The organism is Streptomyces sp. M-16 (genome assembly GCF_052114405.1).
Taxonomy (GTDB): domain Bacteria; phylum Actinomycetota; class Actinomycetes; order Streptomycetales; family Streptomycetaceae; genus Streptomyces.
The window spans coordinates 1-55,002 of the sequence record NZ_JBFRER010000040.1; the positions used below are offsets into that span (position 1 = coordinate 1).

Below are 55,002 nucleotides of genomic sequence, written 5' to 3' on the forward strand. Positions count from 1 at the left end.
GCCGGGGGAGCCGTCGCCGCCGGAGCCACCGGCGCCGGCGGGACCGCGCGGATCGAGCTCGGCGGCCAGCGGCCCGGAGAACATCGCGTCGTCGTTGCCGACCACCAGGATCCGGCGGCGTACGCCGTCCAGCCCGAACCCCTCCAGCGCCCGGCCGCCGTACGTGACCCGGCTCTCCCGGTGCCGGCCCAGCCGGTCGGCGAGCAGCCGGGCGTCGTCCCCGTCCGCGCACACCACCCCCACCAGCCGCCCGGCAGGGACGACCAGCCCGGACTCCGGATCGCGCAGCTCGGCCCCGCCGGTCTCCGCGGGCAGGACGTCGGGTCCCGGCCGCAGCTCCGGGGCGAGCCGCAGGAACGCGGTCACCCGTCCGGCCGCGACCCCCGCCCGGGTCAGCTGGTCCACCATCACCGTCACCTGCCGCAGCTGATCGGCGAGCAGGACCGCGTACCCGTAGAAGGAGACCAGCATCCCCGGCTCGATCGTGCCGGCCCGCACCTGGCGGGCGCCCAGCCACACCACCGCGGTCACCAGCAGTCCGGGCAGCAGCAGCCGCCACAGCGCGATGCTGGACTGCACCCCGGCCACGGAGACGGCCTCGGCCCGCACCCGCTGCGAGGCCTCCCGGTAGCGGAGCCCGTACACCGCCTCCCCGCCGATCCCGCGCAGCACGCGCAGCCCGTCGACGATGTCCACCGACAGGTCCGTGAGCGCGCCCTGGCGCTCGCGAAGCCGCGCCTGCCGGTCGTGCAGCCGCCGCATCAGCCAGGTCACGACGGCCGCGATCACCGGTACCCCGGCGAGGACCACCAGCCCCAGGCGCCAGGAGGAGGCCAGCATGAACACCGCCACGAACGCGATGGCCACCACCGCGCCGGCCCCCCGGGCGGTCCCTTCCAGGGCCGTGCCCAGCCGGCCCACGTCGAGGGAGCCGGCGCCCACCACGGCGCCCGTGGAGACCCGGCCCGGCAGTTCCGTCCCCAGCTCGGCCGACTTGCGGACCAGCAGCCGGGTGGTCAGGTACGAGGCGCCCAGGCGGTTGGCGGTGGAACCCCGGTCGCGGACCATCCCGGTCAGGGCCTGGACCACCCCGAGCAGCAGCACCACCGAGGCCCACAGGACCAGGGCCCGCCGGTCGCGCGGGATCAGCCCGAGGTCGAGGGCCCGGCCGACCGCCGCGGGGATCAGCGCCTGGGACATCGTGCAGGCCACCCCGAAGCCGGTGGCGAGCAGCACGGTCCGGCGGTGCCGGGAGGCGATCCAGAGCAGGTAGCGGGCGGCCGAGCGGGTGTCGGGGACACCGGGTCCGGGAGCGGTCGCGGGGGAGGGAGCGGGAGTGGTGGTGCGGTGCATCAGGCCTTCGTTCCGACGGTCAGTCCGTGCTCGTACGGGAATCCGGTCAGGGTCCGGACACCGGAGAAACCGGCCTCGGTCATCCAGCGCTCGTAGTCGCGGGCCGGGTAGGCCATGCCCTGCCCACTGGCGAGGACGTTGAGGTAGAGCGAGAGCCGCGCCGAGTACCAGCCGCGCGTCTCGTCGTCGGAGACGTTGTACCCGTACACGAACACCCGTCCGCCGGACGGCAGCACGGAGTGCGCCTTGGCCAGCAGCGCGGTGATCTGCTCGCCGGAGAAGATCTCCAGGACGTGGCTGAAGAGCACGGCGTCGTGTCCGGGCGGGAAGGGATCGGCGAACAGGTCGCCGGGGTGCACGCGCACCCGCTCGCCGAAGCCGGGCGCGGTCGTCCCCTCGGCGATCTTCGAGACGCTGGGGATGTCGAAGACGGTCGAGGTGAGCCGCGGGTACCGGGCCGTGAGACGGGTGCTGGTCGTGCCGTCACCGCCGCCCACGTCCAGCAGCGCGCGGACGCCGGCGAAGCCCTCGTGCGCGATGAGCGCGTCCACGCTCTTGAGGGTGAACGCGCTCATCGCGCGGTGGAACACCGCCTCCAGCGGCGGATCGTGGGCGAGCCTCCCGTAGAGCGTGGGCTCGGTTCCGGGGTGGGCGTCGAGCGCCGTGTTGGTACCGGCCCGCAGGGCCTCGCCCGTCCGGGCGAAGGCCGGGTAGTACACCTCTTTCCAGCCGGTGAGGATGTGCCGCCAGGCGTCCGGGCCGTCCGGAACCAACAGGTTCGCGGCCACCGGGGAGTTGGCGTAGCCGCCGTCGTGGCGTTCGAGCAGGCCGGTGGTGCACACCGCGTGGAGCAGCACGCGCAACTGGTGGGCGGGCAGACCGGTGAACTCCCGGATCTCCTCGAAGGCGGCGGACCCGCGGCCCGCCAGGTACCGGAAGACGTCCAGCTCGACGGCGGCGACCACCGCGTTGAACAGCGCGGGGGCGTTCACCAGGAAGTGGAAGCGTTCGTAGGCCGGATCGTCGGTGTCCGGACCGGTGTCCTCGCGCATGGGCAGCCCTTTCGTCGGCCGGACGGCGCGGCGGGCGGGCGACGGGCGCCGGGCGGCCCGCTCGTTCCGGGGGAGGGGAGCTCGATCGTCCGAAGGCCCCGCATCGTGGCACGGGCGGCTCGGGACCCGCAACGGCGCCCGACGCATTCCGGCCGCCCCTGCGGACCCCTCAGCCGGCGTCCCGGCCGGTCCCCTCCGCCCCGCGCCCGAGGCCCGTGCGCAGCGGAAGGGCCAGTGACAGGTACTTCCCGTCCTCCTCCAGGCAGATGCCGTGCCGGACGGTGAACCGGAGGAACTCCTCCACCTCCTGCGGGGAGGGGCCGGTCCCCCCGCCCCCGGCGGCCGGGGCCAGTTCACGGTGGAGCCGGGCGGCGCTGCGCGGGGCCTCGCCGCAGCGCTCGTACGCGTCCGCCCGCCACCCCTCCAGGGTCGCCTTGCGCCGGCAGCCGCCCCGGGTGTCGAAGAGGGTGAGCCAGCCCGGCCCGCGCCGGTACGCCAGGACCGCGCGGTCGGCCGACTCCCAGGACCGCTGCCAGCCCTCGACCGCCTTCGCCAGGACGGCCACGGCCTCGGGGGAGGAGACCTCCCGCGCCTCGTAGTCGAAGAAGTAGGCGATCCGCTCGTGGTCCAGTCCGGGGACCGGATAGGCGAAGCGGTAGGCCTGCTTGGGGGTGACCTCGGTCATCCCGAACGACGGGTCCGTGAAGTAGGGGCTGAACCGCTCCAGCCAGATGCGGCCCACCCCGGCGGGCGGCTCCAGGTGCGTGAGCAGGGGCACCAGTTCGGCCTGGCCCGTGTAGTCCTCGTCGGTCTCCCCGGGGAAGCCCGTCAGCAGGTTCCAGTCGACCCGTACGCCGTAGTGGTGCGCCCACTTGAGCAGCCGCACGTTCAGCAGGCGCGAGGAGCCCTTGCGCATCAGGCCCAGGACGTGGCTGCTCAGGCTCTCCAGACCCGGCTGGATCTTCCACACCCCGGCCTCGGCCAGCAGCCGCACCTGTTCCCGGGTGAGGTTCGCCTTCACCTCGAAGAACAGGGCCGTGTCCCACGGGGCCACGCGCAGGTCGGCGCAGAGCGTTCCCAGGTAGGCCATGTCCAGGATGTTGTCGACGGCGTCGACCGCGACCACGCGGTGGCGCCGCATGAGCTCCTCAAGGTCGGCCAGGGCCCGGCGCGGCGACTTCGCCCGGTACTGCATGCCCAGGGCGTTGAGTCCGCAGAAGGTGCAGTGGTGCTTCTCGCCCCACCAGCAGCCCCGCGAGAACTCCACCAGCAGACGCTGGGTGTTGGTCCCGATGACGTTGCCGTGCCCGAGGGATTCGACGGCGGAGAAGTAGTCGTCGTACGAGGGCACCGGGAGGGCGTCCATCCCGGTGATCCGGGTGGCCGGCGCCGGCACCCCGACCCGGCCCCGCCCGTCGCGCCCGCCGACGCCGGGCAGGCCGGTGCCCGGTTCGCCGCGGGCCACGGCGGCGGCGAGCCGGGGCAGCGTCACATCGCCCTCGCCGACGACCACGTAGTCGATGAACGGGAAGTGCCGCAGGTACTCGGGGCCCATGTCGCCGTCGTAGTTGGCGCCGCCGAACACCACGACCAGTCCGGGCYGGGCCTCCTTCAGCCGCCGGGCCAGAGCCAGGGCCGCGACGTTCTGCATGAACGTCGAGGTGAATCCCACCATGTCGAATCCGTCCCACAGGTCACGGGACGCGATCTCGTCGATCCACGCGGGCAGCCGGACCCGGCGCAGTTCCGTCACGAACTCCCAGTCGGTACCCGTGGCCGAACACACTTCCGCGATCTCCGGAAAACGGCTCCGGTATTCCTCCTCGTCCCCCGTCACCCCGAATGCGGCCGTGCCGAAAAGCCATTCGCCGAAAAGGTGGACCCGCTCGGACGGAGCCTCGGTGATGACCTCGTAGAACTTCGGTCCCAGTACGGCGGCCAGGTCCAGGTTCGGGTAGACGCTGCGCGCCTCGTGCCCGAAGGAGGTGAGCACCGACTGGAGCAGCCCGCACTGGATCGACGGGGTGTCGGTGCGCGCCCAGGGCATGTTGACCAGGGCGATCCGCAGGGGTCTGGGCGGGACGCAGTCCCCCGGGAAGACGGGCCGGCCGATCAGGGGCAGTTCGCGGCCACCTGCCAAGACTCCTCCTCACCGGCGCACCCCGTCGCCGGTCCTCGGGGGGCCGGGTGCGCGGTGGACACCGGGCCTCTCCCTGGTGGTGCCGGGCGGGGAGAGGCCCGGCGCGCCCGCTGTCCGCGGGCCCGGAAATCAGCGGTCCTTGACGTTGCTCGACGATACGGTCGGCCCGTCCTTGACGTTGCTCGCCGAGACGACGGCGGCGAGGTCCGATTCCTCGATCTCGGTCCACACGATCTCGCGCTCCATGATCCACCTCCCTCCTGGAATCGATGCTCAGTCCGGTAGGTGTTCCCTGCCGATGGTAGGAATCGGTCCGGAGGCCGACAAGGAACGGAATCCGGCCAGACAATCACTGTCCTGATCGCGGTGCGCGGGGAATGCGGCTGCGGGGAGGCGGTCTTGACGGTCCGTCGTGCCGCTTCCGAGAATTCGATCGTCCCCGGCGAAATGCAGACCGGCGCCCCGAGAGAGACGGCGCCCTTGGAGGTACGGGCACGTGCGACTTCTCGTCGGAAACGACTGGAGCGAGGAACTGGCGGAGCCGACGGGAAGGACGGGCTGGGCGGTCCAGCGGCTGGTGTGGTTCGCCCGGGACGGAGACGTCCTCGTGCTGCCGGTGGCACCGCAGGAGGAGTTCCTCGCCTACGTCACCTCCCTCACCGGCACCCGCCGCTCCTCCCTCACCGTCGTCGTGCCGCCCCCCGGCCGGCTCGGGGCCGGGGCGCTCACCGCCGACCGCCTCGCCGACCCGCGCTTCCTGGCCACCCTGCGGCAGGCCTTCGCCGGCCGTCCGGTGCACGAGGTGTTCGCCCTGTGGCCCGACGCGGTCGTCGCCGACCTCGCCGACGCCCTCGGCTGCCCCGAGGCCCTCGAAGGGCACGGCTTCCTCACCCAGAGCGGCGGCCTGATCGGCAGCAGCAAGGCAGCCTTCCGCGCCCTGGCGGCCGGAGCCGGGGTCGCGCTGCCCGACGGCGCGGTGTGCGCCGACCGCCGGCGCGCCCACCGGCACGTCACCCGCCTGCTCGACGAGGGCAGCCCCGTCATCCTCAAACAGGACTACGGCTCCGGCAGCGACGGCAACGAGATCCTCAGCCGCACCCCGGGACTCGCCCTGCGCGGCGCCCGCACCCTGCGCGTCCTCGCCGACTCCGAGGCGCTCGACGCCTATCTGGACGAGCGCTGGGACTGGCTCACCGAAGGCGGCCGCCACCGGGTCGTCGTCGAGCGCTACCACCCCGGCAGCCGCGCCTACTTCGCGGAGTTCTGGATCTCGGACGGGGGCGTACGGCTCGGGGGCCACGGCGAGATGCGCTACCGTCCCCTGCCCGACGCCCAGGTCATGCCCGCGCCCGACCTCGACGAGGCGCAGCTCGACGGCCTCGTCGAGGGCGGCCGACGGCTCTGCCTGGCCCTGCACGCCCTGGGCTACCGCGGGGTCCTGAGCGCGGACGCCGTCGTCACCCCGGAGGGCGAGGTCCTCTTCACCGAGCACAACGGCCGCGCCACCGGCTCCACCCACATCTACGAGATCGTCGGCAAACGCGTCGTCGGCCCCGGCTTCGGCACCGACCGCATCCTGCTGGAGCGGGTCTGGCCCGAGGGCTGGGAGACGCCCTCCTTCGCCGGCGCGCTGACCCGGCTGCGCGACTCCGGCCACCTGTACGACCCCGCGACCCGCCGCGGCGCGGTGATCCTGGCGGCCTACAACACCCACCGCAAGGGCGTCATGCTCTGTTACGTCGCCGAGGACCTGGAAGCCGCCCTGCACCGCGAGGAATCGGTCGCCCGCCTCTTCGCCCCGGCCCTGTCGGCCTGACCATCCCGGGGGGGCCGGCCCCCGGGGTCGAGGAGACCGGCCGGCACGGGCCGCTCGGCGTCAGGCCGGGAGCAGGCGCAGGGTCAGGCCCAGGCGGGCGGGGCGGCCGGGCGCGGCCTCCAGCGGGGTGTTGACGCGGCCCGTCTCCACGCACAGGAAGTGGCGGTGGTCCTCGTCCGTCAGGTCGGCCATGCCCGCGGCCAGTTCGGGGCCGGGGTTCCAGACGATGACGTCGCTCGCCCCGTGGTGGGCGATCTCGACGGCCCGGCCGAGGGCCCGGTCGGTGACGAGGGCGACCTCGTCCGGCTCCGGGTAGACCCGTTCGATGTGGTCCGTGGGCGTCACCGCGCCGCCGGCGTCGGACACGTCCGAAGCGAGGAGGTTGTCGCGGTAGTGCTTGCCGAGTCCCGAGACCTCGGCCTCGCCCAGGTCGCCGATCTGCAGGTAGGTGTGCAGGGCGGCCGTGCTCCGGTGCTCGCCGCTCGCCTCGACCTCGATGCCGCAGGTCTCGCCGAGCGTGATCCGGGTGGTCAGCGTGAACTCGTGCGGCCACAGGGCGCGCGTGACGTCCGAGGCCTCCAGCCGGAACACCAGCACGACCCCGTCCTCGGTCGTGTCGTGTGACACGAGGTCCCAGTCGAGGGTCCGGGCGAAGCCGTGCGAGGGCTTGGCGACGGTGCCGAACCACGGCCAGCACAGGGGCACTCCGCCCCGCACGGGGGTCCCCGCCACCCAGGCGTTCCGCTCGCCCAGCCACAGCCCCGGTGCGGATCCCGCGGGCTGCCAGGCGATCGGCTGGGCCCCCTGGAGGCTGACCGCGCCCCGGACGCGCGGGTGGTCGACGACCACGAGCGGGATCTCGCCGATCCGGCGGCGGGTGATCGACGGGGCGAGCTGTTCGAGGACGGGGAGGGCGAGCAGGTTGTCGTTCATGCGCCGACTCTTCAGAATCCGCACAAGAGAGTCAAGTCGGGCCCCGGGGGACATGCGCAGGACCGCGCACGGGTGCGGCACGGCGGGTCCGGGAGTCCGCCGGCGCACCGGGCCGGGTCCACCCCCCCTGCTCACTTGGCCTTCAGCTTGGCCCAGACGGTTTCCAGGGCCCGGATGTCCTCGTCGTCGAGCCGTTCGTCGAAGACCTCCCGCAGGGCCTCGCGACGGGTGGCGTCGGCCTCGGCGAAGGCCGTGCGCCCGGCGGGGGTGAGGGCGACGGAGACGGAACGGGCGTCGGTGGGGGAGGGGAGGCGCTCCACCAGGCCCCGTGCCTGGAGCTGGTCGACCACCCGGGAGACCTGGCTGCGGCTGAGGAGCGTTTTGGAGCCCAGGGCGGAGGCGGCGACCGGTTCGCGCTGCGCGCTCAGCCAGAGCATCACCTCGAACCAGGAGAGCGGCAGCTCGTGGGCCCGGGACAGGGCCTGGTCGATGCGGGCCGAGAGCGTGGTGCCCGCCCAGATCAGACCGTAGAAGGCATGATCGCGAGGGGTCAGTTCACCCATGGTGAGGTCGGTACGAGCCATGGGGGGAGCCTACCCGTTTGCGTGTGCGCGCACATATCTCTATGGTGTGTGTGCACGCACATAAACCTGCGCGCACCGGCCCGTCCCTCGGTGCCGTCCCCGTCCCACCCCCGGAGCGCCCCATGACCACGCCGAACACCCCCGCCCGTACCGTCCTCGTCACCGGTACCTCCTCCGGCATCGGCCTGGCCGCCGCGGTGGCCGCGGCCGAGGCCGGATGGCAGGTCGTCGCCACCATGCGCGACACCGGCAAGGCCGCACCGCTGCGCGCCGCGGCCGCGGAGGCCGGGGTCGAGGGCCTCGTCGACGTCATGCGCCTGGACGTGGTCGACGCCGCCTCCATCGACGCCTGCCTGGAGGAGGTGCTCGCGCGGTACGGCCGCCTCGACGCGGTCGTCAACAACGCGGGCGCCGGCCGGGTCGGCACGATCGAGCAGGACACGATCGACGACGTGCGCGCCACGATGGAGGTCAACTTCTTCGGCGTCGTCCAGGTCACCCGCGCGGCCCTGCCGCACCTGCGCGCCTCCCGGGGGCGCGTGATCACGGTCACCAGCGTCGGCGGCGTCGTCGGTCAGCCCTTCAACGAGTCCTACTGCGCGGCCAAGTTCGCCGTCGAGGGATTCATGGAGTCCCTCGCCCCGGTCGCGGCCACGGTCGGCGTCGACGTCACCGTCGTCGAGCCCGGCGCGGTGGCCAGCGAGTTCGTGGCCAGCATCGGCGTGGACGTGCCGGCGATGGTGGCCGCGGCGGGCCCGTACGGCGACGCCCTCCAGAACTACATCGCGCGCACGACGCAGTCCTTCGCCGCGGCCCAGACCCCGGCCGAGGCCGCCCGCCCGGTCGTGGACGCCCTGACCGCCGAGCGGCCCCCGTTCCGGGTGCAGACCTCGGACTGGGCCCGCGCGTTCGTGGCCCCGAAGCTCGCCGACGCGGACGGGTCCGCCGTCCTGGAACTGACCGGCGGCTGGGTCCGCTGACACCGGCGCGGAGGCCGGCGCCGGTCCCCGCGTCCCCGCCCGCGCCCCGCCTCACGCGGCGGTCCAGCCGCCGTCCATCGGGAAGGACGCGCCGGTGACGTGGGCGGTGTGCGGGCCGCAGAGCCACAGGGCGACCGACGCCACCTCCTCCGGTTCGATCAGCCGTTTGATCGCGGACCCGCGCAGCAGCACCTCCCCGACGACCCGCTCCGGCGGGATGCCGTGGGCCTCCGACTGCGCGGCGATCTGCCGCTCCACCAGCGGTGTGCGCACGTACCCCGGGTTCACGCAGTTGCTGGTCACCCCCCGCGCGGCCCCTTCGAGGGCGGTGACCTTGCTGAGCCCCTCCAGGGCGTGCTTGGCGGTCACGTAGCCGGACTTGAAGGGGCTGGCCCGCAGCCCGTGCACGCTGGAGATGTTGACCACCCGCCCCCAGCCGCGCCCGTACATGTGCGGCAGGGTCCTGCGCAGCAGCAGGAACGGGGCCGTGACCATCACCCGTTGCAGCGTCTCGAACCGCTCCGGCGGGAACTCCTCGATGGGCGAGACGTGTTGAAGCCCGGCGTTGTTGACGAGGACGTCGACCGCCGAGGGCAGCCCCTCGACGGCGGCGGGGTCGGCCAGATCGGCCGTGTGGGCCCGCCCCCCGACCTGTTCCGCCACCGCCGCGGCGGCCCGCGCGTCGACGTCCACGACGTGTACGAGGGCCCCCGCGGCGGCCAGCGCCACCGCGCAGGCCCGCCCGATGCCCCCGCCCCCACCGGTCACCATCGCCACGCGCCCCGCGAGGTCGGCTCCCGCGCCCCCGCCCGCCGTTCCACCGAGTGCGGTGGTGAATCCGCTTGTCATGCACCGCACGCTAGAGCCCCGGGCGCCCCGTTCCGATGTGGCCCGCCCCCACACTCCCGCCCCCGGCTGTGGTGCCCACGGCCACCGCCCCCACCGGGCGGCGGTCCGTGCGCTCAGGCCGTCCCCGCCAGGGTGCGGTAGCGGCCGGGGGTGGTGCCGAACTCGCGGTTGAAGGCGTGCGAGAGGGCGTACGGGGTGGCGTAGCCGACGCGGCGCGCGACGGTGGCCAGGGGGTCGTCGGAGTCCCTGAGCAGGGTCGCGGCGAGGTTCAGCCGCCACCAGGTGAGGTAGGCCATCGGCGGGCGGCCGACCAGGGAGGTGAACCGCCTGGCCAGGGTGGGGCGCGACACCCCCGCTTCGGCGGCCAGCCGCTCGGTGGTCCACGCGGCGGCCGGGTCCGAGTGCAGCGCCCGCAGCGCGGCGGCCGTGACCGGGTCGCCCAGGACGGCCGGCCAGGTCCCCGGGCTGCCCTCGGCGACCACCCAGGAGCGGATCATGTAGACGAGGAGCAGGTCGAGCAGGCTGGGCACCGCGATGCACGCGCCGGGCTGTCGCTCGTCCATCTCCCGCCCCAACAGGTCGATGGCGGAGCGCAGTTCCGGGTGGCTGCCGACCCGGTTCGGCAGGTGGACGACCTGCGGGAGTTCGGCCATCAGCGGATGGGTCCGGCTCCGGTCGAGCCGGTACTTGCCGCACAGCATCTCCACCGCCCCCGGCCCGTCCCCAGGGTCGAGGGCCGGCTCGCGCCCCCGCACGCGCGCCACGGCCTCCTCGAACGGCACCGCCCGCGCCACGGCCTCCGCGTCGGCGGGCCCGTCGGCGATCACGTGCCCCGCGCCGTGCGGCAGCAGCACCGCGTCACCCGTACCGAGGGCGACCGGTGCGCCGCCGTCGGGCAGCAGCCAGCAGCTGCCCTGGAGCACCACGTGGAACCCGGCGCCCTCGTAGGGTGCGAAGCGCGCGCACCACCTGCCGCCGATCCGCATCCGGTCGGAGGAGGGCCGCCCGATGCGTACGGCCGAGATAGCGTCGCTCACCACGTCCATCCCGCCAGGCTACCCACAGGCGTCAAGACGTGAGACGCATGCGTATCCACATGAGCCGAAGGGGCATTGAGCCACTCAACCAGCCCTCCATAGAGTCGAGTCCATGGAGAACGAGAGCAAGCAGGGCATGGTGTTCGGAGACGTCGAGGTCATCCGGGTCGTCGAGTGGCAGGGGCCCTTCGTCCCCTCGCTCGGGCTCGTGCCCACGTCCGGGGAGCGGATGTGGAAGGAGAACGAGGACTGGCTGGCGCCCGACCACTGGCACCCGGAGGAGGACCTCGCCGTGGTGGCCCTGCAGAGCTGGGTCCTGCGCAGCGGTGGCCGTACGGTCCTGATCGACACCGGGGTGGGCAACGGCCGCGAGCGGCCCGGCTCGCCGCGCTTCCACCACTGGCAGGGGGACTTCCTCGGCGCCCTCGACCGTGCCGGGGTCCGCCCCGAGGAGGTCGACGTGGTCGTCAACACCCACGTCCACGGCGACCACGTCGGCTGGAACACCCGGGACGAGGCGGGGGAGTGGGTGCCCACCTTCCCCAACGCCCGGTACCTCCTGCCGGCCGCCGACGACTTCCACTTCGGCCCGCGGGGCGGCTACGGCGACGGGGTCCGGGAGGACGACCGGCTGATCTACGAGGACAGCGTCGCGCCCGTCCACCGGGCCGGCCAGGCCGTCCTCTGGGAGGGCTCCCACCGCATCGACGAGCACCTCTCCCTCGAAGCCGCCCCCGGCCACACCCCCGGCTCCTCGGTGCTGCGCCTGGACTCCGGCGGCGAGCGGGCCGTCTTCGTCGGTGACCTCCTGCACAGCCCGGTCCAGATCCTCGACCCCTCCCACAACAGCTGCTTCTGCATGGACCCCGCGCAGGCGGCCGCCACCCGCCGCCGGATCCTCGCCCGTGCCGCCGCCGAACGCGAACTGGTCGTACCCGCGCACTTCGGCGGGCGGGGAGCCGTGGAGGTCCGCGCGGAGGGCGGGGGCTTCGCCCTCACCCGGTGGGCCGCCTACGGTCCGGGACGCTGATCCGGCGGCCGGACCCGGCCGCACCGGCCGGCGCGGCCCGGCCGGCCGGGTCCGGCCGGGTCGGCCGGGTGCGGCCGGATTGAACGGTCGGATCATCCGACTGTTACCGTCCTGGGCATGCCCGAGCTGATCGCCCCCACCCCCCGTCTCCGGGCCTCCTGGCTCTCCGCCCAGGAGGAGTGGGGGCCGGACGCCCACATGGACGGCGCCGGCCTGGGCCGCGAGGACGACGTGGACAGCCCGGAGGGTTTCGCCGCCTGGACCCGGCGGCTGCACGGCTACGGGGACCGTACGGCGCCGATCGAGCAGGGCCGCGTCCACGCGACGTACTGGTGGATCGCCGACGGCGACACCTACCTCGGCGCCATCGACCTGCGCCACTACCTCAACGGCTTCCTCCTCGACGCCGGGGGCCACATCGGCTACGGCGTCCGCCCCTCCGCCCGCGGGCGCGGGCTCGCGGGCTGGGCCCTGCGCGAGGTCCTCCACGAGGCGCGCGTCCTCGGGATGGACCGGGTCCTGCTGACCTGCGATCCCGGGAACGAGGCCTCCGTGCGCACCATCGAGCGCGGCGGCGGCGTCCTGGAGGACGTCCGCGACACCCTCGTCGGACCCAAGCGGCGGTACTGGATCACCCTCTGACCGCGGGCTCGGCACCCCCGCGGGGCCGCGCACCGCGCACCTCCTGCCCGGCCGGGACCGGCCGGGCCGGTACGGGCACGCCGTCGGAGAGCCCGGACAGCTCCAGCGCGCGGTGCATCGCCGCCAGGTCCCACCCGCCGCAGCCGCAGTCGGCGGCGAGCGCCCGCAGCAGCGGCGGCGTGAGCCGGTGCTCCACCGCGGCGTCGAGCAGGTCGGCGGCCCCGGGGCGACCCTGCGGGGACGGCGCGCGGTCGCCGTCGAGGCCGCAGGAGCAGTCCTCGCCCACCCCGTCGAGCAGGCCCAGCACCTCCCCGCGCACCGTGAAGCGGCTCATGCCGCAGTCCAGGCCGTCGTCGCCCAGGCCCTGCGGGTAGGGCGCGCGGGCCCAGGCGCCGTTCTCGTACCAGTAGACGCAGCCCAGCTCCCAGCCCTGGAGCAGATCGCGCAGGGTCTCGTACGGCAGCCAGTCCGGTCCGCCCGCGAGCATGTCGACGGCCGGCTCGTGCCACTTGACGCCGCTGGACTCGTCCTCGCCGTAGAGGGCGTACCGTCCACCGCCGAGCGCGGCCAGGGTCCAGCAGGTGGAACCGCAGTCGTCGAGGTGGAGACCGGCCGAGTCGATCCAGTGGCCGGTGCGGTGGACGCTGCGGCCCTCGGCCTCGGTGTTCGCCTCCAGTACGGCGACCAGGGCCCAGCGGGCCCACAGCAGCTCGGCGGGAGGAAGGTCCCCGGGCAGGCCCGGACGGTGGATGGTCATCGTGTGATCCCCTGGTGGTGACGGCTGTTCACCGCCGGAGCCTACGGCTTCCCCCCGCGAGGGGCGCGCAGTCGGTCCCGTGCCGGTACACCCGTGCCGCCCGCGCCGTACGGGGGACGGCACGGGCGGCACGGTGGCACGGGGCGCCGGCGGATCAGCGGGCGTGGCGCTCCGGCAGGTCCACGTCGGCCGGGGCCGGGGCCGGGGTGGTGGCCGGGGCGGTGGCCGCGAAGCCGCGCGCGGTCGCCGTCACCGGCTTCTTGCCGCAGAAGGCCGCTTCGAGGGTGCCGCCGAGGGCGGTGTTCGCCGAACCCCGGTTCGAGGTGTTCGCCATCGCGGCCAGGCTGCGCTTGCCGTCGCGGGTGGAGAAGGCGTACGTGTAGAAGCCCTGCACGGTGCCCGTGTGGCCGTAGACGGAGGTGCCGCAGGACAGGTCGTACCGGCGCAGGCCCAGCCCGTAGAAACGCGTGTTGGTCGCGTCGGTCGGGGTCATGGTGAGCATCTGGTCCAGCATCTGCGCCGGGAGCAGCTTGCCCGTCACCAGGGCCGAGGTGAAGGTGTTGAGGTCGGCCGCGCTGGAGATCATCGCCCCGGCGGACTGGGCCCAGGACACCGTCTGCTCGGTGGAGTCGACCAGCGGCGCGCCCTCCTCGTCCGGGTGCAGGTAGCCGTTGGCGTGCAGGCCCTTGATCTTCGTGTCCGGGTGCACGTAGGAGGTGTTGCGGAGCTTCAGGGGCTTGATGATGCGGCGGTCGTACTCCTTGACGACCGGGTGCCCGGTGGCCTTCTCGATGAGCATGCCGACGACGACGAAGTTGGTGTTCGAGTAGCTGTACGCGGCGCCCGGCTCACCCGTGCGGGGCTCGTTCAGGGAGAGCTGCACCAGCTCCTGGTAGCTGAACACCTTGTTCCGGACGGCCTCGAAGCCGGGCACCGTGTTGTTGAACATGGCGTTGGTGTAGTCGGACAGCCCGCTGCGGTGGGTCATCAGGTGACGGACCGTGATCCGGTCGTCCGGCAGCAGACCCGGCAGGTAGTGGTTGACCGGCTGGTCCAGCTCGATCTTCTTCTCGGCCACCAGCTGGAGCAGCACGACGGACGAGAAGGTCTTGGTGACGCTGCCGATCCGGAAGCGGGCGTCGGTGTCCATGGCGGCGCCGCTGACCTTGTCACGGACGCCCGCCGTCTTGGTCTGGACCCCGTCCACGCCGCTGATCCGGGCCATCGCCCCCGGGGCCCCCGCGGCGAGGGTGTTCTGCAACGCGGCCTGCAGGGCCTCCAGATCGGGCGCCGGCAGGGCGGTCCCGACGTTCTGCGCCGCCTCGGCGGAGACGGCCGGAGCGGCCTGGGCGGCGGTGGCCGGCGCCACACCGGCCACGACGGCCAGGAGGGCGGCGCTGACGGCCAGACGTCGGTTCATGGGGAGGTGCACGTTGATCCTCGATCGGTCGGGTACTGGTCGGGGTACCCCACGGTCGCCGACTGGGCTGCTGAGCAGCGCAGTTGACGGCCGGGTTGGTCCAGATCCTACGGAAGGTCACCGGGGGCCGGGCGCAGGCCTCCGGGACGGGACGCCCCGGCGACCCCTCCGGGCCCCCTCACGTCCCGTCAAAGAGGCTTTCGGTGCCGCCATTTGGTGTGGGCTGCCCGAAAGGGCACCGGCGAGGGCAAACTTCCCGGGGGGCGACCGTGGCCCGCCGCACCGACGGCGCCTGACACGTGCCCGGGCCGACCGCGGCCGGAGCCCGGGGAGGCGACCCGCGACCCGCGGAGACGGCCGTACGGGGACCCCCGGCTCCGCACCCGCCCGCCCGCCGGCCGGCGAGGGGCTCCGGGGTCCGCCGGGGCTCCGGCGCCGGGTGCGCCGGTTCGTCCCGCCCCGCGTCCCGCGCCCCGAGGCCCGCGACCCGTCCAGCCCCGCCCCGCGCCCCGGCCCGCGTCCGCCCGTTCCGGGGGCGCACCCCTGCCCGCCCCCGCCGTACGCGCCCCCCTGCGCATGGGCCGGCCACCTGCCCCGACCAGGGTGGATGCCGTAGGAGCCCGCCCGGTACCGGCCCGCCGCCTGCGCGGACCCCGGCGAGCGGAAATATGATGAGCAGGATCCCGCGCAGCGGAAGCGAAGGCGGAAGCAGAGGCACATGGACGTACTCCGGAGCGGTCCGTGACCCGGCGCCGCCCCCCTCGGCCTGACAGCGCCGACCTGCTGAGCATGCTGGGGCAGCTCACCGCCCAGGCGCGGGAGGGGGCCGAGCTGCACCAGGCCCGCGTGGAGCTGGCCGAGGCCCTCCAGCGCGAGCTGCTGCCCGCCACCCTGCCCGCCCTGCCCGGACTGCGCGCCGCCGCCCGGTACACGCCCGCCCGGCGCGGCCTGGAGATCGGCGGCGACTGGTACGACGGTTTCCTGGTGGCGCACGGCGCCGTCGCCTTCTCCATAGGCGACGTCCAGGGGCACGACGTCGCGGCCACCGCCTTCATGGGCCAGGTCAGGGTCTGCCTGCGCGCCCTGGCCTCCGTCATCGCCGACCCGGGCGAAGTCCTGAACCGGGTCAACGACGTCCTGCTCGCGATGGACAGCGAACTGTTCGCGACCTGCACCCTGCTGCGCATCGATCCGCGTACGGGCGAGATCGCGGGCGCCCGGGCGGGTCATGTACCGGCCGTCTGGGCCTCCGCCGACGGTCGGTACGGCATCGCCGAGGACGCCGGGGGCCCGCCGCTGGGCACGCTGCCCGGAGCGCGCTACGAGGTCACGAGGCGCACCCTGGTGGACGCGGGGTCCATCGTCCTGCTCACGGACGGGGTGGTCGAAGGGCCGGCGTTCCCGATCGAGGAGGGGCTGGCGCGCGTGCTGCGACTGGTCCGGGACGCCGCGGGCGGGGATCCCGACGAGCTCGCCGCCGAGGTGCTGAAGGTGGCCGACTCCACCGGGCACGCCGACGACGCCGCCGTGCTGGCCATCGGCTACGACTTCGGCTGACCCGCCCCGGCGTCCGCCGTCGTGCGCCCGACTTCCCCGTCGTGCGCCCGACTTCCCCGTCGTGCGTGTCACGCCGCTCCCGCGGGCGCGGACTGTTGTCTGATGCTGTGATGCGCACCGTGGAATGGCGAGGTCCGGCCCTGGCGCTGTCGCGGATCCTCGCCGTCGCCGCGGCCTACTACCTGTCCGCCCGGCTCGGCCTGCTGTGCCAGGTGGTCGTCGAGGGTTCGGTCGTCACACCCCTGTGGCCGCCCACCGGCATCGCCCTGGCCTCCCTCCTGTGGTTCGGCCCGGGGATCTGGCCGGGGATCGCGGTGGGCACGTTCCTGGCCATCGAGGACATCGCCTCCTTCAGCGCGACCGACGTCGGGATCGTCGCGGGCAACGTCCTCGCCCCGCTGTGCGCCTACGCGCTGCTGCGCCTGGTGGGCTTCCGCCCCGAGCTGGACCGGCTGCGGGACGGGACCGCCCTCGTCTTCCTGGGTGGCCTGCTCCCGATGCTGATCAGCGCCGGCACCGGCTGCGGGACGCTGCTGATCACCGGAAACCTGCCGGCGTCGAACTTCTGGGCCGTGTGGTCCGCCTGGTGGACGGGGGACACGATGGGGGTGCTGCTGGTGACTCCCCTGCTGCTGGTCCTGCGCCGGCCCCGGCTGCCGCAGGACCCGTACCGGGTGCTGGAGGCCGTGGCCCTGGCGGTCGCCACCGCCGCGGGCACCATCCTCGTCACGAGGAGCACCCTGTCCCTGCTCTTCCTCGTCTTCCCGCTGCTGATCTGGGCGGCCGTGCGCTTCCAGCTCGCCGGGAGCGCCCCGTGCGCCCTGCTCGTGTCGGTCCTGGCGATCTCGGCGGCCACCGAACGCGTCGGCCCGTTCGCCGGACACACCCTGCTGGAGATCATGGTCAACCTCCAGGCCCTCAACGGGGCGGCGGCCCTGACCGGGCTCCTGCTGGCCGCCCTCGTCACCGAGCAGAACAACATCCGGATGAAGATCGAGGAGGTGTGCGAGGACCTGGCCGAGGTGGTGGCCCACCTCACGCCCCGGAAACCGTCGGACTAGCCGGCGCCGCGGGCCGGGCGGGCAGCCGGAGGTCCGGACCCCGGCGCCGCCGTGGTCCGCGGGCAGTCCGGTCCCGGCCCGGCCGGGACCGGCACCTACGCTGGGCCCCGTGACGAACGCGAGCGTGGTGGGTGCGGGGCAGGGCGGCCGGGTGCTGTACGGGTGCATGGGACTCGGCGGGAGCTGGGATCCGCAGCCGTACGGACCCGGGGACGTCGACGCCGCCGAAGCCGCCGTCCACGCCGCCCTGGACATCGGGGTCACCGTCTTCGACCACGCCGACATCTACCGCCACGGCAAGGCGGAGGCGGTCTTCGGCGAGGTCCTCGCCCGGACTCCGGGCCTGCGCGAGCGGATCGTCCTGCAGACCAAGTGCGGCATCCGGCTCCCGGACGGGGACCGACCCGGCCTCTACGACCTGCGCGGCGCGAGCATCGTCCGCCGGGTGGAGGAGAGCCTGGCCCGGTTGCGGACCGACTCCGTGGACGTCCTGCTGCTGCACCGCCCCGACCCGCTGGCGGACCCGGACGACATCGCCTCCGCCCTGATGTCCCTCCACCGGCAGGGCCTCGTCCGTGGCTTCGGGGTCTCCAACATGGGTGCCGCGCAGATCGCCGGCCTCCAGGCCCGCCTGGACGTCCCGCTGGTAGCCAACCAGCTGGAGATGAGCCTGCACAGCCGCGCATGGGTCGAGGCGGGGGTCCTGCTCAACACTCCCGAGGGGGCCGCGCACGGGTTCCCGTTCGGCACGCTGGAGCACTGCCAGGAGCACGGCATCCGTCTCCAGGCCTGGGGCGCCCTGGCGCGGGGACGTTTCACCGGCGGCCAGCAGACCCCCGCCGAACACGCCACGGCCGAGCTCCTGGCCGACCTCGCCCGCCGCAAGGACACCACCCCGGAGTCCGTCCTGCTGTGGTGGCTGACGCGGCACCCCGCCGCCATCGCCCCGGTCATCGGTACCGCCCGCCCCGACCGCATCCGCGCGTGCCGCGACGCCTCCCTGCGCGCCCCCGACCTCACGCACGAGGAGTGGTACGCCCTCTGGACCACCGCACGGGGCCTTCCACTGCCCTGAGCCAGGGGCCGGTCAGAGGCCGGTCAGGCCGCTGCCGATGCGCTTCCACAGGGAGCGCGTGGCCCCGAAGCCGCTCTCGTGCTCCCAGACGTGGGTGCACCCCGGGCACTGGAGATGGAGCAGGCTCCCGGTGTTGGAGAGCATGTAGCGCCAGTGCTCCGAGCAGCTCCGGCGTTCCCCGCACGGGGCGCACCCCCGGGCGTCGTCGCAGTTCGGGCAGGCCACCCAGGCGCGTCGCCCGATGTCGGCCTGCGGGTCAAGCGGCAGCACGGCCGCCCCCGCGCGGGGGCAGCACTCCGGCCGCGACGAGCTCGTCGTACACGCGCTGCTGCTCCGCGTCGAGGCCGGAGTACAGCAGGTCGTACGCCGCCTCCTCGCCGCGCAGCACCTCGATGGGGTCCCAGTCGGGGCCGAGGGCGGCCATCACCTGGGCGCGCCGGGCCACCTCCTGGGAGGTCAGGTCGACGTCGAAGGGCACCAGGGCGGGGCCACCGGGCTCGGTGGGGCCGTCGGGGCCGGTGGGGGGCATCCGGTCGTGGGGGGTCATACCTCGAAGTTAGGTAACCCTTCTTTTCCCGGTCAAGGGAGGGTGGGCGGAGTCACAGCAGGCCCGGGCCGGCGCCCGCGGCCGCGCGAAGGGTGCGGAGGGCCGGATTCCGTGCCGGTCAAGGGCGTTCGGATCCCACCCCCTCCGGTCCGGCCGGGATCCGGGACCGCGGCGGATCCGGCGAGCGGGCCCACCGGGCGGCCGTATGGGCGCCACTACTGTGGGGGATACATGTATGTGCGGAGTGATCCCGCGACGCATTCGATTCAGGGGGAATGGAATGGCGACCCGGCCTGACGTGATCGATCTGCTGGAACTCAGTCCGGACTTCGTCCGCGACCCGTATCCGGTCTACGCGCGACTGCGGGCCGAGGGGCGCGTCCACCACGTCCTCACCCCGGACCGCCAGGACGTCTGGCTGGTCCTCGGACACGAGGCCGGCCGCGCGGCCTTCACCGATCCCCGGCTGAGCCGCGACTGGCGCCGCTCCGGCGACATCGGCAAGATCATCAACACCGAGCAGGACCACCCCGCGCTCGCCCACATGCTCATGGCCGACCCGCCGGACCACACCCGGCTGCGCCGTCTGGTGGCAAGCGCGTTCACCCCGCGGCGGATCGAGACCCTGGCCCCGCGCGTCCGGCAGATCGCCGACGAACTGCTGGACGCCATGGCGGCGCTCCCGGAGCGCCGGGCCGACCTGGTGGACGCCTTCGCCTTCCCGCTGCCCATGACCGTGATCTGCGAGCTGCTCGGCGTACCGGAACTGGACCGCGGGGCGTTCCGCGGCTGGTCCAACGAGATGGTCTCCCGCACCGGCCCGGAGGCCGAGGCCGCCGCGTACGCGCAGATGCCCCGGTACCTCGTCGGGCTCATCGAGGCCAAGCGCGCCGCGCCCGGCGACGACCTCCTCAGCGCGATGATCCACGCCGTCGACGAGGGCGGCGACCGCCTCTCGCCCGACGAGCTCATCGGCATGTGCGTCCTGCTCCTCATCGCGGGGCACGAGACCACCGTCAACATGATCGGCAACGGGATGCGCGCACTGTTCGCCCACCCCGACCAGCTCGCCGACCTGCTCGCGAACCCCGATCTGCTCGACGGGGCGATCGAGGAGATGCTCCGTTACGACGGGCCGGTGGAGACCTGCACCGAGCGCCTGGCCCTGGAGGACGTCGAGATCGGCGGGGTGGTGATCCCGGCCGGCTCCGCCGTCCTGATCGTCATGGCCGACGCGGACCGGGACCCGGCGCGCTTCGCGGACCCGGACCGTTTCGACATCCGCCGTGACGCCCGCGGCCACATCGCCTTCGGCCACGGCCTGCACCACTGCCTCGGGGCGCCCCTCGCCCGCCTGGAGGGCCGCATCGCGCTCCGCGCCCTGCTGGACCGCTTCCCCGGCCTCACCGACGACGTCGGCGGGGCCGAGCCGGCCTGGGTGCCGGGCATGCTGATCAGGGGCGTACGGGAGCTGCCCGTCCGCTGGTGATCCGGCCCGGGGAGGGGCCCGCGCCCCTGGCCCCGCCCGCGGCCCCGCGCCGGGATCAGGAGCCGGGCGCCGTGCCGGGTCCGGGAGGGTACGGGACGACGGCGGCCGACGGATCGTCGGCGGGCCCCACCGGCCGGCGTTGACGGGCGAAGGCGTGGGCGAACTCCACCGGGTGATCGAGCGTCAGCGTGGCCGCTCCGCCGGCCCCGGGGGGCGACGGGGCTCCGCCGTCCACCCGGTACCCCGTGCGGACGAGTTCGTCGGCCGGGCCGCTGTGGTCCACGGCGGCGAAGCCGTCCGCGTCGGGGCCCCACTGTCCGTCGACCCGCCACGTGTAGCGCAGTTCCAGCAGGCCGGGACCGGGGCAGCTCCAGTGGAACCGGCCGACGCTCAGCTCGGAGCTGAAGCTCTCGAAACGGCTCCAGCCCCGGCCGTCCGGCAGGAAGACGAGTGCACTGGCTTCCATCGCGCCCTGTTCCAGGGGTGCGCTGTCCCACAGGCCCGTCAGACGTTCGTCGAGAGGTGTCACCGCCCGATCATGGCCGATCCGGGCCCGGCGGCGAAAACCCCTCCTCCCGGAGCGGGGGAGCCGGCCCGGTCAGGCCTGCCGGATCGCGGACACCTCGAACTCCAGGACGACCTTGTCGCCGACCAGGACGCCCCCGCCCTCCAGGGCCGCGTTCCAGGTGATCCCGTACTCCTTCCGGCTGATCGGCACCGAACCCTCGAACCCCACCCGCAGGTTCCCGAACGGGTCGGTCGCGCTGCCCTGGTACTCGAACTCGATGCCGATCGGCCGGGTGACGTCCTTGATGGTGAGGTCGCCCGCCACGCGGAAGTGGGTGTCGTCCAGCGGCTCCACGCCGGTGGACACGAAGGTGATGTCCGGGAAGTTCGGGGCGTCCAGGAAGTCGTTGGTGCGCAGGTGGCCGTCGCGCTGTTCGTTGCGGGTGTCGATGCTGGCGGCCTTGATGGTGACCCTCGCCGACGACTTCGCGGGATCCGTGCCGTCCAGGTGGGCGGTGCCTTCGAACTCATTGAAGGCCCCGCGGACCTTGGTGACCATCGCGTGCCGGGCCACGAACCCGATCTGGGTGTGGGCGGGGTCGAGGGAGTAGTTCCCTGTGAGCGAAGTGAGGGGGGTCGTGGTCATGGACCTGCTCCGCGGGGGCTGGGGGACGGGGGGAAGCGCTGGACCACGCTAGCCAGACCCGCCCTGACGGGCGCGTGCGGCCACGCCCACCGCGCCCGCGCGTCACCCGATCGGCGAACGCGCCCTGCCGCGCCGCCAGTGGAGGCGGCCACATGGAGCACGCGCCGGGAGGCGGCGCCGCCCGCGGGGTAGCGCTGGGGAAGGGGAGCGGCGTCCGTCCGGGCACCGGCCCCGGCCCGCGCACGTCCCACGCGTAAGGACCCCCCATGCAGCACGTCACCCTGAACAACGGCGTCGAGATGCCGATCCTCGGCTTCGGCGTCTACCAGATTCCGCCGGAGGAGACTGAGCGGGCCGTCGGCGAAGCCCTCGCCGCCGGCTACCGCTCCCTCGACACCGCGGCCGCCTACGGCAACGAGGAAGCCGTCGGCCGCGCGATCAGGAGCAGCGGTGTCCCGCGTCACGAGCTGTTCGTCACCACCAAGCTGTGGATCTCCGACGCCGGCGAGGACAGGGCCGGGCGCGCTTTCCACACCTCGCTGCGCAAACTCGGCCTGGACCACGTCGACCTGTACCTGATCCACCAGCCGTACGGCGACGTCTACGGCTCCTGGCGCGCCATGCAGAACCTCCAGCGCGAGGGGCTGGTCCGGGCCATCGGGGTCTCGAACTTCCACCCCGACCGGCTGCTGGACCTGATGGACCACAACGAGATCACCCCGGCGGTCAACCAGGTCGAGACCCATCCCTTCCACCAGCGCACCGGCGATCAGGAACTGATGGCCGGGCGCGGGGTCCAGATCGAGTCGTGGGGCCCCTTCGCCGAGGGCCGGGGCAACCTCTTCACCCACCCGGTGCTCACCCGGATCGCCAGCGCGCACGGCAGGACGGTGGCGCAGGTCGTACTGCGCTGGCTGATCCAGCGGCAGGTGGTGGCGATCCCCAAGTCGGTGCGTCCGGAGCGGATGGCGGAGAACCTCGACGTCTTCGGCTTCGGGCTCACCGACGAGGACATGGCGGACATCGCGGCCCTGGACACCGGGGCGTCGGTCTTCTTCGACCACCGCGACCCGGCCGTGGTCAGCCGGCTCGGCAACGTCACCATCAACACCTGAGGAACGGCCGGCCGGCCGCCCTCACGGCGCCGGCGCCGGCACGGGGCGGCGCAGCAGGTAGAGCGCCGCCGCGGAGACCAGGACGGCCATGCAGGCGATGAACACGAGTCCGGCACCCTCCAGCCCGAGCGGGCCCGTCAGCACTCCCACGCCGATCACCGGCAGCGAGATGCCCGTGTACGCCACCACGAACAGGGTGGAGATCACCGCCGCCCGGTGGTGCGGCGGGGACGCCGCGGCCACCGCGGACAGGGACCCCCGGAAGGCCAGCCCCTGTCCCACGCCGCCCACCAGCGCGCTCAGCACCACCAGCGCCAGCAGGTCCCAGCGCAGCGCCCCCGCGAGCAGTGCCAGCCCCGCGAGGAGCCCGGCGCAGCCCAGCGGCAGCGACCGCGGTACGCCCACCCGGCCGACCGCCAGCTGCCCGGCGGTCGAGGCGAAGAAGGCCAGCGCGACGACCAGTCCGCTCACCGCCCGGTCGTGAACGCCGAGGGACTCGGCGAGGAACGCCGGGCTGACCGAGGTGAACACCCCGAACAGCGCGAACCCCACGAACGAGGCGATCGCCGCCGGTCCGAACACCGCCCGTACCTGCGCGGGGAGCCGGAGCCGCCGCGGCCGTACGGTGCTCAGCGGACGCCGCTCCCGTACGGTCTCCGGCAGCCCCGCCAGCACCGCCGCCGAGCCCGCCACCAGCGCCAGGTGCACCCAGAAGGGCAGGTACAGCGGCCAGGGGGCGAACTGCGCGAGCAGTCCGGCGAGCAGCGGACCGCAGCCGAGCCCGCCCATGTTGGCGGCCGTCGCCACGAACGTGGCCCGGGAGGTGCCGCCGTGCGGGGCCAGCTCCATCACGAACACCGTCGCCGCGCCGGTGAACAGCCCGGCGGAGAAGCCCGACAGGACCCGCCCCGCGTACAGCCAGCCGAGGCCGGAGGCGCACAGGAAGCAGACGGCGCTGCCGGCCGCGCACGCGAGGCCCGTCCAGAGCACGGGCCGCCGCCCCACCGCGTCCGAGGCGTTGCCCGCCAGCACGAGCACCCCGATGACCGCGAAGGCGTAGACCGCGTACACGACGGTGACGGTCAGTTCGGAGAAGCCGAACTTCTCCTGGTAGAGGCCGTAGAGGGGGGTCGGGAGCGTGGTGCCCGCCATGCACACGGCGAACACGGCCCCGGCGAGCAAGCACTGGCGCCACTGCCGGCGATCACCGTCCATGCCGCCGAAGGTAACCCCGCGCGGGCCCCCGCGCCCGGGGCGCGCCGCGGGCGGGGGCAACCGGGGGCGGGGTGACGGGCGTCCCCCTGCGGGGGTGGTGTTCATGACAGAGATGGTCCGACCGGGGTGGTGGCTCGCCACCGTGGCCCTGCCCGGCCTCGCCGCCGGGGCCGTGTACGCAGGGGCGAGCTGGTGCTACGCGGCCTCCTCGGCGCCCTCCGGGGCGGTCGCCGTGGTCGGCGGAGCCGTGCTGATCCTCGGCGTCAGCGCGGCGTACTCGGTGCTCGTCGGCGGCGCCGGCGGCCTCTTCGGGGCGCTGCTGCTGTCCCTGGGGCTGCTGCTGACCGTGGCGGCGGCCGACCAGGCGGCGGCCCGCACGGCCGCTGCCACCTGCGCGGTCCGCGAGGTGCACACCAGGGTCCAGAACTCCGCGGGGGAGGGGGCGCCGCCCACCCGGACGGTGTACCGGCTGGTACTGGACTGCCCGGGAGGCTACCCGGCCGAACTCAAGGAGGACCGGCCCGTCGCCGGGCAAGGACAGCGGATCCGCGTCGCCTTCGACCCGACGCACCGCGTGTCGCCGGAGCTGGAGGGGCGTACGCGGCCCTGGAAGGCCGGCCTGTGGGGCGCGGTCCTGATCGGCCTCAGTACGGTGATCGCCTGGGCGAAGCGGCGCCCGTACCGGGAGGACCGGGCCTGACCGGACGCGCCCGGCGCCCCCGTCCGCCGCCGGCCGGTTTCATCCGGCCGGCCGCGCAACGGATGCCGCCGGAGCGCCGTCGGTGCAGGCTGCGGGCAGGAGAGCCACCACCGCACAGACGAGGATCCGCCATGTCCCACCACCGGCGCACCGGCGTCATCACCGGGGTCGCAGCCCTGCTGCTCACCGCCACCGCCTGCTCGGGCCTGGGCCGGAGCACGGTCGGCATGCTCACCTTCCGCGGCCACGACTCCCCGGTCGCGCTCTCGTACTCCAACACGAACGTCAACGGCTGCCACCGCATCAACCTGCCGCGGGGCGCCACCCACGTCGAGAACAACACCCTCGTCGACGTCGTCCTGTACCGGACGGAGAACTGCGAGAAGACCGACCGGGCGGACGGCGTCTACGTCGCCACCACCCTCTCGAACGTGACGGCCCCGGTCTCCCTGCCCTGGCGCAGCTTCAGCGTCATCCACTGACGCGCCGCGCCGGGTACCGCCGGCCCCGCCGSGGGGGCGGGGCCGGCGGACGGGGTCACCAGTAGATGACCACGTACCCGTTGCCGCCGTCCTGGCCGTTGCCGCCGGGCCGGGCGGCCTCGCCGCCGGTGCCGCGCGCGCCGCCGTTGCCGCCGGCCGCGGTGTTCGGCGGCAGCCCGACGATGCCGTCGGGGGCGACCCCGCCCGTGCCGTTGGAGCTGCCGTTGCCGCCGTTCAGGTTGACCCCGCCGGTGGAGCACCAGCCGGTACCGCCGGCCCCGCCCGCGCCGTTGGCGCCGTCGACGACCCCGCCACCCGCGCCGCCGCCGCCCCCGCCGCCACCGGTCGCGTTGAGCAGGAGCGTGCTGTCCGACGAACGGGTCAGCGAGGAGGCGGTGCCCGCGGTGCCGGCACCGCCGGCCGAGCCGGGGCCGCCCGTGGTCGCGGCCGCACCACCCGCGCCGCCGTCGCCGCCGTCGCCGACGTCCACCCCGTACGCGGTCTGCGGGGTCACCTGTACGGCGCACCAGGTGAAGCCGCCCGCACCGCCGCCACCGCCGTTGCCGCCGTTGTAGGCACGGGCAGGGCTGAGGCCGCCGCCGCCCCCACCGCCGCCCCCGCCACCGGCACCCCACGCCTGGACGAACACCGAGGTGACGCCCGGCGGCGGGGTGAAGGTGTTGTCGGACGTGAACTGCTGCAGCCCGTGGATGACCTGAGAGGGGTTCTTCTTGTCCTTGTCCTTGTCCTTGTCCTTCTCCCTTTCCTTGCCCCAGTCGTCCCCGTCGTCGTCCCTGTTCCCGCCGTGGTCCTTGTCCTTGTCCGGCGGGTTCTGCTTCTGCTTCTGCTGGGCGGCGGGCGCCGGCATCGGGCCCGAGGGCCCCGGCCCGTGGGCGGACGCGGCCGGAGCCATCGCCACCACCTGGCCGGTCAGGGACGCCGCGGCGGCCAGGGAGGCGAGGAGGACCCGGGAACGGACGCGGGGCCGCCTGGTCGTCACGGGATGCTGCTTGAGGTTCATGAGTTCCTTCCCCGCCGGCCGCCGAAGGCGCCGCGGGAGTGCGAGGGGACAGGTGCGTGGGCGACTGGGCTTCCCGTGGGCCGGGCGTCCCCGCCACGCAACGCCCATCCCAGCGGTCCCCGCCCGGGAGCCGCCGTTGGCGGGGCCGGGGCTGTGGACCAGGCAGGTGAGCGGTTCGCCGGACCGGAGCAACGCTGGGCCGGCCGGGGTAGCCGGTGTCACGGAGACGACGGGCCGTCGTTGCCTTGACATGACCGACTTGATGGTGAAGATCCCCGCCGACTGGCTCGCCCGCGTCTTCCTCTCGCTGCGCCGCAGCGCCCTCGACGACGCCCAGGCCGTCGCCGCCGAGCTGTGGCCGTTCACGGAGCAGCCCGGCCAGCGGGTGCCCGTGCCCCGGGCCACGGTGATGCGTACGGAACGGGCCCTGCGGGGGGAACTGGCCCGCGTCGAGGAACCCGGACGCCGCGCCCGCCTGCACGAGGAGACCGCTCAGCTGATCAGCGCCCGCCTGGGCACCGGGGACCGCTGACCCGGCGCGGGGGTTCCGGGCTCCCGCCCGGGGCCTACCCGGCCGCCCGCCCGCCCCGCGCACCCGCTCCGGCCCGCCGGCCCCAGGCGGTGATCAGCCCGGGTGACAGGGCCGCGCAGTCGGGGGAGTCCAGGTAGCGGACGGCCGCGTCCACGGCGGCGTCGTCCACGAGCCCGGTCGCGGTCATCGCGGTCCGGGCCCGCTCCCAGGTGTCGGCCCAGAAACGGCTGATGGGGCTGCCCGGGAGCAGCGGCGGGACGTGGATCTCGGCGGCCACCTCCGTCAGCCCGGCGGTGCGCAGCAGCTCCGGGTAGCGGGGCGTCCAGTCGACGTCGGTGCCGATGGTCGCCCGCAGCCCCTGCCACATGGCGCGCACGGCCCGTGTGTACGGGGTCGCGGGCGCCGCAGCGGTCGTCAGGTCCACGGCATCGCCGAGCACCAGCACCCCGCCGGGGACCAGCAGACCGGCGAAGCGGGAGATCAGACGCTCCCGTTCGGGCAGGTGCATCAGTACGAAACGGGCGTGCACCAGGTGGAAGCGCCCGGGGTCGAAGGCGGGGTCGCCGATGTCCGCCTCCAGGGTGGCCAGGCCCGGCTGTGGACGGGAGGCCAGGAAACGGACGTCGCGGTCGACGGCCAGCACGCTCGTCACGCCGGCCCGCGTCAGCAGCCCCCGGGCGACGCTGCCGGTGCCCGCGCCCAGTTCCAGGCAGTTCCAGCCGGGTCCCGCGCCCAGGGCCGTCAGCCGGGCGAGCGTGATGTCGTCGTAGGTGAGCGCGCCGAGGTCGATGCGCTCGTCCTCACCGGCCTGCTCGGGCCGGAACACGGCCGTGCCGTAACGGCCCGGCACGTCGTCCCCGGGCCGGGCCCCGTCACCCGCCGACGCGTGTGCGCCCATGGATCGGTCACCGCCTCCCGCTCACGCCGGCCCCGCCCATGCGTCGCGCACGGCACCGGGGCCGTGGCTCCAGTATCGGCGGGAGCCGGCGGGGCGGCACGGCGGTCGCCCGGACGTCGCGGGTCAGGCCAGATCCGGAAGAGGCGGCCGCTAGCGCGGCGCCGTGTCATCGGCCGGGAAGGCGGGGCCGTGGCCCGGGACGATGACGTCCGCGGCGTCCAGCACCCGCAGCCGGGAACGGAGCAGCACCTCGTGGTCGGGGGCCACCGGGTCCTCGACCGGGCCGTTCGGCCGCCACCACAGGTCGCCCACGAACGCGACGACCCCCGCCTCCGTGCCCGCCAGCAGCGTGATGTCCTGCGCGCTGTGCCCCGGGGTGCGGATCAGCCGCAGGGACGGGGCGAGTTCGTACCCCTCGGCGTCGCGGTCGGTCCACTGGTCGTTCCGGTAGATCGCCTTGTGGTCGTGGACGCGGGCCTCGCCGAACAGGCCGACGTTCATGGTGTTGTCCGGATGGTGGTGGCTGAGCACCACGTCGGTGATGTCGTCGGGGCCGAGTCCCAGCGCGGCGAGCGGGCCGAGGATCCGGTCACGGCCGGCCACCATGCCCGGGTCGACGATCACATGGCGGTCCCCGTCCGTGACGTAGGAGACGGTGGCGGCGACGCCGGGGCCCGTGGAAAGGGTGTAACCGGTGGTCAGGATCGTGTACGCGGCGCTGCGGCCGAGCGGGGTGTCGTTCATGCGCTCCAGTCTTCGCGAGCCGCCGCACCGCGACGAGTGGCCGTACTGCCACCCATCGCAGGAAACGTGCCAACGCGTGGCACACTCTCCCCATGCCGCCCTTCGCGACCGTCGCCGCCTACGCCCCGCCCGGAGTGGGAATGCTCGGGGCCGCGATCGTCTCCGAGGTGTTCGACGTGCGAGGCCAGGGCCTGCCCCCCTTCGACTTCGCCCTGTGTACCGAACGCCCCGGCACGGTGCGCACCGACGTCGGCCTGCTCCTGCTCGTCGAACACGGTCTGGAGCGCCTGGCCTCGGCGGACCTGGTGATCGCCCTGCCCTGGGCGGACTTCCGCACCCCGCCCGGTCCGGCCGTGCTCGACGCGCTGGCCCGGGCCCACGCGCGCGGGGCCCTGGTCGCGGCCCACTGCGTCGGCACCTTCGCGCTCGCGGCGGCAGGGCTCCTCGACGGGCTGCGCGCCACCACGCACTGGCGCTTCGCCGGCCTGCTGGCCGGGCGCCACCCCGCGATCAGCGTGGAGGCGGACGCCCTCTACGTCGACGAGGGCCGAATCGTCACCGGTGCCGGCGCCGCCGCGGGCTTCGACCTGTGCCTCCACCTCCTGCGGCGCGAGCACGGTGCGGCGACCGCCAACGCCATCGCCCGCGACCTGGTCCTGCCTTCCCACCGCGACGGCGGGCAGGCCCAGTACCTCGCCACCCCCGTCCCCGAGGACTGCCGGGACGAACGCCTCGCCGACGTGCTCGCCTGGGCCCGTACGCACCTCCACGAGCCGCTGCCCGTCGGTGAACTGGCCCGCCGCGCCCTGATGAGCCGGCGTTCCTTCGCCCGCCGTTTCACCGCCGCCACCGGAACCACCCCGCACGCCTGGCTCCTCGGCCTGCGGCTCAGCCGCGCCGAGGAACTCCTGGAGACGACGGACCTGCCGGTCGAGGAGGTCGCCCGCCAGGTCGGCTACGGCAGCGCGGCCGTGCTCCGCGCCCAGTTCGTGCGCCGCCGCGGAGTACCGCCCCGCACCTACCGCCGCTCGTTCACGCGCACCCCGTAGTCGGGCAGGTCGATGTTCTCGGCGGCCTTGCGGGCGATCTTGGCGGCCATGTCCTTTCCCGGCAGGTACGGCATGAGGCGGTAGTAGCGGTTGAGGAACGCCGCGAGGAAGCGGCTGCCCGGGACCATCAGCTTCGCCACGCCGTCCCCCATCTTCTGGCAGCCCTCCGCGTACGCGCGCATCCGCTCCTCGTAACGGGCGAAGGCGACGTGGTGGTCGCCCGCCGCGGCGGCCAGTTCCCCCGCCAGGACGTAGGCGCCGACGAGCGCCAGGCCCGAGCCCATCCCCGACAGCGAGGAAGGGCAGTACGCGGCGTCGCCGACCAGGCAGACCCGGTCCCGCGACCAGGTGTCCATCCGTACCTGACCGACGGAGTCGAAGTAGAAGTCCGGCGCGCGCCGCATGTCCCGCAGCAGCCGCTCGCATTCCCAGCCGTTGCCGGAGAACTGCGCCGCGAGCACGTCCTGTTGCGCGGCCGCGTCCCGGTGGTCGAGGTCCAGGAGCGGTGAGGCGAAGTAGAAGACGGCCTTGGCCTCCGTGTTGTTCCGGGCGCTGTACATCGCCGCCAGCCGGCCCACGGTGCGGTAGGCGTGGCCCGTGCGGTCGAGGCCGAGGTGGTTGTCGGTGGTGAAGATCGCGCAGTGGACGCCGAGGTGGCGGACGAACCGGTCGTGCGGCCCGAAGGCCAGCCTCCGGGTCGTCGAGCGCATTCCGTCGGCCCCGATCACCAGGTCGAACCTGCGGGGCGCACCGTGCTCGAAGGTGACGTCCACGCCGTCCGCGTCCTGGGTCAGGGAGGTGACGGAGTCCCCGAAGACGTACTCGGTGTGGTCCTGCGTGGCGTCGTGGAGGACCCGGGCGAGGTCGCCGCGGAGCACCTCCAGATCCCCCGCGAACAGGTCGGCGGGCAGGGTGGCGCGAGTCCGGCCGTGGGTGTCCACGTAGCTCATCGAGCCCGTGTGGGTACGGACGGCGTCGAGTTCCCCGAGCAGGCCCATCCGTTCGAGGACGGACAGGTGGGCCCGGCCGCGGAAGTCGACGGCGTAGCCGCCCTCGCGCAGGGCGGGGGCGCGCTCGACGACGGTCGGGCGGAAGCCGTGCCGGTGGAGCCAGTAGGCGAGGGCGGGGCCCGCGACGGAGGCGCCGGAGATCAGGACCGTGGTGTTCTTCTTCGTGTTCGTCATGCGGGTCAGCCTGTACGGGGCGGCTCACCGGGCGCTCACATCCGGCTGACCGCCTCGGTGAGCGGCTCCGGCAGGCCCAGGATGCGCAGCGCCTCCCGGGTATCCCGGCCCGTGAGCGTCCGGGCGTAATCGGCGGCCTCCCGGGCGCGGGCCCGGGCCGTCACGCCGTCGCCGCGCAGGCCGGCGACGCGGGAGAGGCCGGCGAGGATGCGGACCCGGTTGCCCGCGCTCTTGACCCAGTGCGGGTCGGCGCGTTCCAGGGCCTCGGCGTACAGGCGCTCCGCCCCGCCCGGATCGGCCGCCAGGAGGGCCATGTCGCCGAGTCCGCGCAGGGCGGCGGCCAGGCCCGCCGGGCTGCCGGCGCTCCGGGCCAGGGCGGCGGCCTGCGCGTAGTCGGCGCCGGCGGCCACCGGATCCGCGTCGACGACGTGGTCGCCCCGGTTGACCAGCAGGTCGGCGCTGTCCTCCAGGGCCCCGAGCTCCTGGGTCAGGGCGAGCGCCTCGTCGGTGAGGGCGACGGCCCCCGCACGGTCCCCCCGCGCGCCCGCGAGGCCCGCGAGCACGTCCAGCGCCAGCGCCCGGCCCCACCGGTCACCCACCGCCCGGAAACCGTCCGCGGCCTCCGCGAAGGCCGCTTCCGCTCCCGCGCCGTCCCCGTCGCCGAGGGGCCCGAACCCCGCCACGTAGCGGGCGGCCGCCCGTACCCACGGGTCGCCGCAGTCGTGTTGGGCCGAGACGAAGGCGAAGGCCTCGCCGGGGTCGCTCTCGGTCGCGTTGCGCATCATCCACGACAGCAGCACCACCGGGTAGCGGCCCGTCCGGTCACCCGGCCAGGCGGCGGCGAGTTCCCGCCCGGCCCGCGCGCGGTGGCGCCGCCACACGGCCGCGCCGCCGTCCCCCGCCGCGGCCAGCAGCACGCAGACCGCGTACTCCTCGCCGAACCCCTCCGGCACCTCCGTGCCGACGCCCTCCAGCAACGCGGCGGCCTGCGGGGAGAAGGAGGCCCAGACGCCGCGGATCCACAGGTAGGAAGAAGCCGAGGCGAGGAGTTCCAGGCCGGTCTCCCACCGGCCCGCCCCGATGGTCCAGGCCAGCGCCGCGAGCAGGTTCCCGTGCTCGGCCGACAGCGCCGCGAGCCGGCGCAGCTGGTCGCCGCCCCTGGTGTCCGGATCGGCCGCCCGTACCAGGTCCAGGAGGAGCCGGGCGTGGACCCGCCGTACGTCCTCGTCCTCGCCCGCCGCCTCCAGCTGCTCGGCGCCGTACGCCCGGATCGTCTCCAGCATCCGGTAGCGGCCGCCCGCGACCTCCAGGAGCGACTTGTCGATCAGGGACTCCAGCGTCTCCCCGTCCGCCCCGCACACCCGACGCGCCGCGTCGGGGGCCGCGCCTCCGGCGAAGACGGTGAACCGCCGCGCGGCACGCTGCTCGGACTCGGAGAGCAGCTCCCAGCTCCAGGCGACCAGCGCCCGCAGGGTCCGGTGGCGTTCCTCGGCGCTGCGGTTGCCGCGGGCCGCGCCGATCCCGAGCCGGTCGTCCAGCCGGCCCGCAAGGTCCTCCGGCTCCAGCGTGCGCAGCCGTGCCGCCGCGAGCTCGATGGCCAGCGGCAGGTTGTCGAGGGCCGCGCAGATCCGGCCGACCGTCTGCGCGGCGGGCGCCGGCCCCCGCCGCACCGCCGCGGCCCGCTCGGTGAACAGCCGCGCGGCCGCCGTGTCGTCCAGCGGCCGCACCGGCCAGAGGCTCTCCCCGATGACGGCGAGCGGCTCGCGGCTGGTGGCGAGCACGCGCAGCCGCGGACAGGCCGCCAGCAGGCGTGACGCCAGCAGGGCGGCCCCGTCGACGAGGTGCTCGCAGTTGTCCAGGACGAGCAGCAGCACCCGGTCGGACAGGGCCATGACCAGGCGCTCCACGGGCGTCTGCCCGCTGGGGCCCAGTTGCAGCCCGCTCTCCCGCAGGCCGAGTGCCCCCAGCACCGCCTGTGCCGGATCGGCTCCCTCGCGTACCTGGGCGAGCTCGACGAAGCACACCTCGTCGCCACTGCCCGCCGCGACCTCCACCGAAAGCCGGGTCTTGCCGACCCCGCCGGGGCCGATGAGAGTGACCAGCCGGGCCGCCCGCAGGAGGGAGGACACCTCCTCGACCTCCGTGGCGCGGCCGACGAAGGAGGTCAGCTGGGCCGGGGGAGCGGTGGGCCCCGACGAAGGGCTCGCACTCAGCAACTCCCGGTGGAGTGCGCTCAGATCGGCCGACGGGTCCGAGCCCAGCTCGTCCGCCAGGTGCCGGCGGGTCTCCTCGAACACGACCAGCGCCTCGCCCTGCCCGCCCTCGGCGGCCAGGGCCCGGATCAGCAGCCCCGCCAGCCGTTCCCGCAGCGGATGGCGGCCCACCAGCTCACGCAGTTCGGCCGCTACCGCCCGGTGCCCGCCGAGCCGCAGCTCGGCCTCGATGCGGTCCTCCAGGGCGGCGAGGCGCCCCTCCTCCAGCCGCGCGGCGGCGGCCCCGGCCGTCCGGCTCTCGGCGAGGTCGGCCAGGGCCGGCCCCCGCCACAGGTCCAGCGCCTCGCGCAGGAGCGGGACCGCCCGCGCGGCGTCGCCGGCGTCGAGCGCCTCCCGTCCCTCGCGGGCCAGCCGCTCGAACCGGCAGGCGTCCACGTCTTCTTGACGCACCGTCACCCGATAGCCCGCTCCAACGCGTTCGATCGCCGCCGGGCCGAGGACCGCGCGCAGCCGGGACACCTGGGAGTGCAGTGCGTGCGTCGACGTCGCCCCGTGCGGGGCCGTCTCCTCGGCCAGCAGGTCGGCCGAGACGACCTCCCCGGGCCGCACCAGCAGCAAGGTCAGCAGCGCCCGCCGGGCCGGCCCTCCGAGGGCGGCCTCCGTGCCGTCGTCGTGCCGTGCCAGAGTCTCGCCCAGGATGGAGAAGCGCATGCGGGCGATTATCCACGAGCGGAGATCATCCCAGGGGGCCGAGGTAGGTTCCGCCGGAGACGTCGACCGTCTGCCCGGTCACCCACCGCCCGTGCGGACCCGCCAGGAAACCGACGACGTCGGCCACGTCCTCGGGCTCACCGAGCCGTCCCAGCGCGGTGATCGACTCCAGTGCGGCCACCACCTCGGGAATGGCGGTGTATCCGGCGGTCATGTCGGTGCGCACCGCACCCGGTGCGACCGTGTTCACCGTGATCCCGCGCCGGCCCAGTTCGTTGGCCAGCGAGGGCGCCATGGCCTCGATCGCCGCCTTGGTGACGGTGTAGCCGATCTGCGTGGTCACGGCGAACCGGCTGGCCGTCGAACCCATGTTGATGACGCGTCCGCCGTCGTTGAGCAGCGCCAGCGCCCGCTGGATCACGAAGAACGGCGTGACCACGTTGACGGTGAGCAGGTTCGCGAACTCCTCCGGTCCGAGCGTGTCGACCGAACTGCCCGAACCCACACCCGCGTTGTTGACCAGGATGTCCAGTCCGCGGCCGGCCAGCCCCTCGGTCAGCCCGTCGAACAGCCGCTCCACGGCGTCCGCCTCACCGAAGCGCGCCCGTACGGCGAACCCCTGCCCGCCCGCTTCCTCGATCAGGGCCAGGGTCTGCCGGGCGGCGGACTCGTTGCCGCCGTAGTGGACGGCGACCAGGGCGCCCTCGGCGGCCAGCCGCAGCGCGATCGCCCGCCCGATGCCCCGGGATCCGCCCGTCACCAGTGCCGTCTTGCCGTTCAGCATGCCCATGGTCCGCTCCCTCGTTCGGTGGCCGGGTCTCGGTCGATCCGGCGACGAGGACCACAGTGGCGACCCGGGCTCACCGCCCGCTCACCGCCCGCTCACCGTCCCCCGAGCCGCGGGCCGTGACGGGGGGAGCGGTGCGCACACCGCTCCGCCGGCCGGGGGAACGTCCACATCCGGCCGACCCGGCCGACCGGGTCGGGGCGCCGCGCGTTTTGGCTCGGAACGAGCGGCCGACGCGCCCCGACGACGGCAGACTGGGCAGGTCAGCAGCCCCGTACGAGGAGGACCGCCCGTGCCCGTCCCGATCATCATCGACTGCGACCCCGGGCACGACGACGCCCTCGCGATCATGCTGGCCGCCGCCGACCCCGCGGTCGACCTGCTCGCCATCACCACGGTCGCCGGCAACCAGACGCTGGAGAAGACCACCCTCAACGCCCGCCGCGTGTGCACCATCGCCGGGATCACCGACGTGCCCATCGCCGCCGGGTGCGCACGGCCGCTGCTCCAGCCGCTCGCCGTCGCCGAGGACGTGCACGGCGCGTCGGGGCTGGACGGCCCGCGGTTCCCCGAGCCCACCGTCGACGTGGTGCCCGAGCACGCGGTCGACCTCATCCACCGCATCCTCCTCGAACACCCCGAACCGGTCACCCTGGTGCCGACGGCCCCGCTGACCAACATCGCCCTGCTGCTGATGCGCCACCCCGACAGCGCCGCCCGGATCCGCGAGATCGTGCTCATGGGCGGCTCCACCGAACGGGGCAACCGCACCCCGGCGGYCGAGTTCAACATCATGACCGATCCGGAAGCCGCCGACATCGTCTTCCGCAGCGGGGTCCCCCTGACCATGTGCGGGCTCAACGTCACCCACCAGGCCCTCGCCACGCCCGAGATCCGGGCCCGCTTCGACGGTCTGGGCACCGAACTCGGCCGGGTCTGCTCGGAACTGCTGGCCTTCTTCGCCTCGACGTACAGCCGACTGTGGGGCATGCCCCACCCCCCGCTCCACGACCCCGTCGCGGTGGCCCGGGTCATCGACCCGGCGATCGTCGACGTCAAGGACGCGAACGTCACGGTCGAACTGCACGGCCGCTACACGCGCGGGGCCACCGTCGTGGACCTCCACCGCTACCTGGACCGCCCCGTCAACGCCCGGGTCGCCGTGCACCTGGACGCCGAACGGTTCTGGGACCGCATGGTCACGGCCGTCGACGTCCTCGGCTCCCGCCGCACCACGTAGCAGCGGGACACGGACCTGCCCCGCACCGGTGGATCCGCCCGTTGAGGGACCTCCCGCGCGCCCTCCCGCCGCATCGGGCCCCGAACCCCGCGGCGATGGCGCGGACCCCCTTGACCTGAAGCCCGGTCGAGGTCTTAGGGTCGACGAGGTTGATCATCATCTGGCGACAGGGGGACGAAACCGTGGATCTCGATACCGGAGCCACGTTCGACAGGGCACTCGTACTGGGCCCGGGAGGGCTGGTCGGTACGGCATGGATGGCCGGGCTGGCCGCTGGGCTCGGCCGTGAGGGGGTGGACCTCGGTGACGCAGATCTGACCGTCGGCACGTCGGCCGGTGCCATCGTCGCCGCGATGCTGACCACCCGTCAGGACCTGGAGCGGCTCGGCGTGCCGGCGCACCGGCCGGTGCCGGCGGCCCCGCGGCGCGAGGCGGATCCGGCCGTGATGGCTTCGGTGTTCGCCGTCCTCGGCGATGCCGGGCTGGAACCCGGGGAGGCCCGGCGCCGAGTGGGCCGGATCGCGCTCGACCACGCCGGCCCCGACGCCGAAGAGGCCCTGCTCGCGGGGCGCGGCGCCCTGATCGGCACGAACGACTGGCCGGACCGGCACTTCCTGGTCACGGCAGTGGACGCGGTCTCGGGTGAACCCGTCGTGTGGGACCGCACGAGCGGCGTGCCGCTCGTGCACGCGGTGGCGGCGAGCAGCGCCTTCCCCGGGGCCGAACCGCCCGTCGGCATCCACGGGCGGCGGTACATGGACGGCGCCCTGCGCGCGGGGACGAACGCCGATCTGGCGGCCGGAGCCCGCGCACTGGTCGTCGTCGAACCGCTGGCGCACCTGTTCCCCGGCGAGCCGCTGGAGCGGCAGTCGGCAGACGGTGCGGGGCGGACCGTCGTGACCGTCGCCCCGGACCCGGACGCGGTCCGGGCGTTCGGCTCGGACCTGCACGACCGGGCCAACTGGGAACCGGCCTACCGGGCGGGCCTCGGCCAGGCGGCCGCCACCGCCGAACGACTGCGCGGGGTGTGGGCGCGAGGCTAAGGCCTGTCGGGCCGTTCCTGGTCGACGAGCACGCCGCCGGCCCGGGTGACGGCGTCCAGCGTCTCCGGGTCGAGGCCGCAGGAGCGCGAGAAGCGGGTGCCGCGGAGGCGATCGCCCAGCACGGTCCGCGAGAGGATCTCACCGCTGCGGAAGTCGCACACCCACAGCTCGCCCATCTTCGTCGCCACGAGGAGACGGTCGCCCCGCTCGGAGCACCACAGCGAACGGGTGCCGCCGGGCACCTTCAACACCCAGCGGGCCTCCAGCGAGGAGGACACCCGCATGCTCCACCCGAAGAGCCGGTCCTGGGCGGCCAGGGCCAGCAGCCTGGACGAGGCGCGGAAGGCGAAGGCGTCCACGAGGCCGTCGCCCGGGACCATGATCGGCAGTCCCTTGCTGTCGATCCTGGCCTCCTGGCCGGCGGCGTCCACGATCGCCACGGCCCGGCCGTCCAGCATGAGCAGAGCGTTGTCCCCGGACGCGCTGATGTACGTGCCGGCGGCCTCCCGGGAGTGTTCCTCCCCCTTGAGYGTGCGCCACTGGCCCTCGGCGTTCTCGTCGGCGACGGCGTAGCGCAGGGAGTCCTCGGTGTAGACCAGGGCGCTGATGCCGTGCCGGCCCGCCAGGAAGCTGATGATCCAGTGCCGTAGGGCCGGGAAGGGCACCTCCGCGACGAGACGGCCCGCGGCCGGCTCCGTCAGCCGCAGGCACTTGCCCGCGAAGTCCCACTCCACGAAGGCGTGCCGGCCCTTCCAGATCACCGGGGAGTGTTCCCCCGTGGCCGCCGTCCTGCCCGTCACCCGGCCCGTGCCGGCCTCCACCAGCAGTCCGCCGTCCGCGTCCCCGCACCACCAGGTCGTCGCGTCCCAGTGGTCGACGGCCGCGGGACCGCGGTCGCCGCCCGCCGCCAGCCGGCCGGGAGGGGAGTCCACCCGGCCGTCGGGCCAGTGGAGCACCTCCTTCCCGGAGGCGATGACCACCGCTCCGCTGGGGTGGAACAAGCCCCGGCGCGACCGGCCGTCATCGAGCAGGTTCCCGTCCCCGAGCCGGGCACCCGTGAGGTCGGCCCCGGACAGGTCCGCACCCTCCAGTTCCGCCCGGGAGAGATCGGCCCCGCGCAGGTCCGCGCCCGCCAGGGAAACCCCGACCCCCCACTTCCGGGGCGCGAACCCCGCCAGATCGAGCCCCGCCAACCGCGTGCGCTCCAGGCTGCCGCCGCACAGGACGAGCAGGTTCAGGCAGTTGCCCGCGAGGTTGCCCGCCTCCGCCTCCAGTCCGGCGGTCGAGCCGGCCAGGGCGAGCAGCCGTTCCCGGTGGTCCGGGCACTCCCGCACCATCGCGGACAGGAACTGGTACACCGCCTCGTCGCGCCCGAACGCCCCGAACGTGGCGCCCAGCGCCGCCACCGGTTCCGCCACGAACTCGCCGAGGGGCGGGAGCGTTCCGTCCTCCGCGCGCGCCGCGAAGTACCGGGACCACGTCCACTCGCGCGTCACGGCCTCCGTCGCCCCGGCCGCCGGGATCACCTTCATGAAGTCGCCGCTGAGCAGACCCAGTTCGGCCGCGAACTTCAGGGCCACCAGGAACTCCAGCAGCGACTTGTGCGACGGCCCGTAGTCACCCTCGGCGTTGCGCACCAGCATGCCCTGGTTGCGCATGTCCTGCTCCCAGTAGTCCAGGTCCTTGGCGCTCTGCACGGTGGACCCGAAGCAGGACCGCAACCGGTCCGGGAAGTCGCGGTAGTTGAGGGTGAGCCGATGCGTGGAGAGCATCTCCCAGGCGACCTCGCAGAGGAACAGCAGCTTGTCCCCGCGCGAGGTGAACGTGCGCTCCGCGCTGACGTCGCGGTCCATCTTGCGCTGCACGGCGTAGAGGTAGATCCGGGCCAGGTCGATCTCGGCCCCCTGCTCGATCTCCGGGAGCGCGTCGATCACCAGCTCCGACATGAGGGGGCGCCCCATCAGCTCGCGCACCTCGTCATGGGCCATCACCATGCGGACCTTGTCCTCGGACAGGTCGTGGCGGAGCATCCGCTCGATCTGCTCGTCGTCGAAGCGGACCAGCTCGACGATGTCGAAGTTCGGGCCGTCCTGGGGCACCTTGGATCCGAGCGCGGACGCGCTGACCTTCGCGCCGAAGAGGTTGCGCGCCTCCTGGGCGTTGCGGAAATGCTCCTGGCGGCTGCTGAGCAGCACCTTGGAGCCGGGGTCGACGGCGTTGGCCAGTTCCCAGAAGTTGGCGACGACCGTGTTGCGGTCGGCCCGCGCGGCCATCTCGTCGAAGCCGTCGAAGATGAGGAGCAGCCGTCCCATGCGGTTCAGGACGCGGAAGACGTCGTAGCTCCGCAGGTCGATCTTGTGCTTGTTGAAGAAGAACTCCGAGAGCAGCCCCTGCACCGTGGTCTGCTTGGCGTAGTCGCGCAGGGGGATCAGCAGCGGTATCCGGGGCCTCGGCACCCCCCGGCGTCTGGCGTCGCGCCAGCCGCGAGCCATCTCCCCGGCCAGGTGCAGGGCGAACCACGACTTGCCCATCCCGAACTCGCCGAGGACCGACAGGTGCCGCTTCGCGGGCTCCTGGAGCCAGCCCGCCACGTAGTCGTCGAGCCCGCCGTCGTGCCAGTGGTAGAGGCTGGTGTCCAGGGGCCGCCCGGTGGCCGGGTCGATCTCCTCCTTGCTGCAGGAGATGGGCACGTACCGGGTGTCGATGCCGCGCCGGCGCACCTCCTCCTCCACCCAGGCGATGTAGGGCTCGAAATTGGCTTCGAGGTCGACGAGTTCGTCGAAGGAGTAGCAGAACAGCACGTCCCCACTGTCCGCCGCCCGGCGGCGCGCGGCCTCGCTGACCCGGAGCCGGGCCAGCCCCCAGCCCTCCAGGGCCCCCTCGGCGGCGACCAGTTCGCCGACCAGCCGCATGTGGTGCGGCAGGAGTTCCCCCTCGACGCAGAGCACGACGGTCCGGTCGAAGCGCCCGGGGCGGCGCTGGGGGATGTCCACCAGCAGGGCCACGCACCCGCCGGCCGCCTCCCACGTGCGCCGGATCTCGTAGCCGACGGCGGTGAACCACTCGTGGACGTCGTCCATCAGGCGCTGCGCGGGCGAGAGTTCGGAGCGCCCCGGTTCGGTACGGGTGCGGTGGCTCTCCTCCTCGACCCGGGTCTGGCTCACCCGTTCCAGGAACACGTCGAGCTTCTGCTCCAGCCGTGCCTCGTGCGGTGCCCGGCTGCGGTCCACGAGGCCCTGGAACGCCGCTACGAACCCGTCGACGTGCTCCTCGAACCCGTGGCCGAGATGCCCGAACTCGGCCGTCTCCCGGTTGCGTTCCACGGCTTCCGCCGCCTCCGCGCGGAAGGCGGCCCAGTCGCCTTCCGAGAAGGAGCGCCGGAAGGACTCCAGGACGTAGGGGTTCCGGAAGAAGGCGAGCACGGACGCGGGGCGGCCGAGGCAGTACTCGATCAGCGCGTGCGCGTAGAGGCTGCCGAAGTCCTGGGGCGGCACCGCGGGGTTGAGCCGGACCGCCCGCAGGGCCCGCAGCACCGCCTCCCTGCGCAACGCGCCGTCCGCCAGCGGTTTGGACGCCAGCTTGCCCAGGATTCCCGCCGCCGTCGTGACGATCTCCATCGCTATCGCTCGCCCCCGAACTCCGTTGCCCGTCAGCCCCCTCGGGGAACCCTAGCGGCCCGAGACGCCCGGCAGCGGGTCAACGGCCTCACCCGGCGACCGGGTACATCAGGCCGCGCCGCCCCTCCGGCGAGGTCAGCCACTCCAGCTTCTCGGCCGTTTCGGTGCCCGGCAGCGGGGTGTGGAGCACGATCGCCAGGTCGGGGCGGGCGGGGACGCGCAGCTGGGTCGACTCCACGTGGAGCGTGCCGACGACGGGATGCTCCATGCGCTTGCGCAACAGGCCGCCCGGCCGGACGTCCCGCTCCTTCCACAACTCGGCGAACCGCGGACTCAGTTCCCGGACCTCCTCCACGACCGCCCGGAACCCCTCGTCCCGCGGATGCTCCGAGCAGGCGGTCCGGTACTGCGCCACCACCTCGCGGGCGACCTCCTCCCAGTGCCCCGAGCGGGCCCGGTAGATGGGGTCCGTGAAGAAGGCGATCAGGCAGTTCTGCACGATCTCGGGCCGCATCCCGAACACCAGGGCGGCGGCGTCGTTGTACATCACCGTGTTCCAGTACACGTCCATGATGTGCGCCGGGAACGGCATCCAGGCGTCGATCAGCCGCTTCAGGCCGTCGCACATGTCCCGGTCGCCGGGCTCGACTTCGAGGGCGGGCGGATTGAGCCCGGCCAGTACGTACAGGTGCCGGCGCTCGGCGCTGGTCAGCTTGAGGACCCGGCTCACCGAGTCCAGGACCTGCGAGGACACCGTGATGTCACGGCCCTGCTCCAGCCACTGGTACCAGGACACCCCGACCCCCGCCAGCACGGCGACCTCCTCCCGGCGCAGCCCCGGAGTGCGGCGGCGGGCCCCGCCGTCCGGCAGCCCGGCCTCCGCGGGCGAGATCCGCGCGCGCCGGTTCATCAGGAACGCGCGCAGTTCGGTCCGGCGGTGATCGTCGATCGGCGTGGCCACGGACATTCCCCCTGTCGACTGCCTGGTGGTGGCAACAACAGGATAAGTTCCCGCTCTTCACGGGCATTCCCGCGCGGCGAAGGTGGTGTCCATGACGATCGATACACAGACGGCGGTCAGCGGACCGCACACGGTGGCGCCCGAGGGCCACCGGCTCACCGGACGGGCCCGGCCCGTCCTCTTCGTGCTCTGCGCCGCCCAGTTCATGGTGGCGCTCGACTTCTCCGTCCTGAACGTGGCCCTGCCCGTCCTCGGCAAGGACCTGGGCCTGAGCCGCTCCGCCCTCCAATGGGCGGTCACCGCCTTCGCCCTGCCCTCCGGCGGCTTCCTGCTCCTCTTCGGCCGGATCGCCGACCTGTACGGGCGCAAAAGGCTCTTCCTGACCGGCCTGGCCCTCTTCGGCGGGGCCTCATTGCTCGCCACCCTCGCCTGGGACCCCGCCTCCTTCCTGACCGGACGCGCCCTCCAGGGGCTGGGCGCGGCGGTCGTCGTGCCGACCGGCATGTCCCTGCTGACCACGACCTTCCCCGAGGGCCCGCTGCGCGACAAGGCGCTCGGCATCTCCGGCACCCTGCTCTCCCTCGGCTTCACGGTCGGCATGGTGCTCGGCGGCGTCATGACGGACACCCTCGGCTGGCGCTCCACGATGGGCCTGCTCGCGGCGGCTGCCGTGGTCGTCCTCTGCCTCGCCCCCCGGCTGCTGCCCGAGTCCCGCACCCCCGAGCGGCCGCGGCTGGACGTGCCGGGCGCCGTCACCGTCACGGGCGGACTCCTCGCGCTGATCTACGGCCTGTCCACCGCCGCCGAGCRCGGCTTCGGCGGCACGGACGTCCTCGTCTCACTGGTGGCCGGGGTCCTGCTGCTCGCCGCGTTCGTGGTGGTGGAGTCGAAGGCGCCCGCGCCGCTGGTCTCGCTGCCGATGCTGAAGCGCGGCACCGTCGCCTGGGGCAACATCGGCGGACTGGTGACCTTCTCGATGATGTCGACGGTCGTGTTCGTCCTGACGCTGTACCTGCAGGAGACCCTGCGCCTGTCCTCGTTCCTGACGGGGCTGGTCTTCGGCGTCCAGGGCGTCGCCTCCGCCGTCGCCGGCTCGTACGCCCCCCGGCTGATCGGCCGTTTCGGTGCCCGGCGCACCCTGGTCGGCTCGCTGCTCGGCCAGGGCGTGTTCACCGCCGCCCTGCTGGCCGTGGGCACGGAGTCGGGTGCCCTGGTCGCCACCGTCGCCGTCTCGGTGGCGAGCATGTGCCACCTCGGCGCGATCATCTCCTACGGGGTCATCGTGACCAGTGGTGTGCCGGACGCGCAGCAGGGGCTGGCGACCGGCCTGGTCACCACCACCCAGCAGGTCGGTCTGACCATCGGCATCCCGCTGCTCGGCGTCCTGGCCACCACGCGGACCTCGCTCTTCGACGGGGTCCGGACGGTGCTGGCGCTCGACGCCGCCCTGGTGACGGTGGTGGCGCTGCTGGTCGCCGTCGGCCTCGGCCGACGCACGAGGTGACCGGGCTCCACCACCCCCGCGAGGGCCTCGACGGGGGCGGGGAGCGCCGTGTGCCGAACGGCATCGCCTGCTCACCCCGCCCCGGTCCATGAGGTCCTACGGGTGCGTACGGGTCATCCTCCGGGCTGGAGGACGCCGTTGACGGTGAGCCGGTAGGGGGCGGGGGACAGGACCGTCTCGGTCGGCTCGTAGTGGTCGACGATCGCCGCGACCGTCTCGGCCCTGGTGTCCAGCAGGCGGCGCAGTTGCTCCCGGCCCAGCGACGCGTGGTGGTCGGCGTCGAGGGGCACGTCGGCGGCCCAGGCCTGCTTGTGGTCCGCGGTGTAGGCCACGAGGCGGAGGCTGATCCCCGGGATCCTCTTGATCTGGTAGGCGCTGATGGTCTGCCAGCCGGTCAGGGTGGAGCCGTCGGAGACCAGGGTGGCGCCGGCCCTGAGGTTGTCGATCCACAGGCCCGGCCGGGTCACGCTGCTGTCGGTCACATAGCGGAAGGCCACCAGGACGGTCCGGCCGGAAAGGTCGGAGAGGTCGATCGTCCGGTGGGTCCAGCCGCCCGAATCGCCGTTGAATCCCGGTGCCAGCGCGGCGATGCCGGCGGCGGCGTCCGGGAACGCGGTGGTCATCCCGGCGCTCTGGCGGGAGGTGAAGGTGGCGCCCCCGTCGGTGGACACCTGCACGGCACCGATGTCGTAGCCGGGCTCGATGTCCCAGCGGGCGTCGAAGGAGAGCGTGGGATCGGCCGGGTCGACGGTGACCGACCGGACGATGCTGCGGTCCACGCTCACCTCGTCGCCCAGCGGGCCGGAGTAGAGGGAGGGGTCACCGGCGGCGTGGCCGTCCGGATCGACGCTCCACTCCACCGGGCGCGTCGGGTACACGGCCGGTGCGTCGAAGCCCAGGGAGCGCAGCTCGCCCGCCTTGAGGTACCCGCCCGCACGGTCGCGCAGGCGTACGTAGTCGGCGCCGTTCGAGGGCGCGCCGGGGCGGGAGTAGGCGAGCGGCGTGTCGAAGTTCACCGTCGAGTGGAGCGCCTTCGCCTGGAAGCGGCCGGCCCCGGAGTGTCCGGCCAGACGTGCGCCGCCGTCGAGGACGCCGGCCGGGCCTCACGGACGGGTCTTCAGGCCGTCCAGGGTGAGGTCGAGCAGGCGCTCCGCCCGCTGCCGCTGTTCGGGGCTCGCCGAGGTGAGGGCGATGCCTTCGAGGGCGGCGCCGATGTCGGCGGGGCCGATGTCCGAGCGGATCGTCCCGGCGGCCACGCACGCGTCCATGAGGGAGCCCAGGGCGGCGTGGATCATTTCGCGGCTGTGGCCGTACGGGCTGTCGCCCGTGGCGGCGATGGCGCGCAGGGCGTCGATCATGCCGTACTTGGCGGTCACGTAGTCGAGGAAGAGGCGTGTCCAGGCGCGCAGGGCGTCCAGCGGCGGCTCCGTCGCCAGCAGGGCGGGGGCCGCGTCGCACAGCCGGGCCACCTCGTTGCGGTAGACCGCCTCGACCAGTGCCTCGCGGGTGGGGAAGTTGCGGTACAGCGTGGCGCTGCCCACTCCTGCCTCTTTGGCGATGCGCTCCAGGTGGGCGTCGAGCCCCTCCGTCGCGAACACGCGCACCGCGGCCGTGAGGATCTTCTCCCGGTTGCGCCGTGCGTCGGCTCGCAACGGCCTCTGCGCTGCCTCGGTCATGAGCGCTCGCCATCCCCTCTCAGGCTCTCCGCCTTGCTAAGTGGGGGCGTGCCCACTTAGCCTGAAGTAAGTGGGGGCTCCCCCACTTCCACTGTAGGCCAACGCATCGGCCTGCGCGCACCCCTCACGGAAGGACCGGCCATGTCAGGCATCGAGGGCAAGGTCATCGCACTCACGGGCGCCAGCAGCGGCATCGGAGAGGCGACGGCGCTCCATCTCGCCGAAAGGGGGGCCCACCTGGTGCTCGGGGCCCGGCGGGAGGACCGGCTGAACGCGGTGGTGGACCGGATCACGGCGCGGGGCGGCTCGGCCGTCGGGGTCGTCGTCGACGTGTCGCGCCGTGCGGACCTCAAGCGGCTGACCGGCGTGGCGGCCGACCGCTTCGGCCGGCTCGACGTCCTGGTCTCCAACGCCGGCACCATGGCGGTCTCGCCGTTGGACGAGTTGTGCCAGGACGACTGGGACGCCATGGTCGCCACCCACATCACGGGCCTGCTGAACGGCATCGGGGCGGCGCTGCCCGTCTTCCGGAGGCAGCGCTCCGGTCAGTTCGTCAACGTCGCCTCCACCGCCGCCTACGTCGTCAAGGCTCCCCAGACCGTCTACGCGGCCACCAAGACGGCCGTGAAGGTCCTGACCGAAGGGCTGCGGCAGGAGGCCGGCCCCGATCTCCGCGTCACCCTCGTCTCGCCCGGCTTCACCCACACGGAGGGCGTGGGCAAGGGGGCGAGCCCCGAGGTGGCGGCGGCGATGACCCGGCAGCGGGACGAGATCGCCATGCCGCCCTCCGCCATCGCCTCCGCCATCGGTTACGCGATCGGGCAGCCCGACGGCATCGACGTCAGCGAGATCGTCGTCCGTCCCACGGCGCAGGCCTGACGGCCGCCGCGGAGCGGGGGCGCGCCACCCGGGAGGTCACCCGGGAGGTCACCCCGCGTTGACGCGGGCGCTGACCCACTCCAGGGAGGGCGGGATCTCACGCCGCCAGGTGTTGAAGTTGTGCCCGCCGTGGTCGAGGGTGATCGACGAGACGTGCGCGGGGGCCTTCACCTTCCGGATGAACTGCTGCGTCGGCTTGAGGTTCGGCTCGCCCTGCAGGGAGCTGGTGACCAGGAAGGAGGACTTGCCCTGCGGCAGGTGGTCCAGGCTCCACAGCAGGTCCGCCCGCTTCTCCTCCTCCTTGTTGCCGTGGAACAGGTCGCCCGAGTCCGCGTCGATCTCCGGCTTGTAGTCGGCCGACAGGCCGACCCCGGCCGCGTAGCGCTCGGGGTGCTCCAGAGCGATCTTCAGCGCGCAGTAACCACCCGTCGAGTCACCCATGATGGCCCAGCTCGACGGCACGTTCTTCACCCGGTACGTGCCCGACACGGCCTGCGGGAGGTCGGTGGCGAAGTAGGTCTCGCTCTGCGGCCCCCCGGGGACGTCCACGCACTGGGTGTTGCGGGTGGGGATCACCGACGGCCGCATCATCACGAGGACCATCGGCTGCGTCTTCTTGTGCTTGGCCAGCTTCCAGGCCGTCTTCGGGTAGTCGAGTCCCTTGATCAGGTTCTCCGACGTGCCCGGGAAACCGGTGAGGACCACGGTGGCGGGGAACGTTCTGTGCTCGTTGCCCTTCTGGAAGTACTCGGGCGGCAGGTACACGTAGGCCGATGTGGCGGTCTTGGACCGCTGCCCCTGGATCGTCACCTTCTCGATCACGCCGCCCACGCGCGGCGTGGCGCCGCCGGGCACGTCGACCGGCTGCCGGCCGAGGATCTTCACGCCCGTAGCGTCACCCTGCCCCGGGTCGAGCGCCGGCGGTGCCTGCGCGTGCCCGGCCAGCTCGGCCCATGAGCCGTAGATCAGGAAGCTCCGGTTGGCCGCCAGTCCGATCGAGGCCACGAGCAGCAGCTGGAGCACCACGACCAGCGCGATCCTGCCGAACACCTTGCGCGGGCCGCCCTTCGACAGCCGTGGCCACAGCCAGACGGTCAGGGCGAACAGCAGGAGCGTGCACAGCAGGGCCAGCACGAGGGGGGCACCACTCGTCAGCTTCATGGATCGGTGAGGCTTTCTGTCGGCTGTCGGTCAGGACCCGCGGGCCCGTCGGCCCGCGTCGGCGTGCCAACCAGGGAGAGGGCAGAGCGGAGCAAAAGGTTGCGGGCCTTGAGGTGATCTTCGAACACCCGCTCCCGGAACCCGGCGTAACGTGGGCGTGAACTCACTTGCGCACGACTTGTTATGGGAAGGAATCCATCCATGCAGGAGCATTTCGACGTCGTCGTCCTCGGGGCCGGCCCCGGCGGATACGTTGCCGCCATCCGTGCCGCCCAGCTGGGCCGCAGCGTCGCGGTCGTCGAGGAGAAGTACTGGGGCGGCGTCTGTCTGAACGTCGGCTGCATCCCCACCAAGGCGCTCCTGCGCAACGCCGAGCTGGCACACCTGTTCACCCACGAGGCCAAGACCTTCGGCATCAAGGTGGACGGCGAGGTGTCCTTCGACTACGGCGAGGCGTTCCGGCGCAGCCGCCGGGTCGCGGACGGCCGGGTCAAGGGCGTCCACTACCTGATGAAGAAGAACGGGATCACCGAGTTCGACGGCCGGGGCACTTTCCTCGACGACCGGACCCTGCGGGTCGCCGAGGCGGGCGGCACCACCCGGGAGATCTCCTTCGACGACTGCATCATCGCCACCGGCGCCACCCCGAAGCTGCTGCCCGGCACGCGGCGCAGCGACCGCGTGGTCTCGTACGAGGAGCAGATCCTCGCCGAGGACGTGCCCGGGTCCATCGTGATCGCGGGCGCCGGGGCCATCGGCATCGAGTTCGCGTACGTCCTGCACAACTACGGCGTGAAGGTCACCATCGTCGAGTTCCTGGACCGGATCGCCCCGCTGGAGGACGCGGACGTCTCCGCCGAACTGGCCAAGCAGTACCGCAAGCTGGGGATCGACGTCCTGACCTCGACCCGCGTCGAGTCGATCGACGAGTCGGGCCCGCAGGTCCGGGTCACCGTCACCGGCGCCGACGGCGCGACGAAGGTGCTGGAGGCCGACAAGGTGCTCCAGGCCATCGGCTTCGCGCCGAACGTTTCCGGCTACGGGCTGGAGGCCACCGGCGTACGGGTAACCGAGCGCGGCGCCATCGACGTCGACGGCCGCTGCCGCACCTCGGTGCCGCACATCTACGCCATCGGCGACGTCACCGCCAAGCTGATGCTCGCGCACACGGCCGAGGCCATGGGCGTCGTCGCAGCCGAGACCATCGCGGACGCGGAGACGATGGAGCTGGACTACCCGATGATCCCGCGGGCGACCTACTGCCAGCCGCAGATCGCGAGCTTCGGCTGGACCGAGGCGCAGGCGAAGGAGAAGGGCTTCGACGTCCGCGTCGCCAAGTTCCCCTTCACCGCCAACGGCAAGGCGCACGGCCTCGGTGACACGGCCGGCTTCGTGAAGCTGATCAGCGACGCCACGCACGGCGAGATCATCGGTGCCCACCTGATCGGCCCCGACGTCACCGAGCTCCTGCCGGAGCTGACGCTGGCGCAGCAGTGGGACCTGACGGTGCACGAGGTCGCGCGCAACGTCCACGCGCACCCGACCCTCGGCGAGGCCGTCAAGGAGGCCGTCCACGGACTGGCCGGCCACATGATCAACTTCTGAGTCCCGCCGCGGGGCGGGAACCCGGCGCCGCCTGGGCTCGATCCCGTGAACGGGAACGACCTCACGCGCACCGGGGAAATCCTCCCCGGCAGGGGATGCTCGACGGCTTGGGCCGGCCTCACGGACCGCTCCCTCACCGCACGGGGGCGGGCCGTGGAGCCGGAGCCCGAGCCGTACCGGGTCACCTACGCGCCGGAGACCGGCGACGCGTACGTGACCTCGGCGCCGCGGGTCACGGTCGGGACCGGGGCCCTGATGGCGGCGCGCCGACCGGACCGGCCGGCGCGCCGGGCGCGGTCAGAACGCCGAGTGGGTGAACCAGAGGTCGAGCAGGGCGGCGTCCCCGGTGCTCTCCACACCCGGCGCCGTGCGCGCGGTGCGGCCGTAGAGGACGAGCAGCAGATCGGCGGCCGGCGCGCTGACGGTCGCGTCGGCGGCTTCGCCCTCGGCACCGTCCCCCGCCCCGTCGGCGACGAGGCCGAATCCGTCGGGGCGCAGGCGGACCAGCCACGAGCCGTCCGTGTCGGTGCACCGGAAGCGGATCGTCCGGCCCGTTCCCCGCAGCTGGGCCACCCCGGGCGCGAACGGGGTGGCGTAGGGCAGGTTGACGAGGAACTCGTCCACGCCGTCCCGCGCGAGCGGGGCGTCGATGGAGGACGCGAGCCCCAGGGCGCGCTCCGCGTCGACGCGGTGGACCAGGGTCTCGAACAGCATCCGGCGGATCCAGAACCGGGCGTGGCCGTCGGCTCCCCAGACCCACATGGGTGCGTCGCGGTCGGTCGCGGCGAACACCTCGGCCGCCGCGGCGGCGCCGGCGGCCAGCCAGTCGGCGTAGTCCTCCTCGCGCTCGGGAAGGCGCAGGTCCACGTCACGGCTCGTCGGGCGTTCCTGCACCTTCTGGAGCAGCAGCGCGGAGAACCAGCGGTGCACGCCCCCGCAGTGCCGGACCAGATCGGCGAGGGTCCAGCCCGGACAGGTGGGTACGGGGGCCGTCAGGTCGGCGCCGCGGACCAGGTCCACGAACCGTGCGGTCTGCGCGGCGACGGCCGCCGCGTGATCGGGCTGCTCGGCTGTGCTCATCGGGTGGTGCCTTCCTGACCTGGGGGTTCGTCTCTTCCGGCACTCTTTCACAGGGCTCGGGAGGTGCGGGCACGGGGGGCGTCAGGGGTGTGCGGGCGTCAGCAGGCCCGTTCGTACTCGACCTGGTCGAGGGGGTTGCCGTCGCCGAAGTCGTGAGGGCGCGAGGCGCCGGTCTCGGTGAAGCCGCACTTGGCGTAGAAGCGGCGCGACTGCGGTGTCCCGCGCAGCGTCCACAGGTGCACCCGGGCGAATCCGTCCTCGCGCAGCCGGCTCAGGGTCGCGTCCATCAGGGCGGCGGCGATCCCGCTGCCCCAGCCGTCGGGGTGGCCGTAGACGGAGAAGATCTCGGCGAGGCCGGGCCGGTCGGGGGAGGCGGCGAAGAAGCTCAGGGCCAGCGGGCGGCCGTCGACCGCGGCGAGCAGGACCGTCTCGGAACCCCCGCCGACCCGCGCGTGCCACCGGTGTCGCCGGTCCTCCACCGCCCGTGCGGCGAAATCGGGGGCGAAGAAGGGCGCGTAGGCGGCCTCCCAGGCCGCGGCGTGGATCTCACCGAGCACGGCCCCGTCGGCCGGGCCCGCGCGACGAATTTCGATCATGCGGCGAGCCTACAGCGCAACGGGCCGGGCACGCCGGGGTGTTGAGGGCGTCACCTCACACGCTTCACCTCACCTCACACCACCTCACCGCACGCCCGGCTACGGCGCTTCGTGGAGCCGCGTCAGCAGGGCGATCAGCTGCCGCTGTTCGTGGGGGTCCAGGGGAGCCAGCAGCGCCGCGTTGGCCGTCCCGGCGAGCCGCGCGCAGCGGGCGAGGGTCGCCCCGCCCTCCGGGGTGAGCGTGACGGCGTTCTTGCGGCGGTCGGCCGGGTCGGGGGCGCGCAGGACGAGTCCGCCCTGCTGGAGGTGGTTGAGGAGGCCCACCATGTCCTTCGGGTCGACCGCCAGGAGGCGGCACAGGTCGGCCTGGGCGACGGGTCCGTACTCGGCGGTCGCGGCCAGGACCGCGTGGTGCATGAGGCCCAGCCCCTCGGCGGAGAGCGCGTCGGCGACCAGCCCGCGGCCGCGTGTCGCGACGCGGCCGACGAGCCAGGTCGGCAGGGACCGGATGTGTGCGAGGGGGGACGTCATGGGGCCAGCCTAACGAAAGTCGTTGGACATCCCCACGATTTCCCGCTTATCGTTGGGACATCCAATGAATCCGGATCGGGGAGGTCCTGTGCTGCGCATCCGTCACGAGGTCAACGGCGGACCCGAGGTACTGTTCGCCGAACACGTCGACCGGCCCGTCGCGGGCCCCGGTGAACTGCTGGTCCGGGCCGAAGCCGTCGGCGTGACGCTGCCCACCGTGCGCAAGGTCAGGGACGGCGACGGGCCCGTTTCCTTCGGCGGCGAGATCGCCGGAGAGGTCGTCGCCACCGGCCCGGGGGTGAGCGGCTTCGCCGTCGGGGACCGCGTCACCGGACTGTGCTTCGCCGACGCCTACGCCGAGTTCGCGGTGCTCGGGGCCGCACTGGCCTCCCGCGTCCCCGACGGCGTGAGCGCGGTGCAGGCCGTCGCGCTGGTGCGCAGCGGCCTCGTGGCCCGCGGCGCCCACGCGGCCGCCCGCGTCGAGCCCGGCGAGTCGGTCCTCGTCACCGCCGCGGCCGGTGCGGTGGGCGGCCTCGCCGTCCAGTACGCCAGGGCCGCCGGGGCCGGGCGCGTCGTCGCCGCCGTCAGCAGCGCCGACAAGGCCGATTTCGTCCGCGGCCTGGGCGCGGACCGGGTCGTCCTGTACGAGGACGCCGACTGGGGAGCCCCGTACGACGTGGTCCTCGACGGCGTCGGCGGCGACCTGCTCGGCCCCGCCGTCCGCGCCCTCGCCACCGGCGGCCGCATCGTGGCGTACGGCTCGGGCGGCGGCACGGTCGAGGCCTACGAGCTGCTCGTCCGCGGCGCCTCGATGATCGGCTTCCAGATGCGGGCGATCGCCTTCGGCAAGCCCGAACTGTACGAGCGCTGGCAGCGCGAACTCTGGGAACTGCACGCGGCGGGCACCCTGCGCCCCGCCGTCCACGAGGAGATCCCGCTCGCCGAGGCGGCCCGCGCCCACGCCGTCATCGAACAGCGCCGCAACCTCGGCAAGGTGGTCCTGGTCCCGTAGCGGCCGGACGGGCCGCCCGGCGCGGCCCTTCCGCTGCCCCCGTCCGCAGCCCCTCCGCGACCCGGCCGACTCGGCCGTCCGGGGGGACACGCCGCTGCCCCGGAGGCGGCGCGTGCCGCGCCTACGACGGCGGTCGCGGGCGGTGTGGAACGGTTCGAGCCGGTCACGCAGAGCAGCGATCGGAAGGACTTCCCATGTTCAGAACGGTGTTCATCGCCGGCGCGGCCGCGGCCCTCGCCGCCTCCGCCCTCACGCCGTCCGCCGGGGCCACCACCGCCGCCCCGGCCCCCGCACCCCCCGACAAGATCACCATCGACGTGGTCCAGGTCAACGGCTCCGGCTGCCGGCCCGGCAGCGCCACCGTCGCGGTCTCCCCCGACAACACCGCCTTCACGGTGGCCTACAGCGAGTACACGGCGCAGGTCGGCAAGGACACCAAGGCGACCGACTTCCGCAAGAACTGCCAGCTCGGCCTGAGCGTGAACGTTCCCCAGGGCTACACCTTCGCCATCACCCAGGCGGACTACCGGGGCTTCGCCAGCCTCGCGCCCGGTGCGAGCGGCGAGCAGAGGGCCAGCTACTACTTCCAGGGCATGTCCGAGACCGCCCGCCGCAGCCACACCCTGCGCGGCCACTACCAGGACAACTGGCAGGCCACCGACCAGGTCGCGATCGAGGCCCTCGTCTACCACCCGTGCGGGGCGAAGCGGAACCTCAACATCAACACCGAGCTGATCGCACAGGCCGGCACGTCCGACACGGCCAACACCACCAGCTTCCTGACGATGGACTCCACCGACGGCAGCATCAACACCAAGTACCACTTCGCCTGGAAGACCTGCCCGCAGCGCTGAGCCGCAGCCGATCKGGTGGCGGGGCGCAACAGGCACTGTCCGGCCGCGCGAGGGCGATGTCCGGCCACGTCTGCGCCGCGTCACGCCGGCTCCGCCGTCCCGCCCCACCCCGGGCTTACGATCTCGACGGACGGTCCCTCCCGTGACCGCTCCCACCCCGCATCCGTGGAGGTCAACCGTGTTCCGGACGGCCGCAGGACACCGCAGTCGGCGCAGCAGTCCCCGTATCCGCGCCACGGCCTGGCTCGCCGCCGCGGCGGGCGTGTTGCTCGCCGCGGGCTGCTCCTCCGGCGGCAGCGGCCCGGGAGAGGCGGCCGGAGGCGTCCCGGTCGTGGAGAAGGGCAAACTGACCACCTGCACCCATCTGCCCTATCCGCCGTTCCAGTTCGAGCAGAACGGCAAGGTCGTCGGCTTCGACGTGGCCCTGATCGACCTCGTCGCCCGGAACCTGAAGGTCGAACAGAAGATCCTCGACACCCCGTTCGAAAACTTCAAGACCGGGGCCTTCCTGAACTCCGGCCAGTGCGACCTCGCCGCGGCCGGCATGACGATCACCGACGAACGCAAGAAGAACGTGGACTTCTCCGTCCCCTACTTCGACGCGACCCAGGCCCTCCTCGCGACCAAGAAGAGCGGTGTCACCACGCTCGCCGAGCTCAAGGCCAAGGGCGGGAAACTGGGCGCGCAGGCGGAGACCACCGGGGAGAGCTACGCCAAGGCGCAGGGGTTCAACCCGGTCTCCTTCGAGAGCTCGGACGCGGTGCTGAACGGACTGCGCACCGGCCAGGTCGACGCGGTCGTGATCGACTACCCGGTCGTCCAGGGCTGGCTCAAGGACAAGGCGAACGCCGCCGAGTTCGTCCTGGGCCAGAACATCGAGACCGGCGAGAAGTACGGCTTCTCGGTGAAGAAGGGCAACGCCGCCCTCCTCGCCGCGATCGACAAGGCGATCACCACCGCCAAGGCCGACGGCACCTACAAGAAGCTCTACGAGCAGTGGATCGGCCCCCTGCCCCAGGCCACGTCGTGACCTCTCGGCTGACCCGGCGCCAGCGGCGCCGGGTCTGGCAGTGGATCCAGTACGCGGTCTTCGTGGCCGTGCTGGTCCTGGTGGTCGTCCTCGCCGACTGGGACCGGCTGGCGAACCAGTTCGCGCAGCCCGGCCTGGCCGCCCGGCTCTTCCCGGACATCATCACCATCGCCCTGCGCAACACGGTGGTGTACACCTTCTCCGGATTCCTCTTCGGCCTCGTGCTCGGCCTGGTCGTGGCCATGATGAGGCTGTCCTCGGTGGCCCCCTACCGGTGGGTCGCCGGTGTCTACATCGAACTGTTCCGGGGTCTGCCCGCACTGCTCATCTTCATCTTCGTGGGCGTGGCGGTGCCGCTGGCCTTCCCCGGCGCCGAGATCCCCGGCGGCATCTACGGCAAGGTCGCGCTCGGCCTCGGGCTGGTGGCGGCCGCCTACATGGCGGAAACGATTCGGGCCGGCATCCAGGCCGTGCCCAAAGGGCAGATGGAGGCGGCCCGTTCGCTGGGCTTCTCGCACGCCCGCGCCATGGCCTCGGTGATCATCCCGCAGGCCTTCCGCATCGTGATCCCGCCGCTCACCAACGAACTGGTCCTGCTCTTCAAGGACTCCTCCCTGGTGCTCTTCCTCGGAGTGACGCTGGAGCAGCGGGAACTGACGAAATTCGGCCGGGACCTCGCCAGCGAGACCGCCAACTCCACCCCGATCCTGGTCGCGGGCCTGTGCTACCTCCTGGTGACCGTGCCGCTGAGCTTCGTGGTGCGCCGCCTGGAAGCCCGTGCCGACAAGGCCACGTGAGGAAGACATGCCACAGCAGACACCACCGGCGGACACGGCGCCGGCGGACCGCCCGGAGATCGAGATCCGTGACCTGCACAAGTCCTTCGGCGACAACCACGTCCTGCGCGGCATCGACCTGGACGTCGCCCCCGGCGAGGTCGTCTGTGTCATCGGCCCGTCCGGCTCCGGCAAGTCGACGCTGCTGCGCTGCGTGAACCTGCTGGAGGAACCGAGCCGGGGCACCGTCCACGTCGGCGGTACCGAACTCACCGACCCCGACGTCGACATCGACGCCGTCCGCCGCCGCATCGGGATGGTCTTCCAGCAGTTCAACCTCTTCCCGCACGTGAACGTCACCGGCAACCTCACGCTGCCGCAGCGGCGGGTGCTGGGCCGGGACAAGGCCCGGGCCGCCGAGGTCGCCCGGGAGAACCTGGAACGGGTCGGTCTCGCGGACAAGGCGGGCGCCTTCCCGGCCCAGCTGTCCGGCGGACAGCAGCAGCGCGTGGCGATCGCCCGGGCCCTGTCGATGGGGCCGGAGGTGATGCTGTTCGACGAGCCGACCTCGGCGCTCGACCCCGAACTCGTCGGCGAGGTCCTCTCGGTGATGCGGCTGCTCGCCGGCGAGGGCATGACCATGATGGTCGTCACCCACGAGATGAGCTTCGCCCGGGAGGTCGCGGACCGCGTCGTGTTCATGGACGGGGGAGTGATCGTCGAGCAGGGGCCGGCGGCGCAGGTGATCACGCGCCCGGAACACGAGCGGACCAGGAACTTCCTCGAACGCATCCTGGACCCCGCGGCGGCCGAGCCGCCCGTCGGCGACGGCGACGGCGACGGAGAAACCACCGCCACGTAGCGGGCCACGACCCCGGTCCGCTCCGGCCGCCCCCCGCCGCACGAGGGTCTTGTCATGGTGTGACGAGATGCCGTTGGGTGCGTTCGAGTGGGGCGGAGCGCGGCGCGCAACCGGGAGCACAGAAGTGATGAGTCCTCACGGTCGGTCATGACATTGGAGGTCCGATGGACACGCAGCCCACGTACGCACTGTCGTCGCGGACGCCGCGATGGGCGCTCGACCCCTACCGGTTCCCCGGGCTGGAGGGCCTCGACGTGGACGAGGCCCTCCCCGACGCCGTCGCCCCGCCGTCCGTCCGCTCCGCGGAAGCCCCGCAGCGCCCCGCCCGCTGAAGGGGCCCGCCGCCGCACTCCCGGGGAGGCGGTGCCGGCCGGGCCGTCGGGGTCCTCGTCACCGCCGGCCGGGGGCGGCGCCGCCGGGTCCGGTCAGGGCGGCGTCCGGGATCCACG

54 protein-coding genes (1 of these 54 only partly in view) are annotated in these 55,002 nt (G+C 73.5%); 24 read left to right on the plus strand and 30 right to left on the minus strand.

Annotated features, from left to right (window positions below; all coding sequences use genetic code 11):
* The 4 genes from AB4039_RS19770 to AB4039_RS19785 form a co-directional block, all read right to left on the minus strand.
* A partial coding sequence (locus tag AB4039_RS19770; RefSeq protein ID WP_442271360.1) for an ABC transporter transmembrane domain-containing protein occupies positions 1 to 1,353 on the minus strand: 1,353 nt, incomplete at its 3' end.
* Positions 1,353 to 2,405, minus strand: coding sequence for a methyltransferase (locus tag AB4039_RS19775; RefSeq protein ID WP_266846030.1), 1,053 nt, complete (start codon positions 2,403 to 2,405; stop codon positions 1,353 to 1,355). The genes AB4039_RS19775 and AB4039_RS19770, both read right to left, overlap by 1 nt.
* A gap of 169 nt (positions 2,406 to 2,574) precedes the next feature.
* Positions 2,575 to 4,545, minus strand: a complete 1,971-nt coding sequence (locus AB4039_RS19780; RefSeq protein ID WP_442271361.1) for a RiPP maturation radical SAM C-methyltransferase — start codon at positions 4,543 to 4,545, stop codon at positions 2,575 to 2,577.
* Positions 4,546 to 4,674: 129 nt separating this feature from the next.
* A complete protein-coding gene (locus AB4039_RS19785) occupies positions 4,675 to 4,791 on the minus strand; it encodes a pheganomycin precursor (protein WP_211117217.1) in 117 nt (38 codons plus the stop codon).
* A gap of 250 nt (positions 4,792 to 5,041) precedes the next feature.
* On the opposite strand from AB4039_RS19785, the gene AB4039_RS19790 reads away from it, so the two are divergent.
* Positions 5,042 to 6,361, plus strand: coding sequence for a peptide ligase PGM1-related protein (locus tag AB4039_RS19790; protein WP_442271362.1), 1,320 nt, complete (start codon positions 5,042 to 5,044; stop codon positions 6,359 to 6,361).
* Positions 6,362 to 6,421: 60 nt separating this feature from the next.
* Here AB4039_RS19790 and AB4039_RS19795 read toward each other — a convergent pair whose 3' ends face one another.
* Both AB4039_RS19795 and AB4039_RS19800 read right to left on the minus strand, forming a co-directional pair.
* Positions 6,422 to 7,294 (minus strand): D-hexose-6-phosphate mutarotase, encoded by an 873-nt coding sequence (locus AB4039_RS19795; protein WP_442271363.1) that lies wholly within the window; start codon positions 7,292 to 7,294, stop codon positions 6,422 to 6,424.
* A gap of 131 nt (positions 7,295 to 7,425) precedes the next feature.
* On the minus strand, positions 7,426 to 7,878 hold the full coding sequence (locus AB4039_RS19800; protein ID WP_266846034.1) for a MarR family winged helix-turn-helix transcriptional regulator: 453 nt from the start codon (positions 7,876 to 7,878) through the stop codon (positions 7,426 to 7,428).
* 122 nt (positions 7,879 to 8,000) lie between these two features.
* Between AB4039_RS19800 and AB4039_RS19805 the strand changes: the two genes are divergently transcribed.
* Entirely contained in the window at positions 8,001 to 8,858 is an 858-nt protein-coding gene (locus AB4039_RS19805; protein WP_442271364.1) for an SDR family NAD(P)-dependent oxidoreductase, read from the plus strand.
* 51 nt (positions 8,859 to 8,909) lie between these two features.
* Here the strand turns inward: AB4039_RS19805 and AB4039_RS19810 are convergent, their stop codons facing one another.
* Positions 8,910 to 9,707, minus strand: a complete 798-nt coding sequence (locus tag AB4039_RS19810; RefSeq protein WP_442271365.1) for a 3-hydroxybutyrate dehydrogenase — start codon at positions 9,705 to 9,707, stop codon at positions 8,910 to 8,912.
* 113 nt (positions 9,708 to 9,820) lie between these two features.
* Positions 9,821 to 10,753: an AraC family transcriptional regulator gene (locus tag AB4039_RS19815; protein WP_442271366.1), complete on the minus strand. Its 933-nt coding sequence runs from the start codon at positions 10,751 to 10,753 to the stop codon at positions 9,821 to 9,823.
* A 103-nt stretch (positions 10,754 to 10,856) separates the two neighbouring features.
* Between AB4039_RS19815 and AB4039_RS19820 the strand changes: the two genes are divergently transcribed.
* Positions 10,857 to 11,774 carry an MBL fold metallo-hydrolase gene (locus tag AB4039_RS19820; protein ID WP_442271367.1) on the plus strand — a complete coding sequence of 306 codons (918 nt, stop codon included), beginning with the start codon at positions 10,857 to 10,859 and terminating at the stop codon, positions 11,772 to 11,774.
* Positions 11,775 to 11,891: 117 nt separating this feature from the next.
* On the plus strand, positions 11,892 to 12,416 hold the full coding sequence (locus AB4039_RS19825) for a GNAT family N-acetyltransferase (RefSeq protein ID WP_266846039.1): 525 nt from the start codon (positions 11,892 to 11,894) through the stop codon (positions 12,414 to 12,416).
* Here the strand turns inward: AB4039_RS19825 and AB4039_RS19830 are convergent.
* Together AB4039_RS19830 and AB4039_RS19835 are read right to left on the minus strand one after the other, a co-directional pair.
* Positions 12,406 to 13,173, minus strand: a complete 768-nt coding sequence (locus tag AB4039_RS19830) for a hypothetical protein (RefSeq protein WP_442271368.1) — start codon at positions 13,171 to 13,173, stop codon at positions 12,406 to 12,408. The genes AB4039_RS19825 and AB4039_RS19830 overlap by 11 nt on opposite strands.
* Before the next feature lie 154 nt (positions 13,174 to 13,327).
* Positions 13,328 to 14,593: a serine hydrolase domain-containing protein gene (locus tag AB4039_RS19835; protein ID WP_266846041.1), complete on the minus strand. Its 1,266-nt coding sequence runs from the start codon at positions 14,591 to 14,593 to the stop codon at positions 13,328 to 13,330.
* Positions 14,594 to 15,334: 741 nt separating this feature from the next.
* On the opposite strand from AB4039_RS19835, the gene AB4039_RS19840 reads away from it, so the two are divergent.
* The 3 genes from AB4039_RS19840 (at position 15,335) to AB4039_RS19850 (ending at position 18,286) form a co-directional block, all read left to right on the plus strand.
* On the plus strand, positions 15,335 to 16,150 hold the full coding sequence (locus tag AB4039_RS19840) for a PP2C family protein-serine/threonine phosphatase (protein WP_266846042.1): 816 nt from the start codon (positions 15,335 to 15,337) through the stop codon (positions 16,148 to 16,150).
* Positions 16,151 to 16,257: 107 nt separating this feature from the next.
* Positions 16,258 to 17,211, plus strand: a complete 954-nt coding sequence (locus tag AB4039_RS19845; protein WP_442271369.1) for an MASE1 domain-containing protein — start codon at positions 16,258 to 16,260, stop codon at positions 17,209 to 17,211.
* A gap of 109 nt (positions 17,212 to 17,320) precedes the next feature.
* Positions 17,321 to 18,286: an aldo/keto reductase gene (locus AB4039_RS19850; RefSeq protein ID WP_266846044.1), complete on the plus strand. Its 966-nt coding sequence runs from the start codon at positions 17,321 to 17,323 to the stop codon at positions 18,284 to 18,286.
* A 12-nt stretch (positions 18,287 to 18,298) separates the two neighbouring features.
* Here the strand turns inward: AB4039_RS19850 and AB4039_RS19855 are convergent, their stop codons facing one another.
* On the minus strand, positions 18,299 to 18,556 hold the full coding sequence (locus AB4039_RS19855) for a hypothetical protein (protein ID WP_266846045.1): 258 nt from the start codon (positions 18,554 to 18,556) through the stop codon (positions 18,299 to 18,301).
* Entirely contained in the window at positions 18,543 to 18,833 is a 291-nt protein-coding gene (locus AB4039_RS19860; RefSeq protein ID WP_442271370.1) for a DUF6400 family protein, read from the minus strand. Before AB4039_RS19860 ends, AB4039_RS19855 begins: the two co-directional genes overlap by 14 nt.
* A 280-nt stretch (positions 18,834 to 19,113) precedes the next feature.
* On the opposite strand from AB4039_RS19860, the gene AB4039_RS19865 reads away from it, so the two are divergent.
* The gene (locus AB4039_RS19865; protein WP_442271371.1) at positions 19,114 to 20,322 is read left to right on the plus strand and encodes a cytochrome P450 family protein; all 1,209 of its coding nucleotides are present in this window, start codon (positions 19,114 to 19,116) and stop codon (positions 20,320 to 20,322) included.
* Between the two features lie 55 nt (positions 20,323 to 20,377).
* On the opposite strand, the gene AB4039_RS19870 is transcribed toward AB4039_RS19865, so the two are convergent.
* Together AB4039_RS19870 and AB4039_RS19875 are read right to left on the minus strand one after the other, a co-directional pair.
* On the minus strand, positions 20,378 to 20,851 hold the full coding sequence (locus tag AB4039_RS19870) for a hypothetical protein (RefSeq protein ID WP_442271372.1): 474 nt from the start codon (positions 20,849 to 20,851) through the stop codon (positions 20,378 to 20,380).
* 69 nt (positions 20,852 to 20,920) lie between these two features.
* Positions 20,921 to 21,475, minus strand: coding sequence for a YceI family protein (locus AB4039_RS19875; protein WP_266846048.1), 555 nt, complete (start codon positions 21,473 to 21,475; stop codon positions 20,921 to 20,923).
* Between the two features lie 266 nt (positions 21,476 to 21,741).
* Between AB4039_RS19875 and AB4039_RS19880 the strand changes: the two genes are divergently transcribed.
* A complete protein-coding gene (locus AB4039_RS19880) occupies positions 21,742 to 22,590 on the plus strand; it encodes an aldo/keto reductase (protein ID WP_266846049.1) in 849 nt (282 codons plus the stop codon).
* A gap of 21 nt (positions 22,591 to 22,611) precedes the next feature.
* Here the strand turns inward: AB4039_RS19880 and AB4039_RS19885 are convergent, their stop codons facing one another.
* Positions 22,612 to 23,805, minus strand: coding sequence for an MFS transporter (locus tag AB4039_RS19885; RefSeq protein ID WP_442271373.1), 1,194 nt, complete (start codon positions 23,803 to 23,805; stop codon positions 22,612 to 22,614).
* 103 nt (positions 23,806 to 23,908) lie between these two features.
* Here AB4039_RS19885 and AB4039_RS19890 point away from each other — a divergent pair, with 103 nt between their 5' ends.
* Entirely contained in the window at positions 23,909 to 24,505 is a 597-nt protein-coding gene (locus tag AB4039_RS19890; RefSeq protein WP_442271374.1) for a hypothetical protein, read from the plus strand.
* A gap of 131 nt (positions 24,506 to 24,636) precedes the next feature.
* Positions 24,637 to 24,987 carry a hypothetical protein gene (locus tag AB4039_RS19895; protein WP_266846052.1) on the plus strand — a complete coding sequence of 117 codons (351 nt, stop codon included), beginning with the start codon at positions 24,637 to 24,639 and terminating at the stop codon, positions 24,985 to 24,987.
* A 55-nt stretch (positions 24,988 to 25,042) separates the two neighbouring features.
* Here AB4039_RS19895 and AB4039_RS19900 read toward each other — a convergent pair whose 3' ends face one another.
* Entirely contained in the window at positions 25,043 to 26,008 is a 966-nt protein-coding gene (locus AB4039_RS19900; protein ID WP_442271375.1) for a hypothetical protein, read from the minus strand.
* A 250-nt stretch (positions 26,009 to 26,258) separates the two neighbouring features.
* On the opposite strand from AB4039_RS19900, the gene AB4039_RS19905 reads away from it, so the two are divergent.
* A complete protein-coding gene (locus tag AB4039_RS19905) occupies positions 26,259 to 26,540 on the plus strand; it encodes a hypothetical protein (RefSeq protein WP_266846054.1) in 282 nt (93 codons plus the stop codon).
* A 34-nt stretch (positions 26,541 to 26,574) separates the two neighbouring features.
* Here the strand turns inward: AB4039_RS19905 and AB4039_RS19910 are convergent, their stop codons facing one another.
* Together AB4039_RS19910 and AB4039_RS19915 are read right to left on the minus strand one after the other, a co-directional pair.
* The gene (locus AB4039_RS19910) at positions 26,575 to 27,438 is read right to left on the minus strand and encodes a class I SAM-dependent methyltransferase (protein WP_442271376.1); all 864 of its coding nucleotides are present in this window, start codon (positions 27,436 to 27,438) and stop codon (positions 26,575 to 26,577) included.
* 150 nt (positions 27,439 to 27,588) lie between these two features.
* Positions 27,589 to 28,182 carry an MBL fold metallo-hydrolase gene (locus AB4039_RS19915; protein ID WP_266846056.1) on the minus strand — a complete coding sequence of 198 codons (594 nt, stop codon included), beginning with the start codon at positions 28,180 to 28,182 and terminating at the stop codon, positions 27,589 to 27,591.
* Positions 28,183 to 28,274: 92 nt separating this feature from the next.
* On the opposite strand from AB4039_RS19915, the gene AB4039_RS19920 reads away from it, so the two are divergent.
* On the plus strand, positions 28,275 to 29,231 hold the full coding sequence (locus AB4039_RS19920) for a GlxA family transcriptional regulator (protein ID WP_442271377.1): 957 nt from the start codon (positions 28,275 to 28,277) through the stop codon (positions 29,229 to 29,231).
* Here the strand turns inward: AB4039_RS19920 and AB4039_RS19925 are convergent.
* From AB4039_RS19925 to AB4039_RS19935, 3 genes are read right to left on the minus strand one after another with little or no spacing between them, the layout of a single operon-like run.
* A complete protein-coding gene (locus AB4039_RS19925; protein ID WP_442271378.1) occupies positions 29,201 to 30,415 on the minus strand; it encodes an FAD-dependent monooxygenase in 1,215 nt (404 codons plus the stop codon). The two genes, AB4039_RS19920 and AB4039_RS19925, sit on opposite strands and share 31 nt — an antisense overlap.
* A 35-nt stretch (positions 30,416 to 30,450) precedes the next feature.
* Positions 30,451 to 33,339, minus strand: coding sequence for a BTAD domain-containing putative transcriptional regulator (locus AB4039_RS19930; protein WP_442271379.1), 2,889 nt, complete (start codon positions 33,337 to 33,339; stop codon positions 30,451 to 30,453).
* Positions 33,340 to 33,364: 25 nt separating this feature from the next.
* The gene (locus AB4039_RS19935; RefSeq protein ID WP_266846060.1) at positions 33,365 to 34,129 is read right to left on the minus strand and encodes an SDR family oxidoreductase; all 765 of its coding nucleotides are present in this window, start codon (positions 34,127 to 34,129) and stop codon (positions 33,365 to 33,367) included.
* Between the two features lie 289 nt (positions 34,130 to 34,418).
* On the opposite strand from AB4039_RS19935, the gene AB4039_RS19940 reads away from it, so the two are divergent.
* Positions 34,419 to 35,366: a nucleoside hydrolase gene (locus AB4039_RS19940; protein ID WP_442271380.1), complete on the plus strand. Its 948-nt coding sequence runs from the start codon at positions 34,419 to 34,421 to the stop codon at positions 35,364 to 35,366.
* 182 nt (positions 35,367 to 35,548) lie between these two features.
* A complete protein-coding gene (locus AB4039_RS19945; RefSeq protein ID WP_266846062.1) occupies positions 35,549 to 36,409 on the plus strand; it encodes a patatin-like phospholipase family protein in 861 nt (286 codons plus the stop codon).
* Here the strand turns inward: AB4039_RS19945 and AB4039_RS19950 are convergent.
* Positions 36,406 to 40,026, minus strand: coding sequence for an NACHT domain-containing protein (locus AB4039_RS19950; RefSeq protein WP_442271381.1), 3,621 nt, complete (start codon positions 40,024 to 40,026; stop codon positions 36,406 to 36,408). The two genes, AB4039_RS19945 and AB4039_RS19950, sit on opposite strands and share 4 nt — an antisense overlap.
* An 88-nt stretch (positions 40,027 to 40,114) precedes the next feature.
* Positions 40,115 to 40,993 (minus strand): helix-turn-helix transcriptional regulator, encoded by an 879-nt coding sequence (locus AB4039_RS19955; RefSeq protein WP_442271382.1) that lies wholly within the window; start codon positions 40,991 to 40,993, stop codon positions 40,115 to 40,117.
* 85 nt (positions 40,994 to 41,078) lie between these two features.
* On the opposite strand from AB4039_RS19955, the gene AB4039_RS19960 reads away from it, so the two are divergent.
* Positions 41,079 to 42,491: an MFS transporter gene (locus AB4039_RS19960; protein WP_442271383.1), complete on the plus strand. Its 1,413-nt coding sequence runs from the start codon at positions 41,079 to 41,081 to the stop codon at positions 42,489 to 42,491.
* Positions 42,492 to 42,604: 113 nt separating this feature from the next.
* On the opposite strand, the gene AB4039_RS19965 is transcribed toward AB4039_RS19960, so the two are convergent.
* Together AB4039_RS19965 and AB4039_RS19970 are read right to left on the minus strand one after the other, a co-directional pair.
* Positions 42,605 to 43,507 carry a choice-of-anchor J domain-containing protein gene (locus tag AB4039_RS19965; protein WP_442271384.1) on the minus strand — a complete coding sequence of 301 codons (903 nt, stop codon included), beginning with the start codon at positions 43,505 to 43,507 and terminating at the stop codon, positions 42,605 to 42,607.
* 87 nt (positions 43,508 to 43,594) lie between these two features.
* Positions 43,595 to 44,167: a TetR/AcrR family transcriptional regulator gene (locus AB4039_RS19970; protein WP_266844899.1), complete on the minus strand. Its 573-nt coding sequence runs from the start codon at positions 44,165 to 44,167 to the stop codon at positions 43,595 to 43,597.
* 141 nt (positions 44,168 to 44,308) lie between these two features.
* Between AB4039_RS19970 and AB4039_RS19975 the strand changes: the two genes are divergently transcribed.
* Positions 44,309 to 45,046, plus strand: coding sequence for an SDR family oxidoreductase (locus tag AB4039_RS19975; RefSeq protein WP_442271385.1), 738 nt, complete (start codon positions 44,309 to 44,311; stop codon positions 45,044 to 45,046).
* A 48-nt stretch (positions 45,047 to 45,094) separates the two neighbouring features.
* Here AB4039_RS19975 and AB4039_RS19980 read toward each other — a convergent pair whose 3' ends face one another.
* On the minus strand, positions 45,095 to 46,207 hold the full coding sequence (locus AB4039_RS19980) for an alpha/beta hydrolase-fold protein (RefSeq protein ID WP_266844897.1): 1,113 nt from the start codon (positions 46,205 to 46,207) through the stop codon (positions 45,095 to 45,097).
* A gap of 201 nt (positions 46,208 to 46,408) precedes the next feature.
* On the opposite strand from AB4039_RS19980, the gene lpdA reads away from it, so the two are divergent.
* Entirely contained in the window at positions 46,409 to 47,812 is a 1,404-nt protein-coding gene (lpdA, locus tag AB4039_RS19985) for a dihydrolipoyl dehydrogenase (RefSeq protein ID WP_442271386.1), read from the plus strand.
* Between the two features lie 297 nt (positions 47,813 to 48,109).
* Here lpdA and AB4039_RS19990 read toward each other — a convergent pair whose 3' ends face one another.
* From AB4039_RS19990 to AB4039_RS20000, 3 genes are all read right to left on the minus strand, one after another.
* Entirely contained in the window at positions 48,110 to 48,892 is a 783-nt protein-coding gene (locus tag AB4039_RS19990) for a maleylpyruvate isomerase family mycothiol-dependent enzyme (RefSeq protein WP_266844895.1), read from the minus strand.
* 98 nt (positions 48,893 to 48,990) lie between these two features.
* On the minus strand, positions 48,991 to 49,488 hold the full coding sequence (locus AB4039_RS19995) for a GNAT family N-acetyltransferase (RefSeq protein WP_266844893.1): 498 nt from the start codon (positions 49,486 to 49,488) through the stop codon (positions 48,991 to 48,993).
* 99 nt (positions 49,489 to 49,587) lie between these two features.
* Positions 49,588 to 50,019, minus strand: a complete 432-nt coding sequence (locus tag AB4039_RS20000) for a MarR family transcriptional regulator (RefSeq protein WP_266844891.1) — start codon at positions 50,017 to 50,019, stop codon at positions 49,588 to 49,590.
* Positions 50,020 to 50,107: 88 nt separating this feature from the next.
* On the opposite strand from AB4039_RS20000, the gene AB4039_RS20005 reads away from it, so the two are divergent.
* The 6 genes from AB4039_RS20005 (at position 50,108) to AB4039_RS20030 (ending at position 54,885) form a co-directional block, all read left to right on the plus strand.
* Positions 50,108 to 51,031 (plus strand): quinone oxidoreductase family protein, encoded by a 924-nt coding sequence (locus AB4039_RS20005; RefSeq protein WP_442271387.1) that lies wholly within the window; start codon positions 50,108 to 50,110, stop codon positions 51,029 to 51,031.
* A gap of 194 nt (positions 51,032 to 51,225) precedes the next feature.
* A complete protein-coding gene (locus AB4039_RS20010; RefSeq protein ID WP_266844888.1) occupies positions 51,226 to 51,885 on the plus strand; it encodes a DUF4360 domain-containing protein in 660 nt (219 codons plus the stop codon).
* Positions 51,886 to 52,111: 226 nt separating this feature from the next.
* Positions 52,112 to 52,915, plus strand: coding sequence for an ABC transporter substrate-binding protein (locus AB4039_RS20015; RefSeq protein ID WP_266844931.1), 804 nt, complete (start codon positions 52,112 to 52,114; stop codon positions 52,913 to 52,915).
* Complete coding sequence (locus AB4039_RS20020; RefSeq protein ID WP_266844886.1) at positions 52,912 to 53,712, plus strand: amino acid ABC transporter permease; 801 nt, start codon at positions 52,912 to 52,914, stop codon at positions 53,710 to 53,712. The genes AB4039_RS20015 and AB4039_RS20020 overlap by 4 nt, the downstream gene beginning before the upstream one ends.
* Positions 53,713 to 53,719: 7 nt before the next feature.
* Positions 53,720 to 54,553 carry an amino acid ABC transporter ATP-binding protein gene (locus AB4039_RS20025; protein WP_266844885.1) on the plus strand — a complete coding sequence of 278 codons (834 nt, stop codon included), beginning with the start codon at positions 53,720 to 53,722 and terminating at the stop codon, positions 54,551 to 54,553.
* Positions 54,554 to 54,717: 164 nt separating this feature from the next.
* Positions 54,718 to 54,885 (plus strand): hypothetical protein, encoded by a 168-nt coding sequence (locus AB4039_RS20030; RefSeq protein ID WP_266844884.1) that lies wholly within the window; start codon positions 54,718 to 54,720, stop codon positions 54,883 to 54,885.
* A gap of 58 nt (positions 54,886 to 54,943) precedes the next feature.
* On the opposite strand, the gene AB4039_RS20035 is transcribed toward AB4039_RS20030, so the two are convergent.
* The coding region annotated (locus tag AB4039_RS20035) for a carotenoid oxygenase family protein (RefSeq protein ID WP_442271388.1) crosses the window boundary (this coding region is incomplete at its 5' end): on the minus strand, positions 54,944 to 55,002 show 59 of its 1,161 nt. Its footprint extends 1,102 nt past the window's final position.

What these genes read in the sequence shown, in the direction of transcription:
- AB4039_RS19970 (WP_266844899.1), bottom strand. Translation starts at nt 44,167, where the DNA reads ATGACCGAGGCAGCGCAGAGGCCGTTGCGAGCCGACGCACGGCGCAAC.
- AB4039_RS19925 (WP_442271378.1), bottom strand. Translation starts at nt 30,415, where the DNA reads ATGACGAACACGAAGAAGAACACCACGGTCCTGATCTCCGGCGCCTCC.
- AB4039_RS19910 (WP_442271376.1), bottom strand. Translation starts at nt 27,438, where the DNA reads ATGGGCGCACACGCGTCGGCGGGTGACGGGGCCCGGCCCGGGGACGAC.
- AB4039_RS19995 (WP_266844893.1), bottom strand. Translation starts at nt 49,488, where the DNA reads ATGATCGAAATTCGTCGCGCGGGCCCGGCCGACGGGGCCGTGCTCGGT.
- AB4039_RS19900 (WP_442271375.1), bottom strand. Translation starts at nt 26,008, where the DNA reads ATGAACCTCAAGCAGCATCCCGTGACGACCAGGCGGCCCCGCGTCCGT.
- AB4039_RS20010 (WP_266844888.1), top strand. Translation starts at nt 51,226, where the DNA reads ATGTTCAGAACGGTGTTCATCGCCGGCGCGGCCGCGGCCCTCGCCGCC.
- AB4039_RS19905 (WP_266846054.1), top strand. Translation starts at nt 26,259, where the DNA reads ATGACCGACTTGATGGTGAAGATCCCCGCCGACTGGCTCGCCCGCGTC.
- AB4039_RS19830 (WP_442271368.1), bottom strand. Translation starts at nt 13,173, where the DNA reads ATGACCATCCACCGTCCGGGCCTGCCCGGGGACCTTCCTCCCGCCGAG.
- AB4039_RS19800 (WP_266846034.1), bottom strand. Translation starts at nt 7,878, where the DNA reads ATGGCTCGTACCGACCTCACCATGGGTGAACTGACCCCTCGCGATCAT.
- AB4039_RS19785 (WP_211117217.1), bottom strand. Translation starts at nt 4,791, where the DNA reads ATGGAGCGCGAGATCGTGTGGACCGAGATCGAGGAATCGGACCTCGCC.
- AB4039_RS19935 (WP_266846060.1), bottom strand. Translation starts at nt 34,129, where the DNA reads ATGGGCATGCTGAACGGCAAGACGGCACTGGTGACGGGCGGATCCCGG.
- AB4039_RS19815 (WP_442271366.1), bottom strand. Translation starts at nt 10,753, where the DNA reads ATGGACGTGGTGAGCGACGCTATCTCGGCCGTACGCATCGGGCGGCCC.
- AB4039_RS19860 (WP_442271370.1), bottom strand. Translation starts at nt 18,833, where the DNA reads ATGACCCCCCACGACCGGATGCCCCCCACCGGCCCCGACGGCCCCACC.
- AB4039_RS19875 (WP_266846048.1), bottom strand. Translation starts at nt 21,475, where the DNA reads ATGACCACGACCCCCCTCACTTCGCTCACAGGGAACTACTCCCTCGAC.
- AB4039_RS19990 (WP_266844895.1), bottom strand. Translation starts at nt 48,892, where the DNA reads ATGAGCACAGCCGAGCAGCCCGATCACGCGGCGGCCGTCGCCGCGCAG.
- AB4039_RS19880 (WP_266846049.1), top strand. Translation starts at nt 21,742, where the DNA reads ATGCAGCACGTCACCCTGAACAACGGCGTCGAGATGCCGATCCTCGGC.
- AB4039_RS19835 (WP_266846041.1), bottom strand. Translation starts at nt 14,593, where the DNA reads ATGAACCGACGTCTGGCCGTCAGCGCCGCCCTCCTGGCCGTCGTGGCC.
- AB4039_RS19825 (WP_266846039.1), top strand. Translation starts at nt 11,892, where the DNA reads ATGCCCGAGCTGATCGCCCCCACCCCCCGTCTCCGGGCCTCCTGGCTC.
- AB4039_RS20000 (WP_266844891.1), bottom strand. Translation starts at nt 50,019, where the DNA reads ATGACGTCCCCCCTCGCACACATCCGGTCCCTGCCGACCTGGCTCGTC.
- AB4039_RS19865 (WP_442271371.1), top strand. Translation starts at nt 19,114, where the DNA reads ATGGCGACCCGGCCTGACGTGATCGATCTGCTGGAACTCAGTCCGGAC.
- AB4039_RS19895 (WP_266846052.1), top strand. Translation starts at nt 24,637, where the DNA reads ATGTCCCACCACCGGCGCACCGGCGTCATCACCGGGGTCGCAGCCCTG.
- AB4039_RS19810 (WP_442271365.1), bottom strand. Translation starts at nt 9,707, where the DNA reads ATGACAAGCGGATTCACCACCGCACTCGGTGGAACGGCGGGCGGGGGC.
- AB4039_RS19820 (WP_442271367.1), top strand. Translation starts at nt 10,857, where the DNA reads ATGGAGAACGAGAGCAAGCAGGGCATGGTGTTCGGAGACGTCGAGGTC.
- AB4039_RS19975 (WP_442271385.1), top strand. Translation starts at nt 44,309, where the DNA reads ATGTCAGGCATCGAGGGCAAGGTCATCGCACTCACGGGCGCCAGCAGC.
- AB4039_RS19805 (WP_442271364.1), top strand. Translation starts at nt 8,001, where the DNA reads ATGACCACGCCGAACACCCCCGCCCGTACCGTCCTCGTCACCGGTACC.
- AB4039_RS19885 (WP_442271373.1), bottom strand. Translation starts at nt 23,805, where the DNA reads ATGGACGGTGATCGCCGGCAGTGGCGCCAGTGCTTGCTCGCCGGGGCC.
- AB4039_RS19775 (WP_266846030.1), bottom strand. Translation starts at nt 2,405, where the DNA reads ATGCGCGAGGACACCGGTCCGGACACCGACGATCCGGCCTACGAACGC.
- AB4039_RS19795 (WP_442271363.1), bottom strand. Translation starts at nt 7,294, where the DNA reads ATGAACGACAACCTGCTCGCCCTCCCCGTCCTCGAACAGCTCGCCCCG.
- lpdA (WP_442271386.1), top strand. Translation starts at nt 46,409, where the DNA reads ATGCAGGAGCATTTCGACGTCGTCGTCCTCGGGGCCGGCCCCGGCGGA.
- AB4039_RS19890 (WP_442271374.1), top strand. Translation starts at nt 23,909, where the DNA reads ATGACAGAGATGGTCCGACCGGGGTGGTGGCTCGCCACCGTGGCCCTG.
- AB4039_RS20025 (WP_266844885.1), top strand. Translation starts at nt 53,720, where the DNA reads ATGCCACAGCAGACACCACCGGCGGACACGGCGCCGGCGGACCGCCCG.
- AB4039_RS19955 (WP_442271382.1), bottom strand. Translation starts at nt 40,993, where the DNA reads ATGTCCGTGGCCACGCCGATCGACGATCACCGCCGGACCGAACTGCGC.
- AB4039_RS19930 (WP_442271379.1), bottom strand. Translation starts at nt 33,339, where the DNA reads ATGCGCTTCTCCATCCTGGGCGAGACTCTGGCACGGCACGACGACGGC.
- AB4039_RS19980 (WP_266844897.1), bottom strand. Translation starts at nt 46,207, where the DNA reads ATGAAGCTGACGAGTGGTGCCCCCCTCGTGCTGGCCCTGCTGTGCACG.
- AB4039_RS20030 (WP_266844884.1), top strand. Translation starts at nt 54,718, where the DNA reads ATGGACACGCAGCCCACGTACGCACTGTCGTCGCGGACGCCGCGATGG.
- AB4039_RS19915 (WP_266846056.1), bottom strand. Translation starts at nt 28,182, where the DNA reads ATGAACGACACCCCGCTCGGCCGCAGCGCCGCGTACACGATCCTGACC.
- AB4039_RS19920 (WP_442271377.1), top strand. Translation starts at nt 28,275, where the DNA reads ATGCCGCCCTTCGCGACCGTCGCCGCCTACGCCCCGCCCGGAGTGGGA.